The 56,960-nt window shown below is 43.0% G+C and carries 60 protein-coding genes and 1 pseudogene (1 of these 61 running past the window's edge); 28 read left to right on the plus strand and 33 right to left on the minus strand.

Features of this window, described 5'->3' with window-relative positions; genetic code table 11:
• Together bchI and V5G28_RS11420 are read left to right on the plus strand one after the other, a co-directional pair.
• Positions 1 to 1,018 (plus strand): magnesium chelatase ATPase subunit I (gene bchI / locus V5G28_RS11415; RefSeq protein WP_332997348.1); only part of this gene is annotated, 1,018 nt, incomplete at its 5' end.
• An 87-nt stretch (positions 1,019 to 1,105) separates the two neighbouring features.
• A complete protein-coding gene (locus tag V5G28_RS11420; protein ID WP_096562445.1) occupies positions 1,106 to 1,402 on the plus strand; it encodes a hypothetical protein in 297 nt (98 codons plus the stop codon).
• 71 nt (positions 1,403 to 1,473) lie between these two features.
• Here V5G28_RS11420 and V5G28_RS11425 read toward each other — a convergent pair whose 3' ends face one another.
• Both V5G28_RS11425 and V5G28_RS11430 read right to left on the minus strand, forming a co-directional pair.
• Positions 1,474 to 2,559 carry a nucleotidyltransferase domain-containing protein gene (locus V5G28_RS11425; RefSeq protein ID WP_332997351.1) on the minus strand — a complete coding sequence of 362 codons (1,086 nt, stop codon included), beginning with the start codon at positions 2,557 to 2,559 and terminating at the stop codon, positions 1,474 to 1,476.
• Positions 2,560 to 2,600: 41 nt separating this feature from the next.
• The gene (locus V5G28_RS11430) at positions 2,601 to 2,834 is read right to left on the minus strand and encodes a hypothetical protein (protein ID WP_332997353.1); all 234 of its coding nucleotides are present in this window, start codon (positions 2,832 to 2,834) and stop codon (positions 2,601 to 2,603) included.
• Between the two features lie 253 nt (positions 2,835 to 3,087).
• Between V5G28_RS11430 and V5G28_RS11435 the strand changes: the two genes are divergently transcribed.
• Positions 3,088 to 3,276, plus strand: a complete 189-nt coding sequence (locus V5G28_RS11435; protein WP_332997355.1) for a hypothetical protein — start codon at positions 3,088 to 3,090, stop codon at positions 3,274 to 3,276.
• 65 nt (positions 3,277 to 3,341) lie between these two features.
• Here V5G28_RS11435 and V5G28_RS11440 read toward each other — a convergent pair whose 3' ends face one another.
• The 3 genes from V5G28_RS11440 to V5G28_RS36655 all read right to left on the minus strand — a co-directional run bounded on the left by V5G28_RS11440 (position 3,342) and on the right by V5G28_RS36655 (position 4,694).
• Entirely contained in the window at positions 3,342 to 3,794 is a 453-nt protein-coding gene (locus tag V5G28_RS11440) for a transposase (protein WP_332997357.1), read from the minus strand.
• A 65-nt stretch (positions 3,795 to 3,859) separates the two neighbouring features.
• Positions 3,860 to 4,486, minus strand: coding sequence for an RNA-guided endonuclease InsQ/TnpB family protein (locus V5G28_RS11445; RefSeq protein WP_336230412.1), 627 nt, complete (start codon positions 4,484 to 4,486; stop codon positions 3,860 to 3,862).
• On the minus strand, positions 4,416 to 4,694 hold the full coding sequence (locus V5G28_RS36655) for a helix-turn-helix domain-containing protein (protein WP_442994248.1): 279 nt from the start codon (positions 4,692 to 4,694) through the stop codon (positions 4,416 to 4,418). Before V5G28_RS36655 ends, V5G28_RS11445 begins: the two co-directional genes overlap by 71 nt.
• A 62-nt stretch (positions 4,695 to 4,756) precedes the next feature.
• Here V5G28_RS36655 and V5G28_RS11450 point away from each other — a divergent pair, with 62 nt between their 5' ends.
• From V5G28_RS11450 to rpmA, 3 genes are all read left to right on the plus strand, one after another.
• Entirely contained in the window at positions 4,757 to 4,924 is a 168-nt protein-coding gene (locus V5G28_RS11450) for a hypothetical protein (protein WP_332997361.1), read from the plus strand.
• Between the two features lie 215 nt (positions 4,925 to 5,139).
• Positions 5,140 to 5,646, plus strand: a complete 507-nt coding sequence (rplU, locus tag V5G28_RS11455; RefSeq protein ID WP_096570608.1) for a 50S ribosomal protein L21 — start codon at positions 5,140 to 5,142, stop codon at positions 5,644 to 5,646.
• Positions 5,647 to 5,681: 35 nt separating this feature from the next.
• Complete coding sequence (rpmA, locus tag V5G28_RS11460; RefSeq protein WP_332997363.1) at positions 5,682 to 5,963, plus strand: 50S ribosomal protein L27; 282 nt, start codon at positions 5,682 to 5,684, stop codon at positions 5,961 to 5,963.
• Positions 5,964 to 6,217: 254 nt separating this feature from the next.
• Here rpmA and V5G28_RS11465 read toward each other — a convergent pair whose 3' ends face one another.
• Complete coding sequence (locus V5G28_RS11465) at positions 6,218 to 6,649, minus strand: hypothetical protein (RefSeq protein WP_096562442.1); 432 nt, start codon at positions 6,647 to 6,649, stop codon at positions 6,218 to 6,220.
• A 340-nt stretch (positions 6,650 to 6,989) separates the two neighbouring features.
• On the opposite strand from V5G28_RS11465, the gene cruF reads away from it, so the two are divergent.
• On the plus strand, positions 6,990 to 7,898 hold the full coding sequence (cruF, locus tag V5G28_RS11470; RefSeq protein WP_096562441.1) for a gamma-carotene 1'-hydroxylase CruF: 909 nt from the start codon (positions 6,990 to 6,992) through the stop codon (positions 7,896 to 7,898).
• A gap of 31 nt (positions 7,899 to 7,929) precedes the next feature.
• The gene (gene cruG, locus V5G28_RS11475) at positions 7,930 to 9,117 is read left to right on the plus strand and encodes a 2'-O-glycosyltransferase CruG (RefSeq protein WP_332997684.1); all 1,188 of its coding nucleotides are present in this window, start codon (positions 7,930 to 7,932) and stop codon (positions 9,115 to 9,117) included.
• 115 nt (positions 9,118 to 9,232) lie between these two features.
• Here cruG and rnhA read toward each other — a convergent pair whose 3' ends face one another.
• The 6 genes from rnhA to V5G28_RS11505 all read right to left on the minus strand — a co-directional run bounded on the left by rnhA (position 9,233) and on the right by V5G28_RS11505 (position 15,784).
• Entirely contained in the window at positions 9,233 to 10,138 is a 906-nt protein-coding gene (gene rnhA, locus V5G28_RS11480) for a ribonuclease HI (RefSeq protein ID WP_332997366.1), read from the minus strand.
• 48 nt (positions 10,139 to 10,186) lie between these two features.
• Complete coding sequence (locus V5G28_RS11485) at positions 10,187 to 10,900, minus strand: hypothetical protein (protein WP_336230414.1); 714 nt, start codon at positions 10,898 to 10,900, stop codon at positions 10,187 to 10,189.
• 464 nt (positions 10,901 to 11,364) lie between these two features.
• Positions 11,365 to 11,592 carry a hypothetical protein gene (locus V5G28_RS11490; protein WP_336230416.1) on the minus strand — a complete coding sequence of 76 codons (228 nt, stop codon included), beginning with the start codon at positions 11,590 to 11,592 and terminating at the stop codon, positions 11,365 to 11,367.
• A gap of 1 nt (position 11,593) precedes the next feature.
• The gene (locus V5G28_RS11495) at positions 11,594 to 11,980 is read right to left on the minus strand and encodes a hypothetical protein (protein WP_332997370.1); all 387 of its coding nucleotides are present in this window, start codon (positions 11,978 to 11,980) and stop codon (positions 11,594 to 11,596) included.
• Positions 11,981 to 12,254: 274 nt separating this feature from the next.
• Complete coding sequence (locus V5G28_RS11500) at positions 12,255 to 15,587, minus strand: CHAT domain-containing protein (RefSeq protein ID WP_332997372.1); 3,333 nt, start codon at positions 15,585 to 15,587, stop codon at positions 12,255 to 12,257.
• 8 nt (positions 15,588 to 15,595) lie between these two features.
• A complete protein-coding gene (locus V5G28_RS11505) occupies positions 15,596 to 15,784 on the minus strand; it encodes a hypothetical protein (protein ID WP_332997374.1) in 189 nt (62 codons plus the stop codon).
• A gap of 210 nt (positions 15,785 to 15,994) precedes the next feature.
• Here V5G28_RS11505 and V5G28_RS11510 point away from each other — a divergent pair, with 210 nt between their 5' ends.
• Positions 15,995 to 16,243, plus strand: coding sequence for a DUF433 domain-containing protein (locus tag V5G28_RS11510; RefSeq protein WP_332997376.1), 249 nt, complete (start codon positions 15,995 to 15,997; stop codon positions 16,241 to 16,243).
• Entirely contained in the window at positions 16,244 to 16,597 is a 354-nt protein-coding gene (locus V5G28_RS11515; protein ID WP_332997378.1) for a DUF5615 family PIN-like protein, read from the plus strand. It begins immediately after the preceding gene.
• 76 nt (positions 16,598 to 16,673) lie between these two features.
• Here the strand turns inward: V5G28_RS11515 and V5G28_RS11520 are convergent, their stop codons facing one another.
• The 6 genes from V5G28_RS11520 to V5G28_RS11545 all read right to left on the minus strand — a co-directional run bounded on the left by V5G28_RS11520 (position 16,674) and on the right by V5G28_RS11545 (position 20,115).
• Complete coding sequence (locus tag V5G28_RS11520) at positions 16,674 to 17,129, minus strand: protein tyrosine phosphatase family protein (RefSeq protein WP_332997686.1); 456 nt, start codon at positions 17,127 to 17,129, stop codon at positions 16,674 to 16,676.
• Positions 17,130 to 17,283: 154 nt separating this feature from the next.
• On the minus strand, positions 17,284 to 17,718 hold the full coding sequence (locus V5G28_RS11525; RefSeq protein WP_332997380.1) for a GNAT family N-acetyltransferase: 435 nt from the start codon (positions 17,716 to 17,718) through the stop codon (positions 17,284 to 17,286).
• 115 nt (positions 17,719 to 17,833) lie between these two features.
• A complete protein-coding gene (locus tag V5G28_RS11530) occupies positions 17,834 to 18,463 on the minus strand; it encodes a class I SAM-dependent methyltransferase (protein WP_332997382.1) in 630 nt (209 codons plus the stop codon).
• A gap of 86 nt (positions 18,464 to 18,549) precedes the next feature.
• On the minus strand, positions 18,550 to 19,191 hold the full coding sequence (locus V5G28_RS11535; protein ID WP_332997384.1) for a class I SAM-dependent methyltransferase: 642 nt from the start codon (positions 19,189 to 19,191) through the stop codon (positions 18,550 to 18,552).
• Between the two features lie 138 nt (positions 19,192 to 19,329).
• Positions 19,330 to 19,722, minus strand: a complete 393-nt coding sequence (locus V5G28_RS11540; RefSeq protein WP_332997386.1) for a VanZ family protein — start codon at positions 19,720 to 19,722, stop codon at positions 19,330 to 19,332.
• 132 nt (positions 19,723 to 19,854) lie between these two features.
• Complete coding sequence (locus tag V5G28_RS11545; protein WP_096562432.1) at positions 19,855 to 20,115, minus strand: hypothetical protein; 261 nt, start codon at positions 20,113 to 20,115, stop codon at positions 19,855 to 19,857.
• Between the two features lie 212 nt (positions 20,116 to 20,327).
• On the opposite strand from V5G28_RS11545, the gene V5G28_RS11550 reads away from it, so the two are divergent.
• From V5G28_RS11550 to trxA, 4 genes are all read left to right on the plus strand, one after another.
• Positions 20,328 to 20,591 (plus strand): hypothetical protein, encoded by a 264-nt coding sequence (locus V5G28_RS11550; RefSeq protein ID WP_332997388.1) that lies wholly within the window; start codon positions 20,328 to 20,330, stop codon positions 20,589 to 20,591.
• 190 nt (positions 20,592 to 20,781) lie between these two features.
• Positions 20,782 to 21,156 (plus strand): DUF4870 domain-containing protein, encoded by a 375-nt coding sequence (locus tag V5G28_RS11555; RefSeq protein ID WP_332997390.1) that lies wholly within the window; start codon positions 20,782 to 20,784, stop codon positions 21,154 to 21,156.
• Between the two features lie 488 nt (positions 21,157 to 21,644).
• Complete coding sequence (locus V5G28_RS11560; RefSeq protein ID WP_332997394.1) at positions 21,645 to 21,812, plus strand: hypothetical protein; 168 nt, start codon at positions 21,645 to 21,647, stop codon at positions 21,810 to 21,812.
• 167 nt (positions 21,813 to 21,979) lie between these two features.
• On the plus strand, positions 21,980 to 22,315 hold the full coding sequence (gene trxA, locus V5G28_RS11565) for a thioredoxin (protein WP_332997396.1): 336 nt from the start codon (positions 21,980 to 21,982) through the stop codon (positions 22,313 to 22,315).
• 42 nt (positions 22,316 to 22,357) lie between these two features.
• Here trxA and alaS read toward each other — a convergent pair whose 3' ends face one another.
• Positions 22,358 to 24,997, minus strand: a complete 2,640-nt coding sequence (alaS, locus tag V5G28_RS11570) for an alanine--tRNA ligase (RefSeq protein ID WP_332997398.1) — start codon at positions 24,995 to 24,997, stop codon at positions 22,358 to 22,360.
• Between the two features lie 411 nt (positions 24,998 to 25,408).
• Between alaS and V5G28_RS11575 the strand changes: the two genes are divergently transcribed.
• A complete protein-coding gene (locus tag V5G28_RS11575) occupies positions 25,409 to 25,618 on the plus strand; it encodes a heavy-metal-associated domain-containing protein (RefSeq protein WP_096562426.1) in 210 nt (69 codons plus the stop codon).
• A gap of 810 nt (positions 25,619 to 26,428) precedes the next feature.
• A complete protein-coding gene (locus V5G28_RS11580; RefSeq protein ID WP_332997401.1) occupies positions 26,429 to 27,457 on the plus strand; it encodes a GGDEF domain-containing protein in 1,029 nt (342 codons plus the stop codon).
• Here V5G28_RS11580 and V5G28_RS11585 read toward each other — a convergent pair.
• A complete protein-coding gene (locus tag V5G28_RS11585; protein WP_332997403.1) occupies positions 27,442 to 28,131 on the minus strand; it encodes an ATP-dependent Zn protease in 690 nt (229 codons plus the stop codon). The genes V5G28_RS11580 and V5G28_RS11585 overlap by 16 nt on opposite strands.
• A gap of 244 nt (positions 28,132 to 28,375) precedes the next feature.
• Here V5G28_RS11585 and V5G28_RS36660 point away from each other — a divergent pair, with 244 nt between their 5' ends.
• The 4 genes from V5G28_RS36660 (at position 28,376) to V5G28_RS11600 (ending at position 32,631) form a co-directional block, all read left to right on the plus strand.
• The gene (locus V5G28_RS36660; protein WP_442994254.1) at positions 28,376 to 28,489 is read left to right on the plus strand and encodes a DUF4058 family protein; all 114 of its coding nucleotides are present in this window, start codon (positions 28,376 to 28,378) and stop codon (positions 28,487 to 28,489) included.
• A 485-nt stretch (positions 28,490 to 28,974) separates the two neighbouring features.
• Positions 28,975 to 30,537, plus strand: coding sequence for a peroxidase family protein (locus V5G28_RS11590; RefSeq protein WP_332997405.1), 1,563 nt, complete (start codon positions 28,975 to 28,977; stop codon positions 30,535 to 30,537).
• Between the two features lie 294 nt (positions 30,538 to 30,831).
• Entirely contained in the window at positions 30,832 to 31,899 is a 1,068-nt protein-coding gene (locus V5G28_RS11595; RefSeq protein ID WP_332997407.1) for a catalase family protein, read from the plus strand.
• A 228-nt stretch (positions 31,900 to 32,127) separates the two neighbouring features.
• Positions 32,128 to 32,631 (plus strand): phosphate-starvation-inducible PsiE family protein, encoded by a 504-nt coding sequence (locus V5G28_RS11600; RefSeq protein WP_332997688.1) that lies wholly within the window; start codon positions 32,128 to 32,130, stop codon positions 32,629 to 32,631.
• Between the two features lie 249 nt (positions 32,632 to 32,880).
• Here the strand turns inward: V5G28_RS11600 and purU are convergent, their stop codons facing one another.
• The 5 genes and pseudogenes from purU to V5G28_RS11625 form a co-directional block, all read right to left on the minus strand.
• Complete coding sequence (gene purU, locus V5G28_RS11605; RefSeq protein ID WP_332997409.1) at positions 32,881 to 33,735, minus strand: formyltetrahydrofolate deformylase; 855 nt, start codon at positions 33,733 to 33,735, stop codon at positions 32,881 to 32,883.
• A 991-nt stretch (positions 33,736 to 34,726) separates the two neighbouring features.
• A complete protein-coding gene (locus tag V5G28_RS11610) occupies positions 34,727 to 35,353 on the minus strand; it encodes a DUF4340 domain-containing protein (RefSeq protein WP_332997411.1) in 627 nt (208 codons plus the stop codon).
• 79 nt (positions 35,354 to 35,432) lie between these two features.
• Positions 35,433 to 37,268 (minus strand): annotated as a pseudogene (locus V5G28_RS11615) (Gldg family protein).
• 499 nt (positions 37,269 to 37,767) lie between these two features.
• On the minus strand, positions 37,768 to 38,580 hold the full coding sequence (locus V5G28_RS11620) for an ABC transporter permease (RefSeq protein WP_332997415.1): 813 nt from the start codon (positions 38,578 to 38,580) through the stop codon (positions 37,768 to 37,770).
• Positions 38,581 to 39,594, minus strand: a complete 1,014-nt coding sequence (locus tag V5G28_RS11625; protein WP_332997417.1) for an ABC transporter ATP-binding protein — start codon at positions 39,592 to 39,594, stop codon at positions 38,581 to 38,583.
• A gap of 271 nt (positions 39,595 to 39,865) precedes the next feature.
• Here V5G28_RS11625 and V5G28_RS11630 point away from each other — a divergent pair, with 271 nt between their 5' ends.
• The 4 genes from V5G28_RS11630 to V5G28_RS11645 all read left to right on the plus strand — a co-directional run bounded on the left by V5G28_RS11630 (position 39,866) and on the right by V5G28_RS11645 (position 43,513).
• Entirely contained in the window at positions 39,866 to 41,419 is a 1,554-nt protein-coding gene (locus V5G28_RS11630; protein ID WP_332997419.1) for a DUF1565 domain-containing protein, read from the plus strand.
• 42 nt (positions 41,420 to 41,461) lie between these two features.
• A complete protein-coding gene (locus tag V5G28_RS11635) occupies positions 41,462 to 42,214 on the plus strand; it encodes a hypothetical protein (protein ID WP_336230419.1) in 753 nt (250 codons plus the stop codon).
• Positions 42,215 to 43,140: 926 nt separating this feature from the next.
• Complete coding sequence (locus V5G28_RS11640) at positions 43,141 to 43,389, plus strand: hypothetical protein (protein ID WP_332997423.1); 249 nt, start codon at positions 43,141 to 43,143, stop codon at positions 43,387 to 43,389.
• The gene (locus V5G28_RS11645; protein WP_084743750.1) at positions 43,382 to 43,513 is read left to right on the plus strand and encodes a ribbon-helix-helix protein, CopG family; all 132 of its coding nucleotides are present in this window, start codon (positions 43,382 to 43,384) and stop codon (positions 43,511 to 43,513) included. Before V5G28_RS11640 ends, V5G28_RS11645 begins: the two co-directional genes overlap by 8 nt.
• Here the strand turns inward: V5G28_RS11645 and V5G28_RS11650 are convergent.
• The gene (locus V5G28_RS11650; protein WP_332997426.1) at positions 43,491 to 43,787 is read right to left on the minus strand and encodes a hypothetical protein; all 297 of its coding nucleotides are present in this window, start codon (positions 43,785 to 43,787) and stop codon (positions 43,491 to 43,493) included. The genes V5G28_RS11645 and V5G28_RS11650 overlap by 23 nt on opposite strands.
• Positions 43,788 to 44,085: 298 nt before the next feature.
• Positions 44,086 to 45,996, minus strand: a complete 1,911-nt coding sequence (locus V5G28_RS11655) for a DUF1565 domain-containing protein (RefSeq protein ID WP_332997690.1) — start codon at positions 45,994 to 45,996, stop codon at positions 44,086 to 44,088.
• A gap of 312 nt (positions 45,997 to 46,308) precedes the next feature.
• Here V5G28_RS11655 and V5G28_RS11660 point away from each other — a divergent pair, with 312 nt between their 5' ends.
• Together V5G28_RS11660 and thiS are read left to right on the plus strand one after the other, a co-directional pair.
• Positions 46,309 to 47,430 carry a thiamine phosphate synthase gene (locus V5G28_RS11660; protein ID WP_332997428.1) on the plus strand — a complete coding sequence of 374 codons (1,122 nt, stop codon included), beginning with the start codon at positions 46,309 to 46,311 and terminating at the stop codon, positions 47,428 to 47,430.
• Positions 47,423 to 47,632, plus strand: coding sequence for a sulfur carrier protein ThiS (thiS, locus tag V5G28_RS11665; RefSeq protein ID WP_332997430.1), 210 nt, complete (start codon positions 47,423 to 47,425; stop codon positions 47,630 to 47,632). Before V5G28_RS11660 ends, thiS begins: the two co-directional genes overlap by 8 nt.
• Here thiS and V5G28_RS11670 read toward each other — a convergent pair.
• Together V5G28_RS11670 and V5G28_RS11675 are read right to left on the minus strand one after the other, a co-directional pair.
• Positions 47,629 to 48,861: a glycosyltransferase family 4 protein gene (locus tag V5G28_RS11670; protein WP_332997431.1), complete on the minus strand. Its 1,233-nt coding sequence runs from the start codon at positions 48,859 to 48,861 to the stop codon at positions 47,629 to 47,631. The genes thiS and V5G28_RS11670 overlap by 4 nt on opposite strands.
• 924 nt (positions 48,862 to 49,785) lie before the next feature.
• Positions 49,786 to 49,983, minus strand: coding sequence for a hypothetical protein (locus V5G28_RS11675; protein WP_332997433.1), 198 nt, complete (start codon positions 49,981 to 49,983; stop codon positions 49,786 to 49,788).
• Between V5G28_RS11675 and V5G28_RS11680 the strand changes: the two genes are divergently transcribed.
• A complete protein-coding gene (locus tag V5G28_RS11680; protein WP_332997435.1) occupies positions 49,982 to 50,980 on the plus strand; it encodes a DUF1517 domain-containing protein in 999 nt (332 codons plus the stop codon). The genes V5G28_RS11675 and V5G28_RS11680 overlap by 2 nt on opposite strands.
• A gap of 136 nt (positions 50,981 to 51,116) precedes the next feature.
• On the opposite strand, the gene V5G28_RS11685 is transcribed toward V5G28_RS11680, so the two are convergent.
• Both V5G28_RS11685 and V5G28_RS11690 read right to left on the minus strand, forming a co-directional pair.
• Positions 51,117 to 51,584: a response regulator gene (locus V5G28_RS11685; protein ID WP_332997438.1), complete on the minus strand. Its 468-nt coding sequence runs from the start codon at positions 51,582 to 51,584 to the stop codon at positions 51,117 to 51,119.
• Between the two features lie 79 nt (positions 51,585 to 51,663).
• Positions 51,664 to 51,993, minus strand: a complete 330-nt coding sequence (locus tag V5G28_RS11690; protein ID WP_332997440.1) for a hypothetical protein — start codon at positions 51,991 to 51,993, stop codon at positions 51,664 to 51,666.
• Between the two features lie 826 nt (positions 51,994 to 52,819).
• Here V5G28_RS11690 and V5G28_RS11695 point away from each other — a divergent pair.
• Positions 52,820 to 54,304, plus strand: a complete 1,485-nt coding sequence (locus tag V5G28_RS11695; protein WP_332997442.1) for a response regulator — start codon at positions 52,820 to 52,822, stop codon at positions 54,302 to 54,304.
• Here V5G28_RS11695 and V5G28_RS11700 read toward each other — a convergent pair.
• Together V5G28_RS11700 and V5G28_RS11705 are read right to left on the minus strand one after the other, a co-directional pair.
• Positions 54,281 to 55,087: an ATP-binding response regulator gene (locus tag V5G28_RS11700; protein WP_336230424.1), complete on the minus strand. Its 807-nt coding sequence runs from the start codon at positions 55,085 to 55,087 to the stop codon at positions 54,281 to 54,283. The genes V5G28_RS11695 and V5G28_RS11700 overlap by 24 nt on opposite strands.
• Positions 55,065 to 56,960: the 3' portion of a chemotaxis protein CheB gene (locus tag V5G28_RS11705; RefSeq protein WP_336230425.1), read on the minus strand. Its footprint extends 1,557 nt past the window's final position; only the last 1,896 of its 3,453 coding nucleotides appear in the window; its start codon lies off the right edge, out of view; it ends in the stop codon at positions 55,065 to 55,067. The genes V5G28_RS11700 and V5G28_RS11705 overlap by 23 nt, the downstream gene beginning before the upstream one ends.

The raw sequence follows: 56,960 nt of genomic DNA on the forward strand, positions 1-56,960 counted from the left end.
AAACGTGATTGACCCGAAAATTGGCGGTGTGATGATTATGGGCGATCGCGGTACCGGAAAATCCACGACTATCCGGGCGCTGGCTGATTTGCTCCCAGAAATCCCCGTCGTTGCTAATGACGCCTTCAATAGCGACCCCAGCGATCCCGACTTGATGAGCGATGAAGCCCGCCAACAGCTAGAGCAAGGGGCGGATATTCCCGTAGTTCAGAAAAAAGTCCAAATGGTAGATTTGCCACTGGGAGCGACAGAAGACCGAGTTTGCGGCACAATTGACATCGAAAAAGCTTTATCAGAAGGTGTCAAAGCCTTTGAACCGGGACTACTGGCAAAAGCCAACCGGGGTATCCTTTATGTGGATGAAGTTAACTTGCTAGATGACCACTTAGTAGACGTGCTTCTCGACTCCGCCGCAAGTGGTTGGAACACGGTAGAAAGGGAAGGTATTTCTATCCGTCACCCAGCGCGTTTTGTTCTCGTGGGTTCTGGTAACCCAGAAGAAGGAGAACTGCGCCCCCAACTATTAGATAGATTTGGAATGCACGCGGAAATCCATACAGTTAAGGAACCAGCTTTGCGCGTGCAAATCGTTGAGCAAAGGTCAGAATTCGACCAAAATCCGCCAACATTTCTGGAAAGCTACAAACAAGAGCAGGAAGCACTACAACAGAAAATTGTCAACGCTCAAAAGTTGTTACCTTCTGTGACAATTGATTACGACTTGCGAGTCAAAATTTCCGAAGTTTGCTCTGAACTTGATGTGGATGGCTTGCGGGGAGACATTGTAAGTAACCGCGCCGCCAAAGCTTTAACTGCATTTGAAGGGCGTACCGAAGTCACACTTGATGACATCCGCCGTGTGATTACTTTATGTCTGCGTCACAGATTGCGCAAAGACCCCTTAGAGTCAATTGATTCTGGATATAAAGTAGAAAAAGTTTTTAGCCGCGTCTTTGGTGTAGAACTACCAGAAGAGACAACACAAAAAAATGGTACAGGACAAAAGGTTAGGAGTTAGAAGTTAAGAATAAAAAATGAAGAATGAAGAGAAAAGAAATTCTTTTATCTTCTTTCTTCTTTATTTTTCAGCACTTAGCAGTTAATTATGAGATTTTGGCACTTTTGGTTCAACAGTTTTGTTTTATCCAGCCAATACAACCCGCCTCGGTTTGTAGAGATGCTGATGGTACTGCTAGCAATTGCAATGCTGATTGTTTGGAATTTTACGCTAGAGATAGCTTTTATGATACTTGGCTGGAGCTTTGTCGTTGGAGCATCTATTTCTATCTTGGTACGAGAAGCCATTGCTCCCTCACCTGATATCCGAGTTAACCAATTAGCAGCAGTCTTCTTTCTCAGCATCAGTCTTTATGGTTTTGTCTATGTATTTCAAACTCTCTAACAAATTAAAATATAGAAGATAGAAGATAGAATAATTTCTTCACTCTTCTGTCTTTACTCTTCTCTCTTTGCTTACCATCCTTGCATTTCCACCAGTTCGATACAGAATTCATTGATGTGTTCTAAATTAGGTTTGTCAGGTAAGGAGGAGTCTTCGTACACCTTTTCCATTTCAGCAACTAACTCCTCTGCCATTTTCATCACCTGTTCATAAGAATAATCGCCCTTGAGGATAGCTTTCAAATCTTCTGCGTCACCTGCGATCGTTCTATCTACAATCACTTCTCCTGTTCGCAATATTTCTAGTCCACTGCGTAATAACCTAACGCAGTGCATCCCATGCTTCAGGTCAAAACCTGATTTTCTCTCCATTTCTGCCCTAGCTGGGTTTCTATTTTCCTGCCATGATAAGTATGCTTTCCATTCTCTTAAAGCTATTTGATATGTTTGGCTTTTTTTAAGTAGGCGAATAAAATCTTTACGACTATTTGTTAGTTTTTGCGTGTATTCTAAAGTTTCATCAGGTAAAGAATACTGTTTAAGCACACCCTTAAAATCTATATCCGCTGTTAGCAGCTTATATAATTGCTCTGCTTCTTCTAAAAACTCAATTTTTCCTCTAATTAAGTGATAAAGATATTCTAGAAAAGCATTGAGTTCATCTTTTGTAAGTGGTGCTTCTTCTATATCAAAATCAGATGGAATTGGTTTCTTTTGCGGTGGATTCAACAACCACTTACGATGAGTTTCCATTTTTTTGATTTGGGCAAAGGCATAACCAGAGTAAGTATGCTTTACCTTCTTGCTAAAAAATATTTGTCTATGCTTAATTAAGTGCTGTCCTACTGGGGTTAAAACAGGATATTCATTCAACCATAGCAATTCTAAAACATTAGGATTTGCCCCAGACAATAACTGAATAATCTTTTTTAATTCGTATATCACTGTGTCTTTGTTTCCATCTAGAAACGGAAACATCCCTGGTTCATCCCAGCCATCATCTTTTTGTTCAATATGGTCAAATCCCAAGTAATACCTTTTGGGTGCGATAAATACCCCTCGATAGTCATAGTCTGAATCCGGTCTATTTAACCCATAGCCATGGCTACCTGCTAACCCAATCAAAATCGTTCTTTGTTCAACTTCAATTCTTTTCATTTCACAAAACGGCTCCGAAGTCTTACTTTAACAGTTACCAGTTACCAGTTATCAGTGAGCCAGCGCTGCAGGAGGATCTCCCTCCGTAGGCGACTGCGTTCGCCCTTGGCGTGCCGTTCGGCGATAGCCGTGGCGTTAGCCATAGGCATACCCGAAGGGTTATCAGTTTCATAATTGGGGGTAACACCACACTCCTGTGCACCGTTCGTCAAGAGACGTGCCGTAGGCATAAGCGTTGGTGTCAGTACAACCACACCAGCCCGAGAAAGCGTCACTGCGGCTGGTACTGTTCACTGCTTTAAGTATTCGCCCTATCTTGATATTTTCAGCGATGTTATACGAACTTCATTTCTCATATCTAAGTATAAATAACTATATTGTTCACGTAAACTAATATTTCATAATGCAAACTTTTTCATAAAAACATCTAATTTCTATGCATTTCTCAAGAAAATGTTGAGATACTTATTAGAGGATAAAACGAATTTTTAACTAACAAAGATTTCTATTTAATTTTAAGAGCTAGTTATGACAACTTTAAAATCCTGTGTTTCAGCTTGTCGGTACTGTCGATATTACACCCCAGAAGGTCAGCGTGGTGGTACGTGCCGATTGTTCAATGTATCAGTGAAATCTGGATGGAAGGCTTGCTCTTTATCTGTGCCATCTTTTGCACCTGCTTGCGAACATTTAGTTGGCACTCCTAGCTTTAGATAAAAACACTCAAAGTCTAAAAGTGTTGTTCGAGAACTCTTGTGCAACACAAAACTTACACAAAACGCTCAAATCATATAACTCGAACACTTTGAAGTTTGCTTCCTGCTTCTACCAGGGGAGTCGGCTCCTAACCTGTCCACAGGCGTTAATTCCGCGCTTGCCCTCCGGGTATGCCTGCGGCACGGCTTTGCCGAACGCAGTCGCTTCAAGCCGGGGAACCCGTCCAACGCGCTGCTCACCGCACGTATTTTTTGTAAAGGGGCATTATTTAAATTAATCGCCGCATTTAAATCACGGCATTGAATGTGTCCACATCCAGCCCCACACGCATAAATCCTTTCTGACAAAGGCATTGGTTGCACGTTTGTGCAGTTAGAACACGTCTTGGAACTTGCAAACCACCTATCAACTATCTCTACTTTAGTGCCGTAAAACGCTTGCTTGTAAGTTAGCATCCGACGAAACTCGTATAGTCCCAAAGAAGAGATAGCTTCCGAGAGCTTGTGATTTGCTATCATTCCAGAAATGTTAAGATCTTCTATCCGAATCCTTACGTATTTTCGACTAATGTCGGTTGTCGTTTTTATTGAAGAAAATCTTTGCGGATATTAGCAATATGAGCGTGAGTTTTTGCTATTTGACCGAAATAGCGTTTAGCTCTGTTGGATGTCAGTACACCTTTGCAACGGTTTCCTAATTGTTTGTTACGGTTGCGCCATTGTTGTTTGTTTAGCTTGGTTTTCGCTTTCTTCAAACTAGTGGGCGCTTCTATCGTTGAACCAAGAGACAAAGTCGCAAACGTTTTTACTCCTAGATCTATCCCAACTGATTCAACTTCATGAATCAAGGGAGGAACTTTTTCAACATCTAGAACAAAACAGACAAACCACTTATCAGCAGTTCTAGAAACAGTAAAAGATTGACTAGAACACAAAAAAGGGATTGGTTGTTTAAGCCTGAACTCGCCCAAGCCTGGTATCGTGATTCGCTTTCCTGGATGCAAAACTTGACGATTTGTGAAAGGCAGCATTGGTTGTCCCTTTGCTGGATAGACACCTGCTTTTTTAAGCACAGTGAAACTATTGCCTTTCTTTTTGTTCTTCATCTGAGGAAACCCAGCCTCTCCTTTACGCCACTTATCAACTGCTTTCGCGCTTATTTCGTAGCGCATTGGAGTAGATGGCTGAAGGATACTGCTGCACCCATCCATACTCTGGATTTGTTTTTACATAGTTTGTAAAAATCTTTTCGATAGCTACTAAACGCTTAGAGTCTCCCGCTTTTATCCCTTCAAACTCCCAAGAGTTAGTAAGCAAAGAAAGTCCAAAATTGTAGACAAACCTAGCAAATCCTGCACATCCCGCTAGCCTAGTCTTTTCTTTATTATTAAGTTTTAATTCTAGCTTTAAGGAGTACATTTGCAGAGGTGACTTTATGATAATTTGCTCTAGTATACTAGAAAGCGAGTCAAATAGAAAAAATGACTATAAAGTTTAAACCTCAAGGAGATAAAGCTTTGGACAAGATCCCTTTTCAGGTCAAGGTAAGACCTGGTTTAAGGGAAAGAATAAAAGCGATACCTGGATGGCAGTCGCTTTTAAGAGAAAAACTGGAACAATGGGTAGAAGAGTGGGAGCGAAATATGTAGAAATAATTGAATTGTTAAATGATTTGGCTACTTAGTAACACGTCTGGTGAAGGGTTGATCCTGTTTTACTTTGACAAAAACTTAGTCCTTAGGGTATATTTATAGATCGTGTGTCTAATTCCTGCTCGGATCAGGTAAAGACAATGCAAAAGCTGGAAAGCTTTGTCAAGAGCATACGATCCAGCTACCTGTACGGCAACCTCAAGGACAATTCCATGACCTACGCAATTATTGAAACTGGCGGCAAACAATTACGAGTCGAACCAGGTCGCTTTTATGATATTGAACTGCTTTCTGTCGAACCGGACGAGAAAGTTACCATAGAAGCAGTATTGTTAGTGCAGCATAACGGCGAAGTCACCATAGGACAGCCGCATGTGGCAGGGGCAAAGGTAGAAGGAACGGTGTTGCGGCATCTTAGAGGTCGCAAAGTCCTGGTGTATAAAATGAAACCGAAAAAGAAAACCCGCAAAAAGCGGGGTCATCGCCAGGAAATCACCAGATTGTTGATTAACTCAATTAGCGTTGATGGTTCAGTTCTTGCCTCAGAAGACAGCGCAATCACTCTCACACCAGATGCTGAGGTGACAGAACCAGTTGCCACTGGTGCCGAGAATAATGAAACTCAACAGACTATCGATGTTACTGCCGAATCAGTTGCAACAACTGAAACTCAAGAGGCTGCTGACAACCCACCTGCTGTAGAAACTGCTACTGAATAATAGATAAAAGAAGTAGAAATACAAGAGGAACGATTATGGCTCATAAGAAAGGAACAGGTAGTACCCGTAACGGTCGTGACTCTAATGCTCAGCGCTTGGGAGTCAAGCGTTATGGCGGACAGGTTGTCAGAGCAGGAAACATTCTGGTGCGTCAACGGGGCACCAAGGTTCATCCAGGTACGAACGTAGGTCGGGGCAACGATGACACGCTGTTTGCTCTGGTTGATGGAGTCGTTACCTTTGAACGCCAAGGTAAGAACCGTAAAAAAGTTAGTGTTTACCCAGTAGCTGCGGCAACTGAGGCTGTTGTAAGTTAGTAAAAAGTCTATAGTCAAGAGTCGAAAACAACTATTAACTCTTGACTATAGACTCTGACCAAGAAAGAACTCACCAATTCAACAGACAGAATTCAGCATGAATTCTTTGCAAGTGGGTAGAGAGTTCTTTTTCACTTGCCACCGAATTTCTTTGTAGGCGCATGAATGATTTGATACTGGCTTAGCCGGATTTATCCGTGGTGTCATTCTGACTTCTGAGTTCCTAGCTGCGGTTTCTGAATTTTGAGTTCTCCTCAAATAAGCTTATGGATGAGCGCACCTAGGGCTAACCCAGTCAAGGAAAAGATAGATAAAAAGCAAAAGGATTGCCCCTCAGTGAAGCCGGCGGTTTGAAAATCTATCTTTCCCAAGACAGCCGCAGCAATAATTACCAAGGTATCAAGAAATACTCGGAAGTGGGCTATCATCAAAAAGAATAAGAAAGCCGCTAAAACAGTAATACTAAAAGATTTGAGGTTTGATTTGAATAAGACAAAAGAATAGTCTGTCAGCGTTCTCCAAGAAATGGTTAAGCCTGCCAGGAGAACCAAGATAGGAATTACAACCAGCAGCCATATAAACCAAGGAGCAGGAGCATATGTTTTGGATATCACCCAGCCTAAGGTAGTGTAAGTCAGCAGTAGTAATACTAGGGAAACAAAGGGAAGTCTTTTCAACATTGACATGGGTTCTTCCCATTATAAGGACAGGCTATCATTCCAAAACTATCTAAAGGATAAGAAAACATAAGGATATTGCTCTGTAAGAAAGGATGAATCTGTTGCCTACACTATAACCCATCAAAAGAAAGCCAATGAAAGTTGATAGATCTTGGCTTGAATGACTTAGACTATAAATTTAATATCATATTTTTTCTACCTTCAATCAAGAGGCTGTTATGCTCTCCCAATAAAAGCAAAGCAAGTTTGCCAAGAATTCCGGCACAAATTGTTAAATATTTTCTTAAACATTTGTAAACTGTTAGCAGCTAAGTAGCCGCGTGTCATGTCTTGTTAAGGAATTATCATGAGACAACTTGTTATAGCTGAGCGTGTAAGCCTGATTGGTCATATTTTGGCAAAGGCTTTTGGGCTGATAGGCATTCTATTGGTCATACCCAATGCCGAAATAATTTTGAACTCAGGAGGCGTTGGACAAACAGCCATGCAGTTGAGTTTAGCTGATGGCGGTGTGGTAGATATTATTTTGGGGACAATAGCTGTCTCCATTTATGCATACCGGATATTGGGATGGCGCACTTGGCTAGGGTTTATGCTGCCAGCTATGTCAATATCGGTGGGCAGTGAATTACTAGGAACCAGCACTGGGTTTCCCTTTGGAGACTACACTTACTTGAGTGGTTTGGGATATAAGATTGCGGGGCTTGTGCCATTTACAATTCCCTTATCCTGGTTTTATGTGGGCTTGTCTTCTTACCTGATTGCTCGTGCCGGTCTGGGTGTGGCTCAAAATCCCAGTTTAGCGCGTCACGTAGGTGCCATAGCCTTGGGCGCAATGCTGTTCACCTGCTGGGACTTTGCATTGGAACCAGCTATGAGTCAAACAAATCTCCCCTTTTGGTATTGGGAAAATCCAGGAGCATTCTTTGGAACACCCTACCAAAATTATGCAGGTTGGTTTGGCACTAGCGCTCTGTTCATGACTGTAGCAGCCTTGTTATGGAAAAACACACCAATTAAAGTCGAGCGATCGCAACTCTGGGTACCCTTAATCGTTTATCTCAGCAATTTTTTCTTCGCTGCTGGACTCAGCTTAGCTGCTGGATTTGCTATCCCAGTTTCGTTGGGCTTTGTGATTGGCGTAGTTCCTGCTGTGGTACTTTGGTGGAGATCAAAAGCTGCATATGCTCATGTTGCTGTTGCACCAACAACCACTGAAGTTTCTGTAGCGAACGTCAAAGTTGCCGTTAAATAGAGCATTGATTTCCATCGCCAGGTATTTTGCTGTGCTAGACGTGTGGACGATAGCAAGTGCTATCTCACTCTTATTACTACTGATTCAACTACCAGCGACAGCAATTCTGCTGTCGCGCCTTGTCAAAGGACCTAGCCGCCTTCCTCCCATTGCACCCAAAAATCCCACACCAGAACTTTTGGGTGCTGTCAGCGTTGTCATTCCCACCCTGAATGAGGCTCTTCGTATTAGTCCCCTGCTAGATGCGATAAGTCGGCAAAGCTACGAAGTCCGGGAAATTATCGTTGTAGATAGCAAGTCTGGTGATGGCACACCTGACTTGGTAAAAGCGGCACAGCAAAAAGACCCTCGCTTTCGCCTGATGACAGATGATCCCTTACCCACTGGTTGGGTAGGGCGTCCTTGGGCGTTGCATTACGGCTTTTTGCAGACCTCGGAGGGAAGTGAGTGGTTTCTCGGTATGGATGCTGATACACAACCATCACCAGGTTTGGTTGCTGGTTTGGTGAAGACAGCAGAAGAGCAAGGCTATGACTTGGTTTCCCTCTCACCCCGGTTCATTCTCAAATATCCAGGAGAGTGCCTGCTACAACCAGCATTGCTGATGACTCTGCTTTATCGATTTGACCCTGCTGGTGTCAATACAGACCAGCCAGAACGGGTGATGGCAAATGGGCAATGCTTTTTATGTCGTCGCTCTGTTCTAGCGGCTGTCGGTGGATATACGAGTGCAAGTGGTTCTTTTTGTGATGATGTTACCTTAGCACGGAATATAGCCGCCTCTGGGTTTAAAGTCGGCTTCTTAGATGGGGCAAAAGTGCTGAAGGTGCGGATGTATGAGGGAGCAATGGAAACTTGGCAACAATGGGGGCGCAGCCTTGACCTGAAAGACGCTTCCTCCCGCGCTCAAATTTGGGGGGATTTATGGCTACTTTCAGCAGTTCAAGGTCTACCCCTCATAGTTGTCCTGAGTTACCTTAGTCTTTCCCGGACTGTCTCGTTGTCCCCCTCTCCTCCCCTCCTTCTTTTGGGGCTGAATCTATTTCTACTGGTGATTCGTTTTGCAATGCTTTTTGCGATCGCACCTTCCTACGATTGCACTCAAGCAAACGGTGGCTGGTTGTTTTGGCTATCACCTCTAGCTGATCCAGTAGCGGTGCTGCGGATTTTCTTATCTGCATTCCGCACCCCAACAGAGTGGCGAGGGCGAAAATACTGAAGATGGAAGATAGAAGAAAGAACTCAGAACTCAGTTGTCAGAACTCAGAAGAATGAGTGAAACTAAGAGACTTCCGAATTTTACATTGTGAATATTCTGTGTTCTGCGTTCTTCTTCACTCTTCATTTTCAACTTGGTCGCCGCGTTCCAGTTCCCAAAGAATTTGGTTGCCTTCGCGTCGCACTCGTGATACAATCCAGTTCCGCCAACGCCACTCGTCTCCACGACTCGTGACAGCGCTGGCGTGGACATCCATCAAGTCTGCGAGTTCGGAACTGGTGATAAGGTAGCCTTTTTCAGCAATTTCGTCAGCAATACGTAAGGTTTCAACTAAGTTGCGGAGTTGCGTTACCCTGATTTCTCGAGGTAATTCCTCGCTGACTGAGGCAGTAGGGTGGGTATGTGGTTCCATGTTGGTTATATCTGTTGCCAGAGTACTGATTTCTTGTGTCTTTTTGTTAATTATTGTAGAGTTTGTACCAAAATCAGATCCTCTTGATACATTTACCTCGCTTTTTTGCTCAAAGACTTGGTGAAAATTAGAGAAGTTTTGTTGTTGCAGGGATAGGGTTTTGCCATTGGCGAAGGCGCGGGCGATCGCATCACAGCGTTCGTTACCAACATTACCTGCATGACCACGGACATACTCCCACTTTACCCGTGGGTGATTAAGTTCATCCAAGGTTTCCAACAAATCTTGGTTAAGAACGGGATTTCCATCTGCCTTTTTCCAGCCTTTCTTTTTCCAGCCTTTAACCCATTTGGTAACGCAGTTGATCAGGTATTCGCTGTCAGTGTAGAGAGGGATGGATTCAGTTTGTCCGGAGTCTTTTAAAAACTGGAGGGCGGCGATCGCAGCTTGCATCTCCATCTTATTGTTGGTGGTTCGGGTGGATGCACCGCCCATTTCGTGGATGGAACCATCATCGAAATAGACGACTACGCCCCAACCGCCAGGACCGGGGTTACCAGTGCAAGCGCCATCTGTGTATATACTTTTGATTGTAGGAATTGAAGACATAGTAAGAACTTTAAACCGCTCCTGAGCCAAGGACGCCAAGAAAGGCATTTAGCGGCGAAAAATGCGAAGGACAATTAAGGTTAGCATAATTGCGATTACACCTATGCCTAAACTCCACAAGAAAGCTTGGGTACGGTAAAAGAGAGTTACATCAGAATTAGGTTTATCTTGGGTCAGGATGACGGCTGAGGCTATTTGACTGGTTGCTAGTCCGACACCTGCGATGGCGATGGTGTTGTTGAGAGTGCGATCGCTTTTGGTTTGCTCTAGGTCAATAATACCTTGGACAGTGCTGTTGAGATTTTGCAGTAAGGTTAATCCAGGGTTAAGATTTGCATAATCTGCTTCTACTTGTCGCTGGTATTTTTTGGCGTAAATTTCGCTCTCGCTAAAGATTTTCAGAAATTCTAAGTCGCTACCTGTATATTTTTTCTGCATTTCAGCTAAACGAGATTTATAATTATCTAGGTTTAATTGAATGGTGCGGCTTTGATTTTCTAGATAGTTTAAGGCGATAGTATAATCAGACAAGTTAATTAAGTTAGCCGACAATGTTTCTTGTAGCTTACTGAGTTTCAGGCTGTTAGTTTGCAATAGCCTTGGTAACTCACTAGCTTGCTTGATTGATGGTTGTATTTCCACATATTCTTTTTTAAGAAGTGTTTTTTGATAGCGGCTTTGATAGTACGACCAAACAACTTTATGCCGGTATTGCCATAAGCGTATAAATTCGTAATAGGCACTTTGCACCCGCTTTCTCATTTCATCGGGTGAAATATTATCGGGAAATAACCATATTAAAACATGATGACTTTCTTGTCTAAACTTTTCCCAAAACTCTTTCCCATTGACACCTAAATTTTGGGGACAATACCACAGTTCAAAAATTGTTCCTGCTTCTAACTTCCCCTTACCAATAAAATCTCGTTTCCAGTCGTAATTAGTGACAATTTGAGTGTAGCACTTCTGGGCAATCTCTTCAATTTCTGCATCATTTTTTTGACTCGTCAGCTTGCCCCAAAGTAACCAGGTTTGTCCTATTGTGCCTGTTTGCCCAGAAATGTGTTGGGTAATTTCTTGTTTGAGTTTCAGGAATGGTTCATCTTTGATATTTTGTGGTTCATCGTTATATTGACTGTTCGCATCTAGTTTACCTGAGTCATTAACCTGGAGGGCATAACTATCGCCTATTTGCAGAGGATAGTAGTAACCATCAAGCGGTGATTTTAATTTCCTAATTTGGGTATCGAGTAACTCGATAACATCAACGTCTGTATTTTGATATTTCTGGAATTGTGCATACTTTTCCTGAAACCTTTTTCGCCTAAATCACTGTAGATTTTTTGACAGAAAAGACGGCAGTTTTGGTCAATTTTTGACTGCTCTTGTCCTAAGCCATCCTTCAAGTCATAAAGGAATAAATCTATACTGGGATAAATAATTTCCTCTGACATTTTATTTACTCCCAGGGATAAACTGCCATAGCCGTTTCAAAAGGTTTGGTTTTGCTTTCGCAGCAGTAACAGAATCATCAGCATTAAAAGTATCAATAACTGAGTTAGTGAGTTCTTTATTCGATTCTTTTGGCAGAGGGAGTGGTGGCAAACCTTTATTGCGCTGACCAGCTTCTTTTTTCAATGTTGTCAGTTCTTTTTGGTATGCTTCATCTAAAGGTGGATAACTTTCAGCAATAATATCCAGGTTGCCAATATTGGTTGGATCGGCTTTTAAGTCTTGGGCGATCGCATGAAGCTGCTTTTGGATATCCGCAGGCAAAGATTGATTCAGCTTGGCTAGGGCATTTTGGAATGCTGTAACAGAAATTATATCGTTAGGTTGCATAAGAATTCGTGATTAGTTATTAGTTATTGTCTCGTTCCCACGCAGAGCGTAGGAACGCAGTTGGGAAGGCTCTGCCTCCTCGTTCCCAGAGGCGAAGCCTCTAGAAATGCATTCCCAGCCTGAGGCTGGGAACGAGGGACGAGGGTAGCTATTAATTATTGTCTCGTTCCTACGCTCTGCGTGGGAACGCAGTTGCAAAGGCTCTGCCTGCTCGTTCCCAGAGGCAAAGCCTCTAGAAATGCATTCCCAGCCTGAGGCTGGGAACGAGGAAGCCTCAAGTTGGGAACGAGGCACGAGGGAAGCAACCAGTGATTGTAAAAGCTGCCCAATAATAGGGATCGTCAAAATGCTTCTGTTTCTTATCCGCAAGTTCCATGTGACGGAATTCCCATAACTTATTTTTGACGTGAGGACGGAGGGGTTTTTCATCTCGCGGTAGCTTCTTAAAGATGACTTTATACAATCTCTCCAGTTTATAATCTGTGAGATTGCGAAACCATTTTTTGGCTTTTGCTAACGCAATGGCTGGTGATTTGCCTTTCTTGAGTTGCCAGTAAAAGTACATGATGAGCAAACTACTCGCATCATCATTCACAGTCCATAAAGTACTAAGAACGTTGGTCACACCTTGGTAAACAAAGGCACTGACTAAACCAACATATTGATTTTCTATCGTTTGGTTGCCAGTTAAGGCAGTTTCGCAAGCAGCAAGGGTGACAAGCCGATAACCTCTAAAATCTATATTGCAAATTTCTTCCACCGTGAGTTTATCTTCACCGCTAAGGGCAAGCGCAGATTGTTTGGGATGCTGGAAATCATAACTGCCATGTCCGGTAAAGTGAAAGATATTGTATTGAGCAGCAAGGGCTTCTTTGACAGCGATTTTGGTAGCTTGTTCGTCAGAAATCCGCTTGTTGTTGGGATGGTTGAAAAGCTGGTTAATAGCAGCGGATTCGATTTCGGCATGAGGTAGTATATCAAAGCCTGCGCTGTCGGGATGTTCCACACTCAGCAGTTGGTGTACTTCTCCGTTGCTTGTTGACGAAATCTGCTGTAAAAATATGCCGACTTGGGCGCTGGGTAGATAAGTGGTGGTGAAATGATCAGGAAACAGCGCATGAAGGGGGAAGCGGTGCAAGTCGCGGTGGGGAAGCAAGATGAGATTTTGGATGAATTCGTTGTTAATTTCGGTCAGTATAGCTGAGATATTGAGGATATCACTAAGCTGCTTGAGCATTTGAGGCAAGTTGTCACGCCAGTTGTTTTGTTGTTCAACTTGCTTATCATTGCTTTTGTGGTAATCCTCATATTGTTGATTCCATTGTTTCACCCAGCTTTCAAATTCCTGTAAAAACGAGGGAGTAGAAATGACGCTCGGTTGAGGTACGTTGTGTTTGATAATGAAAGTGCTGAGAGCAAAAGGGCTGAGATGCCAATAGACAACAGCAGTTGTGGGATTTGTCAGCTGTTGCATCTCAGCATAGCTGGGACTGAGGATATCTTGCTTCTGGGCATCGAGAATCCAGGTGAGGTAGGAATTTTTATTTCTCTCAGCAGCTTCTAATGCCAAGACGAATTCACCGTCTTCTACTAAAACATCAACCCGCATCTGCGAGAAGCTGATAAATTGAACCGCCAATTGTCGTTTCTGGTAAGAAGATTTTTTGGAATTCAACAATTCCCCAAATACTTCTAACCCATCTCGTTGCCATTGCTTTGCCTCATTGTCTTGCCCCAACCCAAACAATAGGGGAATCAGATTTTGCAGTACCATTAGATGCAACTCAGAAAAAGCTTCTTTTGTAAGAGTGATTAGGGCTTGGCGATACTCAGCTACAGCTTTGTGACAGTATTCAAGGTAATTTGATTTTCCCTCCCCTCGAAAATAGTATGCATCGCCTATTGCCCGATGCAACAAACCCCAATCTTTTGGGTGGCTGTCTTGCTGGCAATACTTCAAACCTTCCTCAAGGCTTGCCAATTGTCCCTCAAAGCCACGCTGGTTAAGATTAGGATTCTGTTTAGCAATGGTACTCACAGAAGCCAGCAGGAGATCGCAACTCACTGATTGTTGTGCTGCATTGCCTCGGTTGTACCAAGCTTCGTAGAAGTCGGGTTTGATTTCTAGGGCTTTGTCGTAAGATGCGATTTCTTCTTCATGTCGCCCTAAATAAAACAGTGCGAAAGCCCGGTTGCCCCAAGCTTGGTGTAAGTCTGGTTTGATTTCTATGGCTTTGTCGCTGGAGGCAATCGCGTCATTATATTGCCCTAAGCGAGCCAGTGCAATGCCTCGGTTCACCCAAGCATTGTAGTAGTCAGGTTTAATTTCTATGGCTTTGTCGTAGGATGCGATTTCTTCTTCATGTCGCCCTAAGTTATTCAGCGCCACGCCCCGGTTGTACCAAGCTTCATGGTCGTCGGGTGCGATTTCTACGGCTTTGTCTAAAGATGCGATCGCTTCCTCATATTGCTCTAAGTTAATCAGATCCAAACCCCGTTTGAACCAAACTTCGTAGTGGTCTGGTTTAATTTCTATGGCTTTGTCATAAGATGTGATCGCATCTTCAATTCGCCCTAAGTTATCCAGCGCCACGCCCCGATTGTACCAAGCTTCATGGAAATCGGGTTTGATTTCTATGGCTTTGTCGCTGGAGGCAATTGCGTCATGATGTTGCCCTAAGTTATCCAGCACAAAACCCCTGTTTAACCAAGCTTCGTGGAAATCGGGTTTGATTTCTATGGCTTTGTCGTAGGAGGCAATCGCTTCATGATATCGCCCTAACTTATCCAGCACCACGCCCCGCTTTAACCAAGTATCGTAGTCGTCTGGTTTGATTTCTATGGCTTTGTCGCAGCAGGCAATCGCGTCATGATGTTGCCCTAAGTTATACAGCACAAAACCCCTGTTTAACAAAGCTTCGTGGAAATCGGGTTTGATTTCTATGGCTTTGTCGCAGGAGGTAATCGCTTCCTCATATCGTCGTAACTTAGCCAGCGGATTAACACGGTTGTTCCAAGCTTCATGCAAGTCGGGTTTGATTTCTATGGCTTTGTCGAAGGAGGCGATCGCTTCCTCATATCGCCCTATGGCACCCAGTGCTAAACCACGGTTATTCCAAGCTTCGTGGTAGTTACGTTCGATTTCTATGGCTTTGTCGAAAGATGTGATCGCTTCCTCATATCGCCCTAGATTATCCAACACCGCACCTCTGTTGCTCCAAACTCTGTGGTCATTTGCATTGAAAGTAAGAGCTTTATCCAAACAATTAAGTACTGCTGTGTAGTTGCCTATCTCATAATATTGAATTGCCAGCTTAGAGTATTCGTTTGCTAAATATGCACTGTTATTTAGCCTTTCTTGAACAATAGGCGTTGTAACTTCGCCATTTTGCCCCTCATCCTCCCTGACTGGTTCGCCTTGGTTGCGCCTCAACAACCGCATCCCAATATCACGCGCCACATCTCCCACTTCCCCAACGCCCAACTCACCCAACTGCACCATCCGCGCTGCTAACTCATCATTCGGTGCGCTTGATGCTAACAATCTTTCCCCAAAGCGCCGCAACCATTTCACCAAACCTGCCTGAGTGATATTCTTTGCATCCAAGAAACCCTTTACCTGTCCCGACTCCAGCCCTCATTCACTCCTGTCAACAGTTCGAGGAACAACGCTTCATACTCCGCATCTGTCGGCTGTTTGGGTGGTTCTACCCTCCTCTGTCCCCCCGTCTGAGGAGATGCATGCTTGCTGCCAAATAAGCGCTGAAAAAACTTTTTGAGCCACTGCCAAAATCGCCTGAGCATCGAAGAAACATTGTATCGCTTTTATCGTGTATTATAGCGATTTCACTTAAAAGGCAGTAAGATGCGATTGCGCGCAGCGCAGTGCCAGAGGCAATCGCACAAAGTACCCCCATAAAGGCGATCGCCCTTCACCACACAAGCAAAAAGTGCGATCATTAAGCAGCGATTGCCTATGATGGTTTTAACTGCCCCAATTTCAAGGTTGAAGCTATGACAGACCAAGAACTACTGAGCCGTATCACCGTTAACCCGAAAGTAATGATAGGTAAACCAGTGATTAGGGGAACACGCCTAACTGTTGAGTATATTCTGAATCTCCTTGCACATGGTGCAACAATAACAGAAATTCTCGAAGAGTATGAAGGCTTAGTCGAAGAAGACATCCGAGCTTGTCTTTTATTTGCGAAGCGATCGCTAGAAAGTACTAGCTTCATGCCACTTGCTGCGGAGTTCGCATAAATGCGCTTCTTGGTGGACGAAAGCACTGGTGTCGTTGTAGCACGCTGGCTACGAGAGCAAGGTTACGAAGTGTTTTCGGTATATGAGGAAGCGCGTGGAATGGATGATGACGATATCATCCACAAGGCTTTTGCAGAGAACTGGATTTTAATCACCAACGACAAGGACTTTGGAGAAAAGGTCTACCGAGAACAGCGTTCCCACAGAGGTATTATTCTTCTACGTCTTGAAAATGAAAGAGCCACTAACAAAATCGAGACTTTGCGACGGTTGATGGAAATGTATTCTGAACAACTATTTGACCACTTTATCGTAGTAACTGAAACACAAATTCGCTTTTCAAGGTCACAGTAAGTAACAACACGCAGTCTCACCAGAGTGGCTATCGTGTCATTAAGCTCTGAAGTTTAGCTTCGTCAAATGCAATGCTTCAACGATAATTTTCAATAACCTGGTTCATAAATTTCTGCCAGTTTTCATTGGGTACCCAAATTTTCTGTAAGTCTTTCTTTGCTTCTTCTTCACCAATGTGTTCATGAATGTGGCGATAAAGATATATGAAAGCTGAAACTCTCATGTTAGCAGCACAGTGGACAAACACTTTTTTGTCAGTGTTTGCTTCCATGACACTAAAAAATTCATTCACATTTTCAATAGTGGGTTTTTCCCAAACTACTGGAATGTGGACGTACTCCATACCTTCAGCTTCCACAATTTGTTTTTCATCAGGTAAAGCGTTGGTAGATTCTGGTAGTGCCAAATTTACAACGAGTTGATATCCTGATTGCTGAATTGCTGAAAACTGTTCTTTTGTCGGTTGTCCGGAAGTGGCAATTGAATCTGATATTTTTAGGTAGTTGTAGATGTCTTCAATATTATTACCCATGATATTTATACGCAGGATATTGTTTACATATAGTTTGATAAAACCAGAGAGATTTTGAATTATGTTATTGAACATATTCATCATGTCTGCAGCGGGTACATTATTAGCAAAGTCTTTGCTATCCTTGGGGGTAAAATGCTCCTATTAGTTCTCATTACTGGTGTGTGCCAGCATAAAATTGGTGGTTTCTGTACATCAACCGTATTTCACCTACGTTAGCTGAGAAGTCCCAACGTTCATAAAAAGGAATCATTTCTGGTAGACAATAAAGAGCAATTTGCTCAACAGAGGAAAGTTTGGGATGATTGATAACTGTGTCTATTAGCTTAGCACCAAGACCCATTTTTCTATGTGTTGGTTTAACGATAACATCATAAATAGTTGCCCTATACACAAAGTCGGTGAGAACACGAGTAAAACCAATTAATTGTTCGTTCTCATCTACCAATCCTACGATAATGTCTGACGCTGCAAGCATCTTAACAACGTCTTCATGAGTACGTTTGTAGCTCCAAAATTCACTTTTGTACAATTCCAGTAAATCAGAAATCTGGTTTTCGGTCAGATTGGCAATAATTTCAAAAGTCATAATTGCACCTGGTATTTATTCATTTTTTAGCGCTAGTTAGTTTCTAGCTGCGCTAAAGCGCAACTACAAACCCATAAACAATTGCAAATGGTATGCAAGTTGAAAATGCAACAGCTTATTCTGGCTTCACCCCAATCAGCAGTGCAAGTTCTAGCCATTTCCAGTAACAGTCTACGTCGATAAAACCAATATCTCGCAGCCAACGCAGCTGTGTTTCCACATCCAGAAGCTTATTTGATGGGTCGTCTTCCTCAAGAGTCCTACCGATCGCATGTAAAAAACGTTCGTGCAGCTTTGGAGTGGGTGAGGCGACGTGTTCCAGATTGCAAAAAATTCCGCCTGGTTCTAGCAGATGAAAAATTTCTCTGTACAGGGAATGTTTGCGTTCGTGGGTGAGATGATGGATAGCAAAACTGGAGACAACCGCATCAAACAAACCCAACTCAGGTAGTGGTACATCTAAGTTATGTGTAATAACTTGCACCGTAGAATCATCGGCAAAGCGAGTTCTTACAGCCTCCAGCATGGTTGGTGAAAAGTCAACAGCAACGCTTTGGACGTGGGGACGTTCTATTTTGAGTAGTGCTAGCAAACGACCGTCTCCAGTTCCCAAATCGAGAATGCGTTTCACTGTCTTGGGGACGTGTTCTAGCAGTACTGCTTCGCCCTCGGTGCGATGAGGTATTTGATCCGCTTTTGCAAGATAGCGTAATGCGTGTTCTGCGGAAGTCCAGAGGTTAACCATAATATTTTGTGATGATTTTTGAAATCTCTCGCAAAGGCGCAAAGACGCAAAAACTATTTTAGCGTCAAGCGCGTCTTTGCACGAAATTATCTTATCGCCACACCGATAATTTGAGGGCTAACAATCGGCACTGGTACTTTAAAATGCTCGTAATTCACACTCTTGAACCCAGCATTTTCTAACGCAATCCAAGTTTCCCGATCCGGATGGCAACCATCAGCAAGCACTTTCCAAATTGGGCGAATTGTACTTTGTACCTGTCGCAATAAAGTTCCCTGTGGTGCAGCAACGTGTTCAATAAATAAAAAGCTTCCACCGGGTTTAAGAATTCGTAAAACTTCTTGTAATGTAGCAGCTAAATTCGGCACGGAACACAAAACTAAAGTACTAACCACGGTATCCATGCTGTTATCTTCAGCGTCTATCTCTTGAGCTGTGCTAGTACGGAGGTCGATGTTGTTGAAACCTAGCTTTTGGGCTTCTTTTTTGAGATAGGAATGCATGAATGGGTTTGGCTCAATTCCTATCAAGTTGATGTCTTTAGGATAGTACGGTAGGTTCGGACCAGTTCCTGGACCAATTTCTAAAACATTACCATGTAGGTTGGCGAAGAGAGAACGTTTGCGATCGCTAATAAATTTATCGTATACGTCGTCACCTTGAGCCATCAACCAGGCAAATAGACGCTTCCCACAGTTGGCGCAAACACAAGGCTGGTTTACGGTCATTTTCCACGTTCCCTAATTTTTCAGTTGCTCTCACACTAAAGTTAGCAATGAAGTCAGCCAGTTGACTCACCTGATTGGGTGATTTTGATTAACAAACCGCAGAGGATACAGAGTAAGAGAAAAAGAGATAATTGGTTTTTAAGTTTGATTTTTTGAGGATTTGTTAATGTTAGTTTTTTCTGCCAAAAATGTAAATAATACTATACCGCAAAAATCAGCGGCTGAGTCAAGTTTATCAAAACCCGCACGCCATATAAATATCTCAATGAACTCGTCTAGAAAACTAAAAAATAGAACTATGATTGGTGCTATTGGCAGAAAAATTTGAAAAATCTTAATTTTATATTTTTTCATTGATAAATGACCTATGTAAGCAAGAAAACCTATGAAAATAAAATGGAAAATTGTATCTATAGGCTGATTTTTTGTGATTTTAGACGGAATAATATTCACAGAGATGGCAAGAGATATAGCAGCTAGAATTCCCAAGTAGAACCAAAGTGCAAAAAACCAAAAGCGATGAGATGGCATGGCAATTATTATAAAATTCCTATAACTCATTCAAGATAAAAAAGAGCGTTCCGCAAACGGAACGCTCTTATTTGGAAAAATTTATACTAATTTCATAAATTGGGATACACAATACCCGCCATTGTAAAACTATCATGCATGAAGATTGGCTTGTTCTTGCAACCACGGCTCAACAGGTTGTCCATCTTTGCGACGCAACTCAATTTCAACAACCATAACTGATTTTGAACCAGGAGGTGCGGGTTTTTGATGGAAAAGAATGTCGTAATCTGCGGGATTTTTATTGCGTTCTTTCAACCAATCCTGCACTTTGATGGTGGCGAAAAATGATTGCCCTTGCTCAAACATTTGGGTAATCTGCATTTGAAGTGAGAAGGGATTTAAACGACCCATTGTATACCGCCTTTGTTAAGTAATTTCAAGTTAGGGGTTCACCTTACTTTATGTTATCTCTGCTGCCACCTTTAACAGATGTCTCCATTTAGATGTAAAAAAGCAGATGAGTTGGTAGTTATTGGTATTGTTGGGTTTCACTATCGTTAGCTCAACCTACAACATTTGCGATCGCCGTTCGCGGAGCATGCGCTTTACGCTCAGGCGAGCCTTTGCTATCACGAACGCGAGTGCGTGTCCGTACCTCCTCCGGAGGAGCTTGCGCTAACGGCGTTCGCCCTTGGCGTGTCGCGCAGCGTGTCCGTGCCTCCTCCGGAGGAGCTAACGCTAACGGCGAAGCCGTGCCGCAGGCTCAGGACTCAGCGGGACAAAAGTGCGATTGCACAGAGTACCGACCTCCGTGCGATCACCAAAGGCGATCGCTCCCCGCCATCGCACCCCGCAGTGACGTTGAAGCAATAAGCACCGCTTGTTAGCTGTAAACTTTTCTTCTACTGTGGGGGTTCGGTAAACCTCATAACGTATAGTTGATGAGTCGCACTCAAAGTTAATCTGCACTCAAGGAGAACCCTGAAAGCTTTCTAAGTACGGTAACCTGCAATGCTAAATCTATTAGCTGACCGTTAAAATTGAAGCAAGAAAGCGAATTGAGGAGCCACCACCAAGATGCAAGTTACATACGATTCAGATAAGCGCAAATTGCTATCATCTCTGTGTCATGGGGCTATTTTCTTTAGTACAGCATTATTTTCGATTGGGGTTCCAATTGTAATTAACCTAGTTTCCGACGACCCAGTTGTTAAAAGCAACGCCAAAGAATCAATTAATTTTCACTTCAATGTTTGGTTCTGGGCAATCTTAATTGGAGTTCCAATTGGGATTTTATCTTTTCTCACCTTTGGTCTTGGCGGAATTTTGTTCTTCCCCGTTGTTGCTTTTGGCTTTGCACTGCACTGGGGACTGACAATTTGGGCGCTGTTGCACTGTTTCACCAAGCCTGATGAACCGTTCCGTTATCCATTTATTTTTCGAGTTTTCTAATCATACCTACTCAAAATAAAATTAGTTTTTGGAAAAGGGATTGAGACAAGCATCCCTTTTTTATTTTATTATGCGATCGCGAAGCGGGCGCTCTGCGCCATCGCGCCTTGCGCGGCTCCCTTTGGGATCATCGCCTGCGGCGGGGACTCCGTGCCATCGCACTTCATGAGAGGTTAGGTGGAGCAACAGTATAACTCAAAAATTGATGAGTTAATGTTGGCAGTATCATCTGGTTGAATGAGTGATGAGGTGTAATAGCCTTGGATAATTATGTTTTTCTCTTAAATGATGCTGACTGAGTAACTGATTAAGGGAACTAGATTTTTATGTGCGAAAATCTTCTAGATTATCGATTTGAAAAATTCTTATTGTATCTATGAATGACAAAGTATATACTTTGCCTTGTATTACGATATCTATTGCACCATAATTGTAACAATCAAGTTAAAATAGCAAGTTAAAATAGCAAGTTAAAATAGTCAATAAAAATGATTAAGCCTAAAAAAATGTATCGCGGACACGTAATAGAAAAAGTTGGTCACGGTAAAAGGGCGGTATTTCAAACAACTATTAACGAAAAAGAATGGTCTAGCATGACTGAATTAGAGGTAAAAACAGCAATTGATGTTTGGATTGATGAAGGAATAGAGCCGTAGTTATGGTGCAGATATTTATCGCAGCGCTAGCGAAAATATGAGTTGTGGGAGCATACTTGCGACTTGTGAACTATGGTTTTGTTGCAAAGTGGGCAATTGCTCGTACTATAGAGTTTATAGAGTCCCCTTGTTACGAAAACTTTAGTTTGATATTAAGGAATCAAGAAATGTCTACTGAAACTGAAATAGTTGCTTACATTCAAGAAAGCGAATTTGATGCTCTTTTAAGTGAACAGAAAGTTGTTATTGTTGACTTTACTGCTACTTGGTGTGGTCCTTGTCGCTTGATTAGTCCATTAATGGATAAGCTCGCCCAGGAATACAAAGGTCGCGCCAAAGTTGTTAAGGTAGACGTGGATAACAACAAGCCGATGTTCAAAAAATTTGGACTTCGCAGCATTCCAGCGGTTTTAATTTTCTTCGATGGTTCCTTAGTAGAAACAATTGTAGGAGTTTCTTCTTATGAGCAGTTTAGCAGCGCTGTTGATAAACATATAAATTAATTTTCCAGGCAGGCAAGATGCCTGCCCCACAAGAAAATACAATTAACCCAATGCTGACTTCAACTCACTGCGGGCTTGTTCCAACGCCTCTGGTAATTTACTCGCATCGCGTCCGCCTGCTTGTGCAAGGTTTGGGCGTCCACCACCGCCACCACCGCATATTTTGGCGATCGCACCAATAAACTTCCCAGCTTGCAAGCCTTTTTTGTTCACCTCAGGACTGAAAGCAGCAACTAGGCTGACTTTTCCTTCTTCTGGAACGGAACCCAGGACGATCGCACCATTACCGACTTTTTGCAGCAAGCGTTCGGCTACGGTTTTTAAGGACTCTGGATCAACGTCTTCCATCTTGGCGATGAGAATTTTATAATCGCCGACAGATTCGACTGTTTGTAGCAAGCTATCAGATTTGGCGATCGCTAGCTGTGATTTGAGTGTTTCCAATTCCTTCTGGCTGGTTTTGAGTTCGTTTTGCAGAGTGGTGATTCTGTCTGGTAGTTCTTCAGGTTTTACCTTAAAGCGATCGCTCAAATCCTTCACAACCTTATCACGGACATTCAGGTAATCTAAGATAGCAGGACCAGAAACAGCTTCGATTCGCCGCACTCCCGACGCTACCCCAGCTTCCGAGACAATTTTGAAAACGCCTATCTCCGCAGTATTACTGACATGCGTTCCTCCGCACAGTTCCATTGATACACCAGAAAAGTCAATTACGCGCACTTCTTCGCCGTACTTTTCACCGAACATGGCAACAGCACCTCTGGCTTTTGCTTCTGCTAAAGGTAAAATTTCCACTTTGGCAGAATGTGCTTCGCCAATCCAAATGTTCACCAATTCCTCAACTTGCTGCACTTCTTCTGGTGTCAGAGGACGCGGACAGTTGAAGTCAAACCGCAACCTGTCGAAGGATACGAGGGAACCTGCTTGGGATATCCCTTCATCAACAACTTTCTTCAACGCTGCTTGCAATAGGTGAGTTGCGGTGTGGTTGGCTTGGGCGCGGCGACGATTAGCTGGATCAATTTGTGCGCTTACAGCATCTCCTACTCGGATTGTACCGCGTTCGATGCGTCCGAAGTGAACGAAGAAATCAGATTCTTTCTTCACATCGTGAATTGTCACGAGAACGCCATCGCCGGATATATAACCGCGATCGCCAATTTGTCCTCCCGACTCTGCATAAAATGGGGTTTGGTCGAGGACAATTTGTACTTCTGTTCCTGCTTCTGCTTCTTCTTGGGAAACGCCGCCTACCAACACCACCTCGACTTTGGATGTCGCTAGAGATTGGGTGTAACCCAAGAATTCTGTGGCGTGGATGTGTTCCGCCAGCTTGTCGAGAGAACCTTGCACGGTTAAATCGATGGTTTTGTGTGCTTCCTTGGCGCGTTCTACTTGCTTTTGCATTTCTGCATCGAAACCCGCCTCATCAACGGTGAGGTTGTTTTCAGCAGCAATTTCTTGAGTGAGTTCCAGGGGGAAACCGTAGGTATCGTACAAAGTAAAGGCACTTTCACCGCTAATTTGGGTTTCGCCTTTGCCTTGCACCTCAGCAATGATTTCCTCAAGCAGTTTTTCGCCGCGTTCCAAAGTTCTCAGAAACTGAGACTCTTCGCGTTGCAGTTCTGCTTTGATGGCGTTTTCGCGTTGCCGCACGTTAGGGTATGCTGATTCTGAAAGAGCGATCGCACTCTCAGCAACTTGGGTGGTAAATTCTCCTTGAATTCCAATTAATCGCCCGTGACGCACAACGCGACGAATCAGGCGACGCAGCACATAACCTCGTCCCACATTGGAAGCGCGGATTTCATCGGCTATCATATGGACGACGGCACGAATATGATCGCCAATCACTTTTAAGGAGACTTTGGTTTTCTCATCAGCCGATTCGTAGTTTATCCCAGCAATATCCGCTGCTTTTTTAAGAATGGGGAAAACTAAATCAGTTTCGTAGTTGTTGGGAACTCCTTGGAGGATTTGCGCCATCCTTTCCAAACCCATCCCAGTGTCGATGTTCTTGTTAGCCAGTGGTGTTAAATTCCCTTGAGCATCCTGGTTGTATTGCATGAAGACGAGGTTGTAAACCTCGATAAATCGGCTGTCGTCTTCTAAATCAATATTCTCATCGCCGCGTTCGGGGTGAAAGTCGTAGTGTATTTCTGAACACGGACCACAAGGACCAGTAGGACCAGAATTCCAAAAGTTGTCTTCCCTCAAACGTTTAATTCTAGCTTCCGGGACGCCGATTTTATCACGCCAGATTTCAAAAGCTTCGTCGTCTTCCTCAAAGACGCTGACAACAAGATGTTCTGGCGGTAAACCAAAGACTTTTGTTGTCAACTCCCAACCCCAAGCTATGGCTTGTTCTTTAAAATAGTCCCCAAAGCTGAAGTTCCCCAACATTTCAAAGAACGTGTGATGCCGTTTGGTGCGTCCGACGTTTTCGATATCATTGGTGCGGATGCATTTTTGGGAAGTGGTAGCACGCTTGAATTCTGGTGTCCGCTGTCCCAGGAAAATGGGTTTAAATGGTAGCATCCCCGCGATCGTCAGCAGTACGGTTGGGTCTTCTGGAACAAGGGAAGCACTCGGGAGAATTTGGTGTCCCCGTTGGGCGTAGAAGTCAAGGAATAAGGCGCGAATTTCGTTACCGCCGAGGTACTGGGGATGATGAGACATGAGTATTTACAAAATTAGTTTCAATAACTAAGGATTCGGGATTGGGAAAAGACCTAGTACATGACGGCGGAAATAAAGCTACCCTTCGGGTTCAGCAGTCGCCTGCGGAGGGAAACCCTACCAAGAGCGCTGCTTCACCATTACAAATCAGCTTTCATTGTTACGGTATAAGTCTTTTGACTTTTGGCTTTTGACTTTTGACTTCCGCCCTGCGGTACTAGTCCCCAGTCCCTAGTCCCCATTTTTGCATTTTGTTTCTGTTTGCGACCACCAAGCGTTGCTAAGGTCGTAGCTTGTGTACCTATTATGTTGTGCCACACTCACCTAACTTTGGTAGGATGAGCGAGTGTGCTGACGATTATTAGAATAAAAGCAGAAAAATAAATCAAAATTCCCTAAAAGAGGTAGATTATGGCATTAAAAATGACAGTACCGAATATTGCCTGTGATGGCTGTGCAGAAACGATTACCGAATCGATCCACACTGTCGAACCTGATGCCAAGGTGGATGTGGATGTCAAAGCGAAAACTGTGACTGTGGAAGCACAAGCTTCTGAAGAGTCCATCAAACAGGCAATTGTCGCTGCCGGTTACACTGTGGAAGGTTATCAACACGGATGAATGATTAAGGATGAATGATGAAGTTTTTTGTAGTTGATTCGTATTTCATCATTCATACTTTACACCTGATTTTAAGGGCATCACCGCCACAAAATTCCTGTCAATCTTTGCTCTTTTGAAGTGGCTAGAATGACTTGTTGTTAAATCCAGGTTAAATTGTTAGAGTCAGTTTTTATAAAAAGTTAATATTACGTAGTTTTACGTAGTTCTTTGACAAATTGTCAAGCAATATAGGAAAAAGGTTATGGTTTATTGAATATACGCTCTTCTGGATCGCTTGTTTTCCTCAAAAAGTTCTTTACGCGAGGAAGAGTTTAGATTGTTGATTTTACCATAATTTCACAAAAATCTATCTAAAGTATTAGATAAATAGCTTCATACTTGCATAAAATATTCGGTATTTCTACTGTTTGAAAGAAATGCTTACACGGCAGACATCCTGTATCAGTAATCGAAAGGACAGCGATTGTATAAGGAAAGCTCAACTACCATGAGGCGAAAAATGACAGATTTATGGTAGACATAAGAGTGAAATAATATCAGGGAATAATCAGTGCCCCCCGTTGCCAAAAATATCGGCTGGGGAAAAGGTGTAAAAAACTCAGTACCGGAGCAACCTCCCCTACCAATCAACTCGTTTTATGTCGGGAGTCCGCCCTCAAGAGCAACTCCTTTTGAGTGTAGGACAGAGCAAGGGGGTATGAGTTTTTTGCAGTTCTTAATGTATCGGCACAATCAGTAATCAGGGAGCATCAGTAAATATAACCAGAAATACACCCTTAAAGTTGAAATAGGGCAAAAAGCAGAGCAATGAATATATCTATTCTGGTCTTCGGAGGTGATCATTTTCTCGCCACACTTCCAGATCGGCTCCGTGATGCATCCACTTTTAGCGTAGAAGCGATCGCTAATGTAAATCAGGCGGTGTCGCGCATCAAAATCAAGCCGCCTGACGTGATACTGGTACAGGCTAGTTTGCATGGCAGTATGGAACTCTGCCGTTGGTTGAAAGAACAGACAAAGCTATCCTGGATTTACTGTATCCTGGTGGAGGATAATCCCGAGTTGCTGGCTCTGAAAACTCAGTTTGGCAGGGAATGGGAGTTGGAGATGACTTGTGCTGCACTACGCCAAGGAGCTGATGCTTACATTTGGCAGCTACCAAAGCAAAAAACAGACAACCCTCCAGCAGAGGAAACTGCCAACGAACAATTATTGCTAGCTCACTTGAGTGTAGGCTTGCGTAAGGCACAGAAGTATCGCGATTTGGTGCGGACAAATGATTGGTTGACAGCTATATCCTTAGCGGATTCGTTGACAGAATTGAAGAATCGCCGTGCCTTAAACGCGGACTTACCGAGGCACATTCAAAAAGCCCGTAGTCATGGAGATGCGCTCTCATTGATGATTCTGGATGTGGACTATTTTAAGAAAGTGAATGATAAGTATGGGCATTTGGTTGGCGATCGCCTGTTGCAGCTTTTATGTCACCGTCTGCGCCACAATCTGCGGTTTGGTGACACCCCTTTCCGCTATGGTGGAGAGGAATTTGTCATTATTCTATCCAACACTACCTGCGACGAAGCACTGCTGGTGGCGCGTCGTCTCAATCGTGTTGTTAGCGAGCAACCATTTGCAATTAACGACAAACTCACTATTAACATTACAATCAGCGTCGGAACGGCTTGTTTACAACCAGAAGATGATACCAAGGGAACCAGCTTGTTGGAACGTGCCGATCAACACCTGTTGCAAGCTAAAGCGACTGGACGTAATCGTGTTATTGGTTGCGATCGCCTTATGTTCCCTAACGCTTCACATCTTCAGGCTGTTTCTTGATCAGCTTGTGCAATTGCATTCCTACACTCTGCAACTGATGCACGTTGTCGCATTGCATTCACTAAAGCTTGATATGCCGACCAATTTTCTTGCAGGAGCGTTTTGGCTTGGAGGGTACAAAAGCGCTGTTTCTGCTCACAAGTTGATGCAGAAAATCCTAAATTTGTCAATACCATTGATAGCTTGCTTTTATCATCAACTCCTCCCTCAGAGTTTTTATAAACCAGTGTTTCAGCGGCAATACCTGCCATCCAAATTGTGCAGTAACGGTCAACTATTTGAGCACTGATTGTACCGCGTTCCAGTTGGGATGCTAATTCGCCATCATCAAAGCTCACGCCACCTTGCCCTGGTTGTTTTTGTTTGAGTGCTTCCCAAGCACTTAAGGTATAGCTGATAACTGGAATACCCAACAGATAAGCGACGAGAAAATGTCCTGCTTCGTGGTGAATGATACGTTCTCTGTGTTCAGGTGAAAAACCAGATAGCGAATCTATAAGTAAATTCCCGCCTTTACCTTGTAAACTAAATGCATCGAAAGTTGCTATTCCCAAAACAGCAAAGGTGGCAATTGCCGGGACTGTAGGTGACAAGTGAAACAACGGTCCCAAAAGACAAGACATCGTCATCACAAAAATAGATACTGCTGTTAAATTCAAGGCTGTTTTGCTCATACCAAAGATCGTCCAGCTTAATCTTTCTTAACTCTTTTTTTATTATGAGTCGATCTTAGCTGAGTAGAAAATACTATTGCGTTCGTTCTCAGAAAAAAAATGAGTGAGCGGTAAGGAGTATAAAATGCGTCAAATAGTAATTATTGCATACTGATGAACACAGGCGATTGCGCAGAGCGCACTGCCCTAGGCGATCGCCATCCAATATTCCATCTGTATGGCTTCAATGTGCAACAAATAGTCAATTTCCCCATTTTCTCTATCTTTAGCATCAAAAGATGTTGAACCACTGATAGACTTACAAAGCTTGTTTAACGAAATTTACGAGCAGGCTAGGTTTGACATGAAAATTGATTGATTACACTCCAATACGGTTTAGATAAGACAATTTGCAAAAACGATAACCAATGCAAGAGACGTTGCATGCAACGTCTCTACATTGACGTCTTGATAACGGTTTTGGTCTAAGCACCAACGGTATTGTATTATGGCTAGGAAACTCGTCTGTTTCATAAATAAACCGCATTTTTGAATATTTTATTTCGGTGATTTGACTTATAACTACGCAGCTAAAAAATTTCTTAATTTTCCGGATAGTTTCTTTTTTCTTTGAATATATTTACTCCATTCAATCATGTTTTTAAAGAGTACCCTTTGGGGTACTGCTAAATAACGTTATAAATTTTTACAATGCAAGTGCTAGCCGACTAAAAGTTTCTGTTAACTATTTCTAGTCTAGGTAGCTGACTTGTTATTGCTATTCTCTGAAAACGAAATATTAAAAATTGTCTTGAAAATTAAATTTACCCTAATACCAGACAGCAAAATCATAGGAATACCGTTATGAAAGAAAGCAGAAGTCTTGTTAACGACGGGATCAAAAATCAGTTAGAGTCTTACGTTTTAACTCATTTTAAAGGGTTCTGGGACCTTGTCCAAAGCAAGAACTCTCTTAAGCGGCGGATTAACAAATTCCTGATTAATAGTGCAATATACAAAAGCAAAACCCGCCCCTATCCTTTAAGCACATTAGGGGAATACACCTCATGGGATTCCTTAACTGATAGAACTTGGAGTGGGCGTCATTTACCACCTGTGAATGTAGATGAGAACAAACTGCCTTCGCTTGAAGAACTCAAGGAGTTGTTCTTAAGAAAAGGCGATCCAATTTTGTCTTCTAAATCCACTCTCTTGTTTCCGTATTTTGCCCAATGGTTTACGGATGGATTTTTAAGAACTGACCGCACTAATAATTTAAAAAATACCTCAAACCATGAAATTGATGTCAGTCCCTTGTATGGCTTAAACAAAAAAATGACCGACATCCTGAGGTCACACCAAGGTGGTAAATTCAAGAGTCAGATGATTAATGGCGAGGAATATTCCCCCTATTATTTTGAGAACGGAGTTGTTAAAGAAGAATTCAAATCTCTGTTCAAATCTCCCGATGAAGTTCTACCTAAATCTGAACTAGAGCCAGCTAAAAAAGAAAAGCTGTTTGCAATGGGTAAGGAGAGGGGCAATGTGCAAATTGGCTACGTGATGATGAACACCCTTTTCTTAAGAGAACACAATCGTATATGTGATGTTCTAGCAGCTCATTATAGTGATTGGGATGACGAGCGACTCTTTCAAACAGCGAGAAATATTGTCATTGTTTTGTTAATTAAAATTGTTCTTGAAGAATATATTAATCATATTGCTCCTTACCACTTCAAATTCTTTGTCGATCCATTATCTTTTACAAATGAAAAGTGGTATCGGCAAAATTGGATGACTCTGGAGTTTAATTTGTTATATCGATGGCACAGTCTAGTACCAAATGAAGTTTATTTGGATAGCCAGAAAATACCCATAACCGAGACACAATGGAACACGGAAATGCTCACTAGTAGGGGTTTGGGACGCTTGTTTGAGGACGCTTCCAATCAAGCAGCTGGAGAAATAGGTGTTTTTAACACCGCACCCTTCCTAATTGACACAGATTTAAAGAGCATCCAACAGGGTAGGGATGCACGCTTAGCAAGCTACAATGATTACCGGGAATTGTGTCAGTTTCCACGAGTCACCGATTTCGACCAGATTACTGGTAATGTAGAAGCTCAAAAACTGCTGAAACGTTTATACGGTCATGTAGACAACATTGAATTCTACGTAGGACTCTTCGCTGAAGATACGCGTGAGAACTCTGCTGTAGGTGCCTTAATTGGTAGACTGGTAGGCATCGATGCTTTTTCGCAAGCATTAACGAACCCCCTGTTGGCTGAAAATATTTTCAACGAAAAAACATTTTCACCAATTGGCATGGAAATTATTCAGACAACCCGGAATCTTTCGGATGTTCTACATCGCAATATTCCCCAAACAGACAAACGCTATAAAGTAACCTTGACCCAAGGTAAATAAAAAGTCAAAAGTCAAAAGAGAAATTATATCTTTTGCCTTTTTTCTTTTGTTGTAGTAAGCGCTTTACCGCTAAAGCGCTTACTACGAACCCCTCAAATCAAAATTGATAGACGACTCGCAATACAGTTCGGTTAACTATGTTCATGTTCAGGAAGATCCCCCTTGCCCCCTTAAAAAGGGGGTTGGTGCCCCCCTTACCAAGGGGGGTTGGGGGGATCAAGTCTTATCCGAACCGTATTGAGACGACTCGGTGCAAAATACGAATTTCTCTTCCCCACTACCCAAAACTGATCTATGCAAACTCAAAAAGGCAAATTAGAACTTGGTAGGGAATATCCAACACCAAACGAGGCGTCTGCTATCGAAGCCATTGAACAAATGACCAGACAGCAGATTGAGCAAAACTATCAAGCTGGCGATCGCCCAGCCCGACGAGATGCTCACGCTAAACATCATGGTTGTGTTCAAGGGGAATTTATTGTTGAAACCAACTTACCGGAAGAAATGAAAGTTGGCGTTTTCAAAGAACCAGGAAAGAAGTTTACTGCGTGTATTCGCTTTTCCAATGCTTCAGGAAATGCAGCCCAACCTGATACAAAAGGTGATGGTCGCGGTATGGCTGTGAAACTCTTGGGTGTGGAAGGCGAGAAGTTGATTGAAGACGAAAAGAACACTCAAGACTTTATTTTGGTCAACTATCCTGTATTTCTTATTCGGAATCTCCAGGATTATGTTGAGTTTTTTGCTGCCATTAGAGCAGCGAAGGGTACTATACCATTAAAATTTTTCTTGCCTGGTTTCAATCCATTGAAATGGCGCTTGCAAGAATTGATAATTGCCAGGTCAATTCAGAGTAAAAAGATTGTCAGTCCTCTGGAAAATCAATATTGGAGCATGACGCCGTACAAATTTGGTGATAGAGCAATTAAATTTTCGGCAAAACCCTCTGCTGAGAATATTTCGGGTAAGGAAGTTTCTAAATCTCCCAACTATCTCCGTGAGGCAATGGTCGAGCATTTAAACAGCAAAGGAGCTAGTTTTGATTTTTTGGTTCAGTATCAAACAGACGCTGAAAAAATGCCGATTGAAGATTCATCGATTGAATGGAAATCTCCTTTTCACAAAGTCGCTACTATCAAAGTTCCTCCTCAAAAATTTGACTCTCGCGAACAAATGGAGTTTTGTGAGAATCTATCTTACAATCCGTGGCATTCCTTACCAGAACATCAACCATTAGGTAACACGAACCGCGCTCGTAAGCAAATATATGAATCAATTTCTCAGCTTCGGCATGAATTGAATGGTGTTTCCAAAGTTGAACCTACTGAGGAAAAATTATTTGCACTTTTTGGTAGTAAATAGTGTTCGTGTAATGCTCGCATATTAAAAGGACGGAGCTATACAAACAAAGTCTGCTTAGGCAGGCTTTTTAGTTTTTATACTCGTTTAATTCCTAGAGATGATATTTTTTTGTCCTTGACTCAGTTTATTTACTGAAATGACTATCAAAACAAAATTTTGTCGTTTTGGATTTTAAATTTGAAATTGCTTATCATGGATCTGGACGAACCTACACTGTCCGGAGATACCATGCCAAAACGGCTGATTACAGGGTTAAACAATTTGTTCCAGCGAGATAGAATTGTACGTAACCTGGAGATTTTTCAAGACTTTATCATTATTTCTCTATGCCTTGGTTTATTCTGTGTGATGCTTATACGACTGGGAGATATGTTCTCCTCTTTTTTGCATCCATTGGATTTACGGCAAGTAACATCTGATATCTTGTTCATTTTGATTTTGGTAGAGTTATTTCGCTTGTTACTTGATTACTTGCAAGTACAACAAATATCCGTAGGAGCAGCAGTGGAAATTACCATTGTTTCTGCTTTGCGAGAAGTTATTTTACGCGGTGTTCTCGAAATTCCTCGTGACCAAATTTTTGGAATTTCTGTATTTTTAGTCGTTTTAGGGGTAATTTTTGTCGCTTTACCTTGGGTGTCTCATCTTTTGGAAAACACTAGAATTAGTAACTCCGAAAAAATAGAAGGAAAAACGCGATCGCTGGTTGAAAATCCCCTACCTTCTGATTAGTAAATCTTAAGTAGGGGAGGCAAAAAGCGGTGTGGATGTTCCTCCCGCTTTATTGCCGTTGCGTTACGGCTTTAGCCTAACGCACCGACATTAAGATGGTGCGTTAGGCGCTCATGTCATGTTTGTCGTTACAAATCATATCTAAAGGCTGCGCCTAACACACCCTACAAGAATTTTATGTTTACTGTAAATTTATATCTTGTTTCAGCAACGCTTCTAAACCAGCCTAAATTGAAGAAAAAGCATAATTTACTCAAATACTACTGTCCTATTGCCATACACTAATACACGATTCTGCAAGTGCAAACGCACTGCCCTTGCTAATACAACTCTCTCCAAATCCTTACCTTTTCTAATCAAATCCTCAACTTCATCGCGGTGACTGACTCGCACCACATCTTGCTCAATAATTGGTCCTGCATCTAAATTATCAGTCACATAATGAGAGGTGGCACCGATAATTTTCACACCACGTTCAAAAGCTTTGTGATAAGGATTTGCCCCAACAAAAGCTGGTAAAAATGAATGATGAATATTAATCACTTGTGGAAATTTGGCAATAAATTCTCCACTCAGAATTTGCATATATTTTGCCAATACAACTAAATCTATTTTGTACTGCTGTAGCAATTCCAGTTGCTTAGCTTCTTGTTCTTGTTTGTTTTCCTTTGTGATGGGAACGTGGTAATACTCGATACCAAATTGCTCTGCTACCACTTTTAAATCAGGATGATTGCTAATAATCAAAGGAATCTCAGCAGTAAATTCTTTTGCACGTTGTCGCCAAATCAGGTCAAATAGACAATGGTCTTGACGACTTACCCAAATCGCAATGCGCCGCACAGTATCGGAAAAATGCAATTCCCATTTGGCTTGCAATGGTTGAGCAATGGCATTAAATGCTGGTGCAATTAAGTCACGCGGCAGATTAAACTCATCTAACTGCCATTCAATGCGAGTAAGAAATAACCCTGCTGCAAAGTCTGTATGTTGATCCGCATGAATAATATTGCCACCATTAGCGTAGATGAAATTGGCAATTTTCGCGACTAACCCTCTTTGATCCGGACAGGAAATTAGCAATGTTGCTGTTGGACTTGTCATGGATACATTCAATGACTAAGGATACTTTGGAAGACGTATTTTAAGTATAATGACTTGCGACTCACTCATTTTATAGACTTTGCTTGATAAAAGACTTCTGAATTTGCCAGTCAATTTCATTGAAAATTTCTTTATTTTCAATGAAATTAATTTAATAAAAAATATTGTTTTATTTGAATGTTCACAGAAATTTTATTTCTTTTATAGAAAATAATTTATAATAACTACTTTAAGCAAAGAGCATAAGCGGGTGTTAGTGATTTTTTGCATGAACCACTTACAGTAAGTAGCATTAATCTTGCGTGAAATCAGTATACTGGCTGCTTCCACAAATCTATAGCTCTGAAACTGTTGAGGGAAAGTATCTGTACAACTGCTTGATAGTTATTAGTAGGGTACTAATTTTTACATATTTTGTACGTTGAAACGTTCAGCAGCTATAGCTAAGTGCTAATTTGAGAAACGAAAGTAAAAATCACACACAATTTTATTTTGTATAGAATAAAGTTGGATAGTAGTTTAAGCGAGACGTTCCTAAAAATTAAGAAGTATAGTAGAAAACATACTATACATAGAGAACTCAGATAAAATTTGTATATATATAGTAGGGTGTTGCGACAAACATGAGGCAAGTTTACTGGCGGGCTTAGTTTTATTTACAACCATATCATGGCACCAATATTAATCATTAATTTGGCAATTATAGTTTACTTGATAATGGCTTGCTGTTTCTTCAATGAATGGCTAGTATTTTTTCTAGCAGATGAAGAGATGGATTCAGATCAACGCTTATTTTCTATTGTGATTTTGGTCATAGCTACTATTTTATGGCCCATAGTTGTTCCTTTTGCTTATTTGGAGCTACTTAAGTTCCATAAAAAGCACAAGAACGTCATCGATTTCATCATACACCAACGTAAAGTTGGCACTCATGAGGACTGATATCAAGTGAAAAATAATTGTGCCATCGGGCTACATCAAAATCGAGCGGCTATTTGCCATTTGCTGGGGTAGGTTTACCCTGATTGGGCGTAGGCTTCACACTATCATTTATAGGCTGGAGTTGTTTCCACTCTGACAGTTCTCGATTAACAGCATTTTCAAAATCTGTAGATACTAACAGGACATTAACATTTCCATCTGGTTTTGCAGGAGGGTCAGCTTGAGCATACATGAAACGGCGGTTAAAGTCAGGCTTACCTAAAATCAACTGATGTGTTTTCTGATTCTTGAGTTTTATATCAATAGTTGCTTGAGGCTGATCTAAACTAAATTCTGTAAGCTGGTTAGCTGGGATGGATATCATCCGCTCACTCTTTCCTTCTACGAGCAAATTCATCAAATAACCTACAATAGCGTTACTTGCTGGTGCGACTTCCGGAGATTTTATCTCCCACTTGCTTTCATCAGACTTGCCAGTACGTTCCAAATTTAGGGTCTGATTTTTAGTTTTGACAGTCAAAGACTGCACATCGTCCTCTTTAAAGGAGAAAATTTGCTGCTTGTTGTCCTTTATTTCCTCTCGCTGAGGTGTACCTTTAATTTCATAGAAGTAAACAAAACCACCTAAACCGAACGCTAGCAGTATCAAAATTAAAGTCGTCTTTTGTAGCTTCATAGATGAGTTAAGAAAGAGGAGTTATGAATTATGAATGATAAAAGTTTTCATAATTCATAATTTATAATTCATAATTTGTCTACCTTCGTAGCCACCAGAGAAGAACCGCTGCCACCAACCCTATCATGGGTAAAACTAACAGAGACGAGAACTCTAAAAGATTCGCTTGTGCTGCTGTTAGGTTGATGCGACGGTCTTTGGCTTCCTTAGGGCTAATCGAAAGGGGTTGCTAGATCCTGCTGACTCAACCAAGTGACTGGAGTTGCAGGAATACATCTCCATTGAGCTGCTTATCAAACAAGCCATTGATGGCGAAATCTGAATTTCCAAATACTACCATCCGTGACTCAGCAGAAGGAGATGAGGGAGTGGGGGGAGATGAGGGAGTGGGACTAGCCTTAGTTTGATTCGTTACCCCTGCTGCTGGGAGTGCAGTGGGTTTGGCGCTGGGAGTGGGGCTAGGTTTACTCTCGGTTTTTGCTGTGGGTGCTGGGAGTGCAGTGGGTTTGGCGCTGGGAGTGGGGGTAGGTTTGCTCTCAGTTTTTGCTGTGGGTGCTGGGAGTGCAGTGGGTTTGGCGCTGGGAGTGGGACTAGCTGGGGTTTGAGTGGTTGCTGCTGCTGTAGGTATGGGTGTAGGGTTAGATTTGGTTTCAGATTGGGCTGATGGTTTCCTTGTTAATGCTACGCCCAATGTCAGTGGACCTTTGCGATCGCTTTCAGGATTAAACTGCAAGTTTTCGCTTTCCTGGTCACTTTCTGCCCAGCTATTGGGATAAGGTTTGGTCAGCAACAAGGGAGTCACCTCAATCCCAGCGACTGGGGTTGTGTCAACCGGTCGTGCTAACGGATAAAAAGAAATGCCATTGCCAAAATCTTTGGTGATCGGGTGTTTTCCATATTGAGTCACTAAAGGTGCCGCAGGACCAAGCCCAACGCTTCCAGAGGCATCAACTGCTAAACGATTATCTAACTTGACACCCCACTCGGCAAGTAAACTCTCAACTTTGGGGTCAGTATTTGGATCAATCATTAGCAGTAAATTGCCACCTCGATTCAGGTAGTCCCGCAGTGCTTTTATCTCAGTTTCAAATAGCGCTCTTTTGGGACCTGCAACGACGACAACAGCAGCATCTTGAGGAACACTAGGCTTTTCTGCCAGATTCAAGGGAGAGGTGGTGTAATTTTTGTCATTTAATGCTTGAACTGCTTGCGATATTGCATCCTCTGTGCCTGAAAGTTGGTGTTCCCCGTGACCTTGAAGAAAGTAAACTTTAGCTGTCCCTAAGCTGCTGATTTGTTGCAGGCGATTCGTTAACTTCACTTCCGATAGGCGTTCTTGGGGACCGACCACCTGAACCAACTGCCGTCTATCGCCAGATTCCAAGTAAACTTCTCCATAGTCTTTAACGCCAAACTTGCGAGCAAGCCCTGGTCTAGCTTGCGGATCTACGTACTCAAAATTAAACTTTGAGCTTTGCCGATGATAATTTTCCAGCAAGTCCCGGTCTACAGGGTCTTGATTGAGGTCAAACACCCATACCTTTGCTGGTACTTGTAAGGAACGCACCAATTCCCGTGACTGGGGAGCAAGAGTAAACAACTTAGTTTCTGTTAAGTCAATTCGCGTATGGTAGCGAGTCCCTAAGAAGTTAATTAATCCTAAAATCGCCAAAACTGCGACAGTTGCAACCAAGGCATTAGTACCAGCTTGGGTGGAACGTTGTCCCCACCAGTGACTCTGCTTATTTTGCCAGAACAGCCACAACCCAATGATGACAGATCCTAAAATTATCAATGCTAATGGGATTACTCCCCAATTATTTGATACCAAACCAGCGGTTAAGCCCGCAGCAACTAGAAACGGACCAAACCAAAACAAAAATTTCCAAGGTTTCTTTTTAGCGATAGTCTTCATTTTATTAGTCATTAGTCATTATATTTATCGCACAAATCTTATTTTTAGCTATTTATAACCGCAGATGCACGCAGATAAACGCAGATAAATCGGGAGCATCCCAATTTTTTCAAAATGCAAAACAAAGTAGCTCTGATTTACACTCTGTGTTCCTTTGTCTTGAAAAGTTTCCTAGGTCGGGAAACCCCTTCGGGTATCTCCTATGCCTGCGGCACGCCAAGGGCGAACGGAGACGCTACGCGTTGGCGGAGCCTGCGCTTTGCGCTTACGCCAGTTGCCTAGGTCGGGAAACCCTCCTGCAGCACTGGTCTCACCTCCTGCAGAACTTTTCGCTGCGCAAACCTCTGCGACCCTTTGCGTTTAAAAATAAACTCAAAGATTTGGGATGCTCCCGATAAATCATCTGTGTCCATCTGTATCCATCTGTGGTTTCATTCTCCAAAACATTGAATGAGTGCAAGAGGTCTATTTTTGTCTGCTAATGACTCATCAGAAATGTCTATGAACGTTGGAAGCGGAGTGCATCAATTGATTGAGCAGTGAGAAATATGCCTAAAATGATGTAACTAGCAAATAACATCAAGCTGCTAGTATCGAAAATACCTTGGGCTAAGGTATTGTAATGTTTCAGTAACGAGATATGACTCAAGGCTTCTCCTACAGAACCACCAAGATTTTTGGCAATTAAATCCACGAACAACAGTAATAAAACTAATGCGAATGTGAGGACGGCAGACAAGATTGTACTGTCTGTCAAAGAGGAAATGAACATTCCCAAAGACAAAATTGCTGCTGCTAGTAAGATTAATGCCAAATGCCCTAGTAAGGGAATGGCTGGCGGCATTGGTGGATTTGACCCACTCAAAGCAACAGCTTCTAATGCCAGCATAGGCATCACCATTGTGATGAAAAATGTCAACACTCCTAATAATTTCCCGACAGCTACCGCCCAGTTTGTGACTGGTGATGTGGCTAAAAGTTCCAAAGTGCCGCGCTTGCGTTCTTCAGCATAAAGTCCCATCGAGAGTATTGGCAGCAAAAACAACAACAACCACCCCAGGCGATCCAAAAATGCCCTAACAAATTCGTAAGGTACATCTATTGGTGGAACTGGCACTCCAAATTGTTGCCCTTGTAAATCTAATGCAGCCACTGTTTGTAAAATGCCTTCTGGTCCCATCAAAATTAGCACGAAGAATAACCCAGATAGAAACCAAAAAACGGCGGCGATCGCATATGCCAGAGGCGCTACAAAATAGCTTTGTAACTCTCGGCGATAAATGGCAATAATATTACCCAGTACTACACCCATTTAGGCAGCTTCTCCTTCGTTGGCTTCTGCTATTTCTGTCTCAGTCTCCAAGTTCTTTTCTTCTGTTGTTAGTTGCAAAAAGACATCTTCCAGAGTAGCTAACACACGCCGCATTTCATGTAAACCAAATCCTGTACGTATCAACGCCGTTGCAATATCTCCTCCTGGTTCCATTCCCGGTTGCGATATCACCCGCAGGTAACCTCGGTTTTCCCTAAAGGCGCTATGAGTGTGCATTCCCACAGCAGGAATTGATTCGACCAAACTCACGCCTGGTACATTTTGCAGAACCTGTTTAGCTAGAGCAGCTTCTCCCTCAATTTCTATTTCATATCCTGACCCTTTTGTCAACTGGGTTAAGAGATTTTCAGGGGTATCTGTCGCTACGACTCTGCCACGATTGATGATTGCCACGCGGCTACAGGTCATGCTCACTTCTGGCAAAATGTGGGTGGAAAGAATGATTGTGTGGCTCCCAGCAAGGCTTTTAATTAAATTGCGTACCTCGATGATTTGCCGGGGGTCAAGTCCGACTGTGGGTTCATCCAAAATGATGGCTGGTGGATCGTGGACGATCGCCTGAGCTATCCCAACTCTCTGGCGATATCCTTTAGAAAGTTTGCGAATAATCACGTGGCGCTTGTCTTGTAAATTACAGCGTTCTATAGCTGCTGCTACCTTGCTCGTGCGATCGCCTGCTCTTACTCCCTTAATCCGCGCCACAAAATACAAAAATCCCTCCACCGTCATCTCTGGATACAACGGTGGTGTCTCTGGTAGATAACCAATGCGTTGGCGCACCAACAGAGAATTTTCATGGACGTCAAAGCCCGCAATCCTAGCCGTCCCACTGGTTGCTGGTAGGTAACCGGCTAAAATCCGCATGGTTGTGGTTTTGCCAGCACCATTTGGTCCCAAGAACCCCAAAATCTCTCCTGGTTCTACGTTGAACGTGACATCAGTAATTGCTTGGGTAGAGCCGTATATTTTACTTAGATGCTCAACTGAAATCATTCACTTTATTTGAATGGCAAATCATAATGTATCAAACCATGATAAATCACCAAAACAGTCCTGAGTGTTCACAGGTGTAGCGACTACCGCGCCCCTACGGAGTGCTGAGTGTGCTATTGTTTGTTTTTCCTTCTCCTACAGACTCGAATATGAGGAAAATGGTTATAAGCAAGCTTTTTTCCGTGTTCAATCCCCCGCAATAGTTCTGAGTGCTTAGAGCAACTAGCGTTCATAATTATTGTCATTATTTAAAATTTGTCTATTCAATTAAATGGTTAACTCTACCCTCGTTGCCACACCCACTCTTTACGTCAACCCTGCTATTGGGAATGATGCCAATACTGGGACATGGTTAAACCCTTACAAAACTCTCAGCCGTGCCCTTAACGGAACCACAACACCTAAAATTATTCAGCTTGCACCTGGAACTTACACCACTGCTAGTGGAGAGGTCTTTCCACTGGTCATTTCAGCGGGCGTGATCGTAGTAGGTCAGGAAGCAAGCAAAGGTCAAGGTATTGTGATTTCGGGAAGTGGGGAGTATAAAAGCGAAAGCTTTGGTGTACAAAATATTACACTACTATTACTAAATGATGCTCAACTGTTGGGCGTCACTGTCATAAATCCTATGGAAAAAGGCACTGGTGTCTGGATTGAATCAACAGCACGGCAGTTTGAGGAGCCAGCCTCACCAACTTTAGCGAACAACACGTTTATCAAATGCGGTCGGGAGGGAGTGTTTGTCACGGGTAGTGCCAAACCACTGATTCAGGACAACGTGTTTGTCCAAAACGGTCTCGGTGGGTTAATCATGGCACGCAATAGCAAAGGGCAAGTACTGCGGAATGTTTTGCAAAAAAATGCTTTGGGAATAGGTATTAGTGACTTTGCTGCCCCTTTGGTTGCAAATAACACGCTATCAGAAAATAGACACGCGATCGCCCTCTCACGAACTGCCCGACCTGTACTACGAAATAATCTGATCGAAAACAATATTCAAAACGGCCTATTAGTCAATCCTAACGCCGCTCCTGATCTCGGCAGCACTCAAGACCCTGCTGGTAACATTTTTCAGAATAACGGGCAGTTTGATGTTCAAAATAGGACTTCTGTTGAGTTGATTGGCGTAGGTAACCAGTTGAATCCTGCGCAAATCAAGGGATTAGTAAAATTGCTCACTGCAACAAAGGATACTGATAAAACAGCAGAATGGAGTACAATTTCTGATACGAAGCTTGCAGAACACTGGGCAGAACCATTTATCCAGGCATTAATCAGCATGGGTTTCACTCACGGTTTTGCTGATGGTACTTTTGAGCCAGACAAACCGATAACTCGCGCCCAATACGCGGCTTTGGTTGCAGCTTGCTTTAACCCGATTCCCAAATACCCCGCACCTGATTTTACCGACGTACCAAAGGATTTTTGGGCTTATGATGCGATTCAAATCGCGGCGCGGGGTGGATTTGTTGGGGGATTTAGCGATCGCACCTTCCGCAGCGAGCAAAATGTCCTGCGATTACAAATCATCGTCTCTCTGGTGAATGGACTAGCGCTCAAAGCAGCTGATAATACTTTAGTAAGCTACAGCGATCGCAATACGATTCCCAAGTATGCCCGCACCGCAGTTGCCACCGCCACCCAAAACAAAATTATCGTGAATTATCCAGATCCTAAACAACTCCAGCCAAATCGAGAAGCGACACAAGGAGAAGCAGCTGCTATGGTTTATCAAGCATTAGTGGCTATAGGGGGAATCTCCACAGATTCGGCGCTTGCGCCCAATATGAATTCGCCCTATATCGTTTCCTCTTCTACTGCGTGAAAAGTAAAATGAAAGGCACTTCGCTTATATACTTAGAAACACTTGGCAAACAAAACTGTAGCTAAAAACACGATAGGCTGTATGGGATGGGAGCAGGATTTACGCCTATTGCCAGAAGCTGAGACCCAGATGTTCACACCAGCCTTGGACACCTCTGCCGACTTGGCAATAACCCTACTAATTCACTATAGTTTCGACCTCAGTGGCTATAGCGCCAATGAGCTAGTTGATCTTTGGCAAAAGCAATATCCAGGAAATTGGCTACACTTGGCAGTGATTGAGGCACTGTATCAAGGTCGCTACAAAGCGATTTCGGTGCAACAAATTCTAACATGTTGGCAGCGGCGGGGACAGGCGATTTTTCATTTCAACATGGAATTTGAACGCCTGATTTGCAGCAAATTTCCACAGAACCTTACCTCAGTTCCCGCACTCCCCCCAGATCCTATGGAGACACGGGGACAAGGAGGACAAATCAATTCAAAATCCAAAATCGCGAAGCGTCCTGAGCGAAGCGAAGGATCTAATTCAAGCATTAGAGTCTCTTCCTCATCTCCCCCATCTCTCCCATCTCCCCCATCTCCCCCATCTCCCCCATCTCCCTCACACCCCACTTCCTACTCCCCACCTGCAAACCAAGAAACGATGACCTTCTCCCAGTCGCTACCAACAATCCACCCATTGCGAAGTTTACCCCGGAAACAAGCGCAGGATGAGAGTTATTTACATCAAAGCTCAAAGCAATTTCTAATGAAAAGCGACTCCCTTCCGGCAAACTGCTTCCTGGACGTCTAGGCACTTCCGTTTCAGAAGAAATAGGAAATGACAATAGCTATTGGTAAAGTATCACTTAAGTCTTTCGGTTAAATGAGAAGGTGTGGAGGCTAGAGATAATTGAAATCCCAGAAAACTGACCTACATCCCACACTCGATTTCAGATCAGATGAGTGCATTGATTTTCTAGAAAACATGATTATTGTACCAGATACAATTTATGTTTAATTATGTTTAAAATTTATGAACCGTCCACGTATTCTCCAACCTGGTACTAACTATACGTTTAGCAAATATTTTGAATTACCTTATGCGCCAGCAGACCGCAGAATTTGATTGTACTTATGAGCGTAAGCGATTAGATTTACCAAGGTATCAGGGAAGTCTTAAAACAGTGAACAGTGAACAGTGAACAGTGAACAGTGACGCCTGCTATGGTGGGGGATTTAAACCCGCCACCAACGCTTTCGGTCCAATTGGTGTGGTGTTTCCCCCGGAGGATGAAACTGATAACTGATAACTGATAACTGATAACTGGTAACTGTTAAATGTCTAGATTTTTTAAGCCACTATTTATAAAAAAATTTAACCTATGTTAACCCAATAAACGAAACAGCAAAACGAGAGACACTAATTGCTCCTACACTCTTAGAAATTTGTGCGGAAACGCAAACTCAATTGAATGTTGATGTTACGGGAATTTCAGGCGATGGACGGGTTGCTGAAGGCGCGATTCTTGGGATGCTCTCTACAGAACTGCAAACAGAAACACTTTAAACTGCAAATAAGAGGGTTCTCAAAGTCAGTGAGTAATAATGTTTAGTGTGAACCATTCCCTACAGCAAAGCTTTTATTGGTCTGCATATGTTAACTAGAGTTTCGCTTATAGGAATATATAGGAGAATTCTCTTAACTGCAGCAAGATTGTTTCAGAAACCACAGCTGACATGAGTATTAATAACCGAAAACGCTCTATCACTGAAGGGAACCGCGCATTAGAATTATTTACCAACCGTGAAGGATTAGTCCGCATCTTTGCTACATATATCAATGATGACCCATCTCCAGAAAAAATCTTGTTTTTTCATTTAGTTGAAATTGCTAATGCTTTGAGTGACACCTCTTGGGGTGCTATTGGTAAAGCAGTCTTAGGTCTTTTTTCTAAACATTTTTCCATACACTGCAATCATGCCTAGCAAAGAAACAATCCAGATTCGACTCCCTAAAACCGAAAAAGATCGACTGGACTCCTATTGCCAAAAAACCGGAAGATCCATCACGGATGTTCTGCGGGAATTTATTCGTTTATTGCCTGAGTGAGTTGCTCGTCTCGTCGGTGTGGGTCGCACTCGCGCGACTTACCTTCGGCATGGATTGACCCACCCTCCTCACCTCGCTCGCATTCTTCCCGACGCTCACCCAAAGGGTAGAGCGCGGGGCTGCTGCTCCAAAAGCTCAATCGGAGATTTAAAATTTCTAGATTAAGATAATCTCTTCCCAGTACCCAGTCCCCTATAGCGGTTCTCAATTGAGTGCAATACATTAACTGAGATCTTGCACCATTCTCAATAACCGTAGGGTGGGCACTGCCCATAACGTAAAAATAAGGTTTTGAGGGAACTCTAGGCAGTGCCCACCTTACAAAAATTGCAATAACGCAACTGGTGCAAGATGTGAGTTAAGAAATAAGAACCACAGATGGACACAGATGGACACAGATAAATCTGTACTTCATCGAAACGAGAAGCGCTATATACCGCAATACAGTTCAGATAAGACCAAAACTGTTATCAGGATGGCAATGTAGAGACGTTGCATGCAACGTCTCTACACGTCTGGAATTGTTACCAACAATCCTTAACTGAACCGTATTGCCCTATACCGAATCCCTTTTAATTTACCGGCTCAACCACAGCTTTTAAACCGTTATTATTAAGTATTTTTATGACGCTATCAGCGTTATAGCGAGTACTAAAGACACCGACTTGCATCACTCCCTTACCACGCCAGACAGTGCGAAAAGCACCAGGAGCAAGGAATTTTACTAAGTCTTGATCCTTTTCATTTTGTACTTCAACTACGACTCGGTAACGTAAATTGATTTGACTTCCCCCAGCAGGCGATAAAGATGGATTCGAGACATACGCTGTCGTCGAAGAACTTTGAGTGACTGGTTGTTTTCGCATATTGCCAGTATTGCCCAAAGGGATATTGGAATTGGGAACGGGCAAAAGAGCTGCATTACCGACGGGTGCAGCTTCTAGTGTTGGCAATGACGACTGTCCTTGATACGCTCTTTGTACGGGTACTGCTGCGACTTGGTCATAGGAAGTTACATTTTGTTGTCGGACTTGACGCCCAGATGCCGAGAGGGGAGGACGCGGAGCCATTTGTTCTAAATTCATTGCCTCTGGGCTTTGTTGTGTTCCCGCGTCAACGGTGTTAGCTGCCGCTTGGGGTGCAGTGAATTCTACGGTATTAGGAGAAATACGTACGTAATTCGCTTGCTGTGATGTATTGGATGTATTTGCTGGTGATGGAATTGACCTTGCAGTTGGGGCAACTTGCCGGCTGCTTGTCAAGCTATTAGGAGTTGGCAACCCAGAATTGAGAGGAGATTGTTTTTGATTAACAGCAGTTGCTCTAAGTGGTGAATTGATCGGCAATAATGGCTGCAATTGATTGTTTAATCGTCCAGAAGCGTTGCTCGAAGACGCGCTTACGGGGAGACGCCCTGACGCTGCTGTTGACGCGCTTACATTTGCTAAAGAATTCCCGCGTTCCTGTATCCTCGGGTTCTCTGCGCTGAGTCCCCCCATTCCCGCCTCGGCTACTGCTGTTGTCCCAGCCAAATCCACCTTGCCATTGATGCGGTTGTTGGCAAGGGTGTTGCCAAAAGCAGGAAAGATTTGTTTGGCAGCGCTGGCGTTAATGTCGTAACGAGCATTGTTGCGAAACTGATTACCGCCTGGTTCAGAGGCAATGCCTAAATTGGGGATCGCTTGAGAAATAGCTACTAAGCCATCTTCTTTGCTGCCTTGAATGAGATTCTTCCGTAGTATTGGGCGAGCATTCGCTTGTACCACAATGCCACTTCTGTTGTATTGAACAGAATTGCCAACCACTATCGGCTGAGCATTTTGAGTAATATTAATGCCAAAGCCCGTTTGTTGAAACACGTTTTCCCGGACTTCCGGTTGAGAGTTCCCGGAAATTGTGATTCCATTCGCCCCATTTTGATAAAAGAAATTACTGCGAATGGTGGGCGCACTGTTGCCAGTCACAGCTATTCCATCTTGGGTACTGCCAATAAAGGTATTTTCCACAATGACTGGATTGCTGTATTCAATCCATAAACCGTAACCACGAGGGTTGGGATTAGTTACCGTTACGCCAGTCAACTTCGCTTGGTTTGCGCCTACAATGGTGACGTTTTGACCGCCAAAGGTGCGACTGAGGTAAGCACCTCCTCCTTGGATCACAATACCACGTCCTTTAGTGCGAGAGTCCCCTTGAATCGAAACATTCGGTTTGAGTATCAAAGGAAAACTCTCTCCAGTTGCGTCCGTGTAAGTGCCGCTTGAGAGCATAATGACTGTGTTGGGACCAGCGACTTGTAGCGCCTGGGTAATGGTTTTAAAAGGAGTGCCTTCACCACCATTGCCTACCTTGTCATCCCCGGCACTTGGGTTGACAAAAAGCACGTTAACCTGAGACATTGTTTTGGCACCGATCTGCTCTCTATCTGTTGTTGCGGGCATTTGAGCAATGGCGGCATCAAAGCTTGCCCCAAGCATTGCCATGTATGCCACTCCCATACCAGTGGTGAAACACAAAACGAAAAAACGAAACACTGATAATATTGCTACACTGAGGAATGAATATGGTTTGTGACCTTTGGCAATTAGCTTTACTGATAAATCGTTTGCCCAATAAGACTTAGGAAAAACGTCGTGGTGAATCACTTTGACTACACTCCTTCAACCAAAAAACTTTTTATACTTTTGTAGACGTAAGTATGTGGATAAGGTTACTCAGATATTGACCTGTTCGCTCTTTTTGATACAAAGTTAAGTTAGTTAAGAATCAATAGAGATGCGAAGAACAGTGTCAATATGAAACAGGCTGGCTGTTACGATGAAAGCAATAATGGGGTTGTTGTAATGGTCGAGCCATACAGCCAAACAGAGCAAATCCAGCAAGTTGTTTACCGCATTTTAGATGCAAATTTAGACCGCGCTCGTGAGGGCTTGCGAATCATTGAGGAATGGTGTCGCTTTGGGTTGAACAACGCCCAATTAGCTGCGGAATGCAAAAAAGAGCGACAAGAGATAGCTCGTTGGCATACCACAGAATTACGGGCGGCACGGAATACTCCCGGCGATCCTGGAACTGAGTTAACCCATCCTCAGGAAGAACAACGTACGAACATCAAATCGTTGTTGCAAGCTAACTTCTGCCGAGTGCAAGAAGCTTTGCGGGTGCTGGAAGAATATAGCAAGCTTTACAACCCAAACATGGGGAAAGCTTTTAAGCAGATGCGTTATCGCATTTATACCCTGGAAAGTCATCTGATGGGAAATAATCGGCAGCAACTGCTATTGCGATCGCGCCTGTATTTTGTCACCTCCCCAAATGAAAGGTTGGTGGAAATTGTCGAAGCAGCCCTGAAAGGAGGATTAACGCTGGTACAATATCGCGACAAAATAGCCGATGATACTGTGCGTCTAGAACAAGCTAAAAAATTGCGGCAACTATGCCACGCCTACGGCGCTATTTTTATTATCAATGATCGCGTGGATGTTGCTCTAGCGGTAGATGCTGATGGAGTGCATTTGGGACAACAAGATTTGCCCATTTCTATTGCCCGACAATTACTTGGTCCTCACCGTTTGATTGGTCGTTCTACCACAAACTCGCAAGAAATGCAAGCAGCGATCGCTGAAGGTGCGGATTATGTTGGTGTGGGACCGGTTTATCAAACTCCTACAAAAGAAGGAAAAGCAGCAGCTGGCTTAGAATACGTCAGCTATGCGGCTAAAAATTGTTCCATACCTTGGTTTGCCATTGGGGGAATCGATCCTAATAACATTAATGACGTGATCAACGCCGGAGCAAACCGTGTGGCGGTGGTGCGTAGTCTGATGCAAGCCGATCAACCTACCCTGGTGACACAATTTTTCCTGTCACAGCTAATAAGCCGCATGAAACCAGAATCTGGTATGTCTTATGTCTGATAAGATTACACTTGTTATCAATGGGGAAACTCGTTCCTGCTTACCCCAAACATTACCCGACTTACTCCAACAATTGGGTTTTAATCCCCGCTTGGTGGCGGTAGAGTATAACGGCGAAATTTTACACCGTCAGTTTTGGTCAGAAACAAAAGTACAGCAGGGCGATCGCTTGGAAATAGTCACCATCGTTGGTGGTGGTTAAGTCAATAAACATGAGTAGCCATCAGGAATGTAAATCGATCGGTGTAATGTTTTGCGTTTAGCTAATTGTTTTCCTTTACGACCGAGTTGTTCGCGCAGCTTTTGGTCTTGACACAACCGCTTGAAAGCATGAAAAACCTCATAGCCGGAATTGGGATTCACGAGTATGCCATTTTCTTCATGCTGAACTGTATCTACTACACTCCCCAAGCGAGATGCAATCACAGGTTTCCCAAAATAACCCGCTTCTAAACAAACGATTCCAAAACCCCCAATCGAGGCTTTATTGTTTCCCAAACTTAGCATTGCAAGTATGTCACATGCTGCGTAGTATCCGGCTAATTCCCCCTCAGGTACATACCCAGCAAAATGAACCCGCTTCTGTACCCGCAAGCGATCGGCTAGATTTCTCAGCGCAGATTCATCAGAACCTTGCCCACAAAGTATATAGTGAACATCCATCCCCAGAGTCAGCAGGAGTGTTAAATTCTCAATCACACGATCAAAACCTTTACGCTTCACGAGTCGTCCGACTGAGAGAATGACCACTGCTGTTTCCGGAATGTTATATCCACTCCGCACCCGGACACGTAAATCATCCAGATCACCTTGATGAGCCGAAACACCAAATTTTTCTACTCTAACAGCAGGGTTAATCACATGGGTCGGCGTCTCAACTTGGAAATGGGTAATCAGCTCATCCCGAGTCAAGGAACTGTTACAAACAATTCCTTCGGCTCGTCTGAGGGTGAATTCAAACAGAGAACGCAATATGGGGTTGCGTGACGCCTCAAAAATATCCTTTCCGTGCAGGTAAATAAAAAAGCGAATCGGTAGAAGATAACTTAATACCAAAACAGAAAGAAAATGGTAGCCGTGACCCCATTCAATATAGCGATAGTGATAGCGAAAATACACTTTGATTGCAAACAGACATGACCAAACCGTATTCAGGAAAGCTTGCAGTATACTTCCCAAAAAACTACCACGCCAGAGTTGAGAAATGGGCCAGCGGTATACCGGAAACTTTTGCGCTCTGTCAAATAGTTTATCTCCCGAGCAACTAGCCGCTAAAACTATGACTCGCTCTGGGTCTTGCAAGCAGCGATTATAGATATATTCTTCAATTCCACCCTCTTTTGGTTGGAAGCTACGAGATATAACTAGGATGTCCGGATATGACGCAGTTTTGTCTCGGATTGTTGCTCTTATACGTGAAATATTTTCCATCAGACATTTTGATAACTAAACGTCAAAACAGCATAAAAAACCTACATAAACTTTTGTGAGCTTTGTAATTTCTACTTCCAAATCAATTGAATAAATAAAAAAAAAATTGTTCCAGGTCTTATGAGCTAAAAAAGACTTAATATCCTGAACAACAAAATTTAAAAAACATGAGTACTTGCTCATTATTCGTTGAATTGACATCAGTTTGAATGATGAATTATTAATTATTATTTTTTTGACTTCCCTCAATAATGTAACAGCTAAGATGCTTATGTTTTTAGAGAAAAATTCAATTTTTAATGTTGAAATTCAGTTTGTCGCGACCAGAATTTTCTCAACTAAACACCCTGATTATTGAAAGATGAAGCTATCAAAAGTAGATGAACAAAAGCTGATGAACAAAAGATGAAGTTTTAAAGACGTATATACTTACCAGCATAACTTAAGTGCAGGCTATGCTCAAAAAAATTTATACTTCATACTTCATACTTCAAATGACTCCTGTTGAAATTTTTAAGTCTGGCTGCTGTTAGTAGGATATCTGAACACCACTCAAAATATTATGCCAAAATGCCAAAAAGCTATCTTTCTTAATTATCTTTTTTGAAAAAATCTTTAAATTAACTTTTTTCTGTAAAATATATAAATATTGTTAAAACTTATACAGAACTTTAGAAAAATCTTTCTATTATATTAAAAAATATAAAAAAGCTATTAAAAATTATTTTGAGAAAATAAAAAAGAAATCAAAAAAAGGACTAAGAAAAAAAGGCGTTTGTATAATATAGAACCATAAAACTGGTTTTTGCGGTGTGTATACTTATGGACGCAGGAATTTGGCAAAACAATTGCGGAAACTGGCAATCGCGAATTTAAAGTTTGATGAAAATTTGAAAAATTCAATTGCTGATGAGGTACGGTTATCTACTCCAGAAATCCCCCCAAAGCCTGCTGCGTGTCCAACATCAGAGACGATACATTTGAAATGTAGCCTGTTAAAGAGCTACTGCCAATCAACCACTCTGTGGGGCTATGGGCTGGCGTCATTGACCAAGCACAACACTCATTTGTGCATTGGGAGATGAAAGATAACCAATACTGTTTTTCAACCGACTGTGTCATGGGTAAAAAATTACAACAAGCTATCAAACCCCTCTTAAAATCCCTGTTCCTCCTATGCCTTGTTTTTACATTGGCATTTGGTCATAGTGATGGGGCTCTAGCCGCCAGTGGGGGTAGAATTGGCGGTGGTTCCTTCAGAGTTCCCTCAAGCCGTCCTTACTCGTCTCCTCGCACCTATGCACCTCCTGGTGGCGGTTACGGTGGAGGATACTACGCTCCTCCTTATGGCGGTGGTTTTGGATTTCCGTTCCTGCTTCCTTTTTGGGGTATTGGGGGAGGATTTGGCGGTTTATTGGGCATCTTAGTTTTTATTGCGATCGCCAATTTCCTGTTGCAAACTTTCCGCCGCGTCGCTTCTGGTGACGCTTCTGGTGACAGTGAAGTGGGCTACAGCAGCAACCCTAATGTTTCCGTCACTCGTTTGCAAGTGGGCTTGTTAGCCAGCGCCCGTGACTTGCAAACCGAACTCAACCGCATTGCTGAAACTGCTGATACCAACTCCCCAGAAGGTAGAGCAGAAATCCTGCAAGAAGCAAGCCTCGCTTTGCTACGCCATCCAGAATACTGGGTGTACGCAGGTGGTGGTACCCAACAAGCGCGTTTAAATGCAGCTGAAACTCAATTCAACCGTTTGTCACTTGCAGAACGCAGCAAATTTAGTGAAGAAACTCTTTCTAATGTAAACAACCAGCTTAGAGGAGCTACTCCCAAAGATGCTTTACCTGCTGCTGGTGGTGAACTCGACAACCCAACCCGTCTAATAACTGAAGGACCTGGCGAATACATTATCGTCACATTACTAGCTGCGACCTTAGGTAAATACCAGCTACCAGAAGTTAACAGCGCTGACGACTTGCGTCAAGCTCTACGTCAATTTGGTAGTATCCCTGGTGAGCAACTGCTGGCTATGGAAGTTCTTTGGACTCCCCAAGCTGAAGGCGACACTCTGACTTCTGATGATGTGTTAGCAGAGTATCCTGATTTGAAATTGGTCTAAAGGCGTTGCATAGTAAAAGGATAACTCCTATGGGGTGGGCAAAATGCCCGCCCTTGTTTTTTGGTTTATGGCGGGAGTCTCCTCGAGGTGTGAGATGAAATTTGATGTTGCATCTTTTTTATTTTGGGCAAAAGCTTCAATCCGTGACTTCAACAGTTCGTCCAGTAAGTTTTGCCACAACTGTAATTAGCTCCTTAGAGCGAAATGGCTTAAGAATAAACATCTGAAACCCGGCATTGAAAGCTAGGCTACGATTTTCTGGAAGCACACAACCTGTAACAGCAACGGCGGGAAGAAACCCACCAACCTCTGCTTCTTTGATTCTGATAGAGCGAATTAGCGAATAGCCATCCTTATTTGGCATATTGATATCGCTGATGAGAACGTCTGGTTTCCACTCTTCTATCACTTCAATAGCTTCATCCACTGAAGCTGCCGTGTTCACTTCGGCTTGGTACTGTTCAAAAATGGTCTCCAGCAAATCCAAGTTATTTGCATCGTCATCTACCACAAGTACACGCAAGCCATCAAGAACAGGAGATGGGAAATTCCTTTGTGGTATTTGGTAATTTTCAGGATGCGAGTCGCGAAAAGTATTTTGCATATTAATTTTAACCCCCTAGTTAGTGATTACAATGACTGGAATCGCATTCTAGCGCTTGAAAAACTTTGCCTATTGCTACTCACCAAGAGCTATAGATAGCGGTGAGTAATTCAACTAGAACATCCTCGGTAGGTTTATCGCTTGCCAACAACTTTTTAGCTAATTCCATCGCCTCATTAATAGTTAGCTGCTTTGTTGAAATGACTGCAGCGCATAACTCTTGATTTGTATAACTCAACTCTTGCTTTATCTCTTGCAGTTCGTAATTTTTGTAACACAGTTCTAGCTTATAGCTCTCTATTTGTTCGAGTAAAAACTCTACTTTCTCCTCAAGTTCCTGGATTTTCTGGGCGTCAATACCTGTCAATACTTGAAGATAACTCTCTGCATTACGTATTTGGTAAGACATATTGACTCTCTAACTTAGAGTTACTTGATTAGGGACTTCCAAATAAAAAAATATCCCAAATTTTCTTGTGGGATGGGTGTCCCCACCCGTCCCAATATTTAGGGCGGGCAAGAAGCCCAACGCCAGTCGCCTCTGTCGGGAAAGCCGTCATTCGCGCTGGCTCCCCCACAAGATGGATAATTTATTTCTTGGAAATCCCTTATGCTTAAAACTTTCAATAACTTCTTGCAAAAGTATGATTAATCAATATTTAGAACCGCAGATGCACGCAGATAAACGTAGATAAATTATGGATCTGTGTCCATCTGTGGTTTTTTTTCATAAAATTGACTTTTGCACTCTTGTTTAATGTTGTTAACAGTAAAAGTTCTCGGCTAGCTTAGGAAATAGCCCTGCCTAACTGTAAAAATGGGTCAGAATGTAGAACTCACAATACTGCACCTATAAGAGCATGGAGATTTGAGAAGGAAGAATTTTTTAACATTTTTTTCACGTCACTTGCAGGACGAGGTTTTAAACTAAGGACTCATCACCCAGTCGTGTAGAATACAAATGCGCTGAACGCTCTTTGCGTCTCCTCCAGACTATTTTGACTCCTGAGTTCTGAATTCTTCTATAAATATAAAAAAAGTAAGTGAAGATTTTGTGAATGAGTCAGTAGATAATATAAGAAAGTGTTTAAAAAAGTGGCGCTCTTTCTGAAGTCAACTGCAATCAAACTGCGAGTCATCTAACAGACTTACCCATTAAGTTAGAGCAAACATATTCCTAGCGACGGATGTTTAAAAAAACGTAACGTGCGTCTAACAACGCTCAATAGTTGTCTATGAAAATTCTGCTAGTAGAGGATGAACAAGGGACTGCTGAAATCTTAAAGAATACTCTTACAAGTCACCATTATGTAGTCGATTTGGCGATGGATGGTCAGACTGGACTGTCCCTAGTCGAAGCGTTTACTTATGACTTGGTTTTATTAGATATCATGTTGCCAAAACTGGATGGTCTAAAGTTTTGCAGACAGCTACGCGATCGCAGAAATAGCACCCCAATTTTGCTTTTGACAGCTTTGGACAGTAGCACGAGCAAAGTCATTGGATTAGATGCAGGAGCTGATGATTATGTTGTCAAGCCTTTTGACACCAATGAGTTATTGGCTCGGATACGTGCTTTGATACGTCGAGGAACTCCAGTTCTCTCCTCAGTGATACAGGCGGGAAATATCAGGCTTGACTCCAGTAGCTGTAGAGTCACTTGCGATGGACAACTTTTGCATTTGACTGCTAAGGAATATGCTATACTCGAGCTGCTTTTGCGTAATAGCCACCGGATATTTAGTCAAAAACACCTGCTCGATTATCTCTGGTCATCTGAAGAAATCCGTTTTGAGAATACTGTCAGAGCACACATCAAGGCTTTACGGCAGAAACTTAAGAAAGCTGGGGCGGATGGATTGATTGAGACAGTTTACGGACTAGGGTATCGGTTCAAATTAGGGGAAGATGAAGTTAAGAATCAGGCAGCGGCAACGGTTCACTCCCAAACTGTAGTAGATGCTCCTCAGCCAAAAATCTCCTCCGCAGTGGCTGCCATTTGGGCGCGATTTAAACCCAAGTACAGCGCTCACGTTACGGTCTTAGAACAAGCTATTACGACCCTGGTTGCGGGTACGCTCACTGAAGAACTGGGGCAACACGCACAGCAAGAAGCCCACTTGCTGATTGGATCGCTCGCAAGCTTTGGTTTTGCTGAAGCCTCGCGTCTGTGCCGCGAGATTGAACAAATTTTTCGGGCTGGAATCAAACACAGTCAAGCTCAAGTTCAACGTCTCTCTCAACTTGTTGTAGCGTTGCGGCAAGAACTGGAACAACCAGCCGCAATCGATCCACCAGTTGAGAAGAAGCGATTTGACATCGTTGAGGCAAAAATTCTGGTTGTGGACGATGACCCCCAATTGTTGCAGATTCTGCGCACTTTACTAGAGCCTTGGGGATTCAAGCTTACTCTGCTGGATAACCCCCAACAATTTTGGACCATTTTGGAGGTGTCTAACCCCGACTTGCTGATTCTAGATATGGAAATGCCGGAGTTAAGTGGCATTGAACTGTGTGAGGTGGTGCGAAACCATCCACGCTGGAGTGAGTTACCGGTGCTGTTTCTATCTGTTGACTCTGATGCGGAAACTGTGAATCGGGTGTTTGCTGCGGGTGCAGATGACTATGTGAGTAAGCCAATTATGGCACCAGAATTAATTGCTCGTGTACTCAATCGCCTGGAACACACACGCACATCAAGAGTTTCCCATCTGATTTAGCTCAGCAAGTTCCGCAATTATTGATGCCAATTGAGCTGGTTCGACTGGTTTGGCAAGATGCCTTTGAAAACCTGCAGCAAGAGACTTGCTTTGCTCTTCTTCCCTGACATATGCCGATAGGGCGATCGCCGCAATTCTCCCTATCCCTAACTCGCCATCAAGCGCCCTCACCTGACGGATCAGGGCGTAGCCGTCTTCATCCGGCATCCCAATGTCTGACAACAGAACATCGTACTCACCAGGATTCGCCCTCAGAATGGCGATCGCCTCTTTTGCCGACGTAACCGCCATCACTTGCGCTCCGTACTGTTCAAGAATTGTCGTCAGTAACTCTAATAGACCCGCTTCGTCATCAACGACAAGTACCCGCACGCCTAAGAGCGTTGGCGTGGTATCTAATGGCACTTCTTGCCCTGCCCTCGATACCTGCGACAAATCACTTGACACAACAGTGCCTGTGTGATATTTAACTAATGGTAGCCTCACTGTCATTGTTGTCCCTTGCCCCTCACCCGGACTTTCTGCTTGGATCGTGCCACCGTGTTGCTCTACCAAATGAGACACAATTGAGAGTCCGAGTCCGAGTCCACCATGCGATCGAGTGGTACTGCTATCTGCTTGACGGAACCGCTCAAAAACATGGGGTAGAAAGTCGGCGCTGATCCCCTGACCTGTGTCAATGACTTGAACCTGGGCAAATGAGCCAATATGCTCAAGTTTGACTGTCACTCGTCCCCCGACTGGGGTGAATTTGATGGAATTAGAAAGTAGATTCCAGAACACCTGCTGTAAACGCTCCCGGATCGCCTGACACCCATAGGGTGTCAGGCGATCCGAGTACGGTTTCTATTTGAATATTTTTAGCCTCAGCTGATAGACGGGCAACATCAATGGCTGCCTGAATCACAGGTGCGAGAGCAATCAAACTGACATTAATGTGGAGCTTGCCTGTGGTAATGCGTGAGATGTCTAAGATATCTTCAACCAGGTTAGCTAGCGACTTGCCGCTAGCCTCAATTATCTCCAGTGCATTAGCAGTCTGTTCGGCGTCAAAAGAGTGCTTACGCAGCAGCCTAGCCCAGCCTAGTATGGCGCTCAGAGGGTTCCGTAGTTCGTGAGAGACGATTGATAAGAACTCATCCTTAGTACGGTTGGCTGCCTCGGCTGCAGTCCTCGCCGACTGCTCATGAATCAGTAGCTGGTTACGTTGTGACTCAAACAGCTTACGCTCAGTGATGTCACTTATGGCGAGGAGTATCATTTGATGATTGTTTGCTCGCAAGACTTTACAGGCATTAACCAGCATTGTCTTGCGTCCGATGTTCTCAAATGTATGCTCTACCTCAAAATTATCGATCTGGTTGTTTTGAGGGAGAACTTCTTCTAAGAGCGATCGCAGCTGGGGAATGTTCCACTGACCATTTCCTAGCTCGAAGATACTGTAATGTTCTGTTTCGGCTTGTGAAACCAGGAAAGTCTCATAGAAATACTGATTCGCTGTCACCACTCTCAAGTTCATATCAAGCACTAAGAGAGGTTGCTGTATTGTCTCGACGATCGCTTCGGCGTAATCACGGGATTGTTTAAGCTCCTCGGTGCTGCGTTTGAGGGCGTCAATATCGACCAACACGAGCACCGCGCCATCAATTTGATTTTCCAGGGTTTTGTAAGGGCGTATCCGTAGGTCATACCAATGACCCTCAGTGTCTTGAACTTCTTGTTCTTTAATGACCAAGGTGTCAATCACCTCTAAGATCATTTGCTCTAAGTTAGGAACGTTAATATTGGGCTTGATATGATTAAGCGGTCGCCCCATATCAGTGGGGATCAGGTTGAAGATTTTCTCCGCCATCGGGGTGAAACGTCGGATAGTGAGATCATTTGCTAACATCACAATGGGAATATTGACACTGCTAAGTAGATTGCGCAGATCGTTGTTGACCTTGTTTAATTCTTGAATCCGACTGTGCAATTCGTCGTTAGTTATGCTCAGTTCTTCATTAGTCGATTGAATCTCTTCTTTGGCGGTTTCTAGTTCCTCATTTGTGCTTTGTAACTCTTCGTTGCTCGACAGGATCTCCTCATTAGCGGTCATGAGTTCTTGGTTAGTTGCTTCCTGATCCTGAATAATCGATTGCAGATACTCTTTAGTTGCACTCAGCTCCTGTTTCGTGGCAGCAAGTTCTTGTTTTAGCTGGATAAGTTCCTGCTCCGTCGCTGTCTGCTTCCCCCTTCTAGGCTTCACCCTCCGGTCGTCATCAAGTGACTGAGCAATACCTGACACTTGAACGTCCTCAAACAAAACTAAAAAGTAGCGTTCTTGTGAAGGGGGAACCTGGAAAGGAATAACCTCAAAATTGAGTTCTCTCAATTGCTCTTTAGTTGTGAGTTGGATGCCTTCCTTTCTCACCGCGACATCTAAGCGTTTCGCCTGGAGGAACGCTGTGCGCAGCTCTAACCGCAAGCTTGCTTGAGCCATTTTGAGCAAATTGAAGCTTGGCTTTCCGGGTGCTGGTGCAAGGTAGGGACTGGTTTCTCCCCGAAATTGTACAATTTCCAGATCGCTGTTGATAATCACACCAGGTGGGGCATATTTATTCCAGACAATCCGGTCAGCTTCTTTGTGCAAATCAACACCTTCCCCAGCATCGGAGTC

Origin of the sequence: Scytonema sp. PRP1 (genome assembly GCF_036697665.2) — a bacterium.
GTDB lineage: Bacteria > Cyanobacteriota > Cyanobacteriia > Cyanobacteriales > Nostocaceae > Kalymmatonema > Kalymmatonema gypsitolerans.

Coding starts and splice junctions, on each gene's coding strand:
- V5G28_RS11425 (WP_332997351.1), bottom strand. CDS start 2,559: ATGAAAAGAATTGAAGTTGAACAAAGAACGATTTTGATTGGGTTAGCA.
- V5G28_RS11510 (WP_332997376.1), top strand. CDS start 15,995: ATGACAGACCAAGAACTACTGAGCCGTATCACCGTTAACCCGAAAGTA.
- V5G28_RS11440 (WP_332997357.1), bottom strand. CDS start 3,794: ATGATAGCAAATCACAAGCTCTCGGAAGCTATCTCTTCTTTGGGACTA.
- V5G28_RS11690 (WP_332997440.1), bottom strand. CDS start 51,993: ATGTCTTACCAAATACGTAATGCAGAGAGTTATCTTCAAGTATTGACA.
- rplU (WP_096570608.1), top strand. CDS start 5,140: ATGACCTACGCAATTATTGAAACTGGCGGCAAACAATTACGAGTCGAA.
- V5G28_RS11620 (WP_332997415.1), bottom strand. CDS start 38,580: ATGGGTGTAGTACTGGGTAATATTATTGCCATTTATCGCCGAGAGTTA.
- V5G28_RS11595 (WP_332997407.1), top strand. CDS start 30,832: ATGCAAACTCAAAAAGGCAAATTAGAACTTGGTAGGGAATATCCAACA.
- V5G28_RS11520 (WP_332997686.1), bottom strand. CDS start 17,129: ATGGGTAATAATATTGAAGACATCTACAACTACCTAAAAATATCAGAT.
- V5G28_RS11420 (WP_096562445.1), top strand. CDS start 1,106: ATGAGATTTTGGCACTTTTGGTTCAACAGTTTTGTTTTATCCAGCCAA.
- cruF (WP_096562441.1), top strand. CDS start 6,990: ATGAGACAACTTGTTATAGCTGAGCGTGTAAGCCTGATTGGTCATATT.
- V5G28_RS11645 (WP_084743750.1), top strand. CDS start 43,382: ATGCCTAGCAAAGAAACAATCCAGATTCGACTCCCTAAAACCGAAAAA.
- V5G28_RS11465 (WP_096562442.1), bottom strand. CDS start 6,649: ATGTCAATGTTGAAAAGACTTCCCTTTGTTTCCCTAGTATTACTACTG.
- V5G28_RS11445 (WP_336230412.1), bottom strand. CDS start 4,486: ATGGATGGGTGCAGCAGTATCCTTCAGCCATCTACTCCAATGCGCTAC.
- rnhA (WP_332997366.1), bottom strand. CDS start 10,138: ATGTCTTCAATTCCTACAATCAAAAGTATATACACAGATGGCGCTTGC.
- V5G28_RS11695 (WP_332997442.1), top strand. CDS start 52,820: ATGAAAATTCTGCTAGTAGAGGATGAACAAGGGACTGCTGAAATCTTA.
- V5G28_RS11555 (WP_332997390.1), top strand. CDS start 20,782: ATGCAAGTTACATACGATTCAGATAAGCGCAAATTGCTATCATCTCTG.
- V5G28_RS11495 (WP_332997370.1), bottom strand. CDS start 11,980: ATGCAACCTAACGATATAATTTCTGTTACAGCATTCCAAAATGCCCTA.
- alaS (WP_332997398.1), bottom strand. CDS start 24,997: ATGTCTCATCATCCCCAGTACCTCGGCGGTAACGAAATTCGCGCCTTA.
- V5G28_RS11630 (WP_332997419.1), top strand. CDS start 39,866: ATGGTTAACTCTACCCTCGTTGCCACACCCACTCTTTACGTCAACCCT.
- V5G28_RS11680 (WP_332997435.1), top strand. CDS start 49,982: ATGGGTAAAAAATTACAACAAGCTATCAAACCCCTCTTAAAATCCCTG.
- V5G28_RS11610 (WP_332997411.1), bottom strand. CDS start 35,353: ATGAAGCTACAAAAGACGACTTTAATTTTGATACTGCTAGCGTTCGGT.
- purU (WP_332997409.1), bottom strand. CDS start 33,735: ATGACAAGTCCAACAGCAACATTGCTAATTTCCTGTCCGGATCAAAGA.
- V5G28_RS11675 (WP_332997433.1), bottom strand. CDS start 49,983: ATGACACAGTCGGTTGAAAAACAGTATTGGTTATCTTTCATCTCCCAA.
- V5G28_RS11505 (WP_332997374.1), bottom strand. CDS start 15,784: ATGCTCAGGCGATTTTGGCAGTGGCTCAAAAAGTTTTTTCAGCGCTTA.
- V5G28_RS11525 (WP_332997380.1), bottom strand. CDS start 17,718: ATGACTTTTGAAATTATTGCCAATCTGACCGAAAACCAGATTTCTGAT.
- V5G28_RS11560 (WP_332997394.1), top strand. CDS start 21,645: ATGATTAAGCCTAAAAAAATGTATCGCGGACACGTAATAGAAAAAGTT.
- V5G28_RS11625 (WP_332997417.1), bottom strand. CDS start 39,594: ATGATTTCAGTTGAGCATCTAAGTAAAATATACGGCTCTACCCAAGCA.
- V5G28_RS11580 (WP_332997401.1), top strand. CDS start 26,429: ATGAATATATCTATTCTGGTCTTCGGAGGTGATCATTTTCTCGCCACA.
- V5G28_RS11535 (WP_332997384.1), bottom strand. CDS start 19,191: ATGACCGTAAACCAGCCTTGTGTTTGCGCCAACTGTGGGAAGCGTCTA.
- V5G28_RS11640 (WP_332997423.1), top strand. CDS start 43,141: ATGAGTATTAATAACCGAAAACGCTCTATCACTGAAGGGAACCGCGCA.
- rpmA (WP_332997363.1), top strand. CDS start 5,682: ATGGCTCATAAGAAAGGAACAGGTAGTACCCGTAACGGTCGTGACTCT.
- V5G28_RS11575 (WP_096562426.1), top strand. CDS start 25,409: ATGGCATTAAAAATGACAGTACCGAATATTGCCTGTGATGGCTGTGCA.
- thiS (WP_332997430.1), top strand. CDS start 47,423: ATGTCTGATAAGATTACACTTGTTATCAATGGGGAAACTCGTTCCTGC.
- V5G28_RS11600 (WP_332997688.1), top strand. CDS start 32,128: ATGCCAAAACGGCTGATTACAGGGTTAAACAATTTGTTCCAGCGAGAT.
- V5G28_RS11585 (WP_332997403.1), bottom strand. CDS start 28,131: ATGAGCAAAACAGCCTTGAATTTAACAGCAGTATCTATTTTTGTGATG.
- trxA (WP_332997396.1), top strand. CDS start 21,980: ATGTCTACTGAAACTGAAATAGTTGCTTACATTCAAGAAAGCGAATTT.
- V5G28_RS11540 (WP_332997386.1), bottom strand. CDS start 19,722: ATGCCATCTCATCGCTTTTGGTTTTTTGCACTTTGGTTCTACTTGGGA.
- V5G28_RS36655 (WP_442994248.1), bottom strand. CDS start 4,694: ATGTACTCCTTAAAGCTAGAATTAAAACTTAATAATAAAGAAAAGACT.
- V5G28_RS11450 (WP_332997361.1), top strand. CDS start 4,757: ATGACTATAAAGTTTAAACCTCAAGGAGATAAAGCTTTGGACAAGATC.
- V5G28_RS11530 (WP_332997382.1), bottom strand. CDS start 18,463: ATGGTTAACCTCTGGACTTCCGCAGAACACGCATTACGCTATCTTGCA.
- V5G28_RS11545 (WP_096562432.1), bottom strand. CDS start 20,115: ATGGGTCGTTTAAATCCCTTCTCACTTCAAATGCAGATTACCCAAATG.
- V5G28_RS11490 (WP_336230416.1), bottom strand. CDS start 11,592: ATGTCAGAGGAAATTATTTATCCCAGTATAGATTTATTCCTTTATGAC.
- V5G28_RS11435 (WP_332997355.1), top strand. CDS start 3,088: ATGACAACTTTAAAATCCTGTGTTTCAGCTTGTCGGTACTGTCGATAT.
- V5G28_RS11670 (WP_332997431.1), bottom strand. CDS start 48,861: ATGGAAAATATTTCACGTATAAGAGCAACAATCCGAGACAAAACTGCG.
- V5G28_RS11590 (WP_332997405.1), top strand. CDS start 28,975: ATGAAAGAAAGCAGAAGTCTTGTTAACGACGGGATCAAAAATCAGTTA.
- V5G28_RS11515 (WP_332997378.1), top strand. CDS start 16,244: ATGCGCTTCTTGGTGGACGAAAGCACTGGTGTCGTTGTAGCACGCTGG.
- V5G28_RS11655 (WP_332997690.1), bottom strand. CDS start 45,996: ATGGCAATGCTTGGGGCAAGCTTTGATGCCGCCATTGCTCAAATGCCC.
- V5G28_RS11485 (WP_336230414.1), bottom strand. CDS start 10,900: ATGAGAAAGCGGGTGCAAAGTGCCTATTACGAATTTATACGCTTATGG.
- V5G28_RS11650 (WP_332997426.1), bottom strand. CDS start 43,787: ATGGGCAGTGCCCACCCTACGGTTATTGAGAATGGTGCAAGATCTCAG.
- V5G28_RS11685 (WP_332997438.1), bottom strand. CDS start 51,584: ATGCAAAATACTTTTCGCGACTCGCATCCTGAAAATTACCAAATACCA.
- V5G28_RS11660 (WP_332997428.1), top strand. CDS start 46,309: ATGAAACAGGCTGGCTGTTACGATGAAAGCAATAATGGGGTTGTTGTA.